Here is a 56275-nt window from a genome sequence, read left to right on the forward strand (position 1 = left end):
TGACCAGTCGGGTGCGGTGAGCCCGTCCAGCAGCGCCAGGTCCATGGCGTCGAGCACGGAGTCCTCGTAGGTGCTGGACCACCCGTCGTAGCCGGTGGCCACGTCGACCGTCCGGTAGTGGCGGGGGGGGGAGGGGGGGGAGGGGGGGAGGGGGGGGAGGGGGGGGCGGGGGGGGGGGGGAGACCGGGCCAGCGCTACCTGCGGGTCGGCGGCGGGGCCGGTGAGGTGAATGTACCCGCCCCGGGGAGACCCGTCCATTTCCGTGGCCCACCCGGGGTGGGCCACGGACGCTCCGTGCGGGAGGGACTACTTGGCGGCGGTGGCGGCGGTGGCTCCGTGGCCCGCCTCCCACTCCTCGCGCGTCGGCGGGATGGGACGGGGCTCCTTGCGGCCCAGGCCGACCTTCTTCATCACACCGGCGACGGCGGCCAGGGCGATGCTGGCGACCAGGGCGATGACGGTCCAGGTGATGAGGGCGCCGCCGAAGATGATGGCGACGGCGGCCACGGTCCAGGCGACGATCCAGGAGACGGTGAGGAACCAGGCGGACACGGTGTTGCCGTGGTCGTCGTGCTCTTCGTGGTGGGCGTCGGCCATCAGGGGCTCTCCTTGGGTTGGGCTGGCCGCTCGGCCAGCGGTGCGGGTTCGGTGTCGTCACCGGGTTCGGCGGGGACCGCCGGTTCGGTTCCGGCGGGCGTGCCGACCTCCGGGGCGCCAAGAGTGGGGTCGTCGCCGGCGTCCAGCGATTTCCACAGGTCGGCTGGTGTCTCCGCCTGGCGCGGACGCGGTGCGGCGTCCCGATCGTACCGGTTTCCCATGCCCGGCCAGGCAGGGGCCCGCACCAGCGAGACGAGGCCGGACAGGAGCAGCAGGACCGCCCCCGCGGCGCCCATCACGGGCCCGAGGGCGTGGAGTTCCGGTGCTCCGGCGGTCTGCGCGGCGCCCGCGGTGTCCGTGGCCAGCCGGGTGACGGCGTCGGTCAGCGTGCCCGGGCGGGTGGCCGACCAGAGTGAGGTGAGCGCGAACACACCGCAGGCCGTGATGAGCAGGGCGACGACCCGGCGGGCCCATGAGCGGGCCGCGTACAGGCCCACGATCCCGGCGAGTCCGGCCCAGCCCAGCCCGCGCAGGGCTCCGGTGAGATCGCCTCCGGTGAGCTCCACCGGGACGGCGGCGACGGGCCCGGGCGAGGCGAGTTCACCGGTCACCCACACGCGTCCGGAGGCGGCCAGCATGAGCGCCGCCCCGGCGGCCGTGGCGAGCGTGGTCGCGCCGTACTCGCGGCGGACCCGGGGCGCGGAGCCGGTCACAGCAGCCGCCCGGCGTCGAAGCACGTGCGGTCTCCGGTGTGGCAGGCGGCGCCGGTCTGGTCGACGCGCACCAGGAGGGTGTCACCGTCGCAGTCGAGTGCGACGGACACCACGCGCTGGGTGTTCCCGGAGGTGGCGCCCTTGACCCAGTACTCGCCTCTGCTGCGCGACCAGTACGTGGCGTCGCGGCTGGTGAGGGTGCGGTGCAGGGCCTCGTCGTCCATCCAGGCCAGCATGAGGACCTCCCCGGTGTCGTGCTGCTGCACGACGGCGGGGACCAGGCCGTCCGCGGTGTGCTTCAGACGTGCGGCGATGTCCGGGTCGAGGTTGGTGGCGCTCATGCCCTCCAGGTTATGGCCGCCGTCGGCGCGTTGCCCACCGGGTGCTGGTTGACGCCGGTCACTCCCCCGCGCTCGGCGGGGGGATTAGAGTTCGTGCGTCCGTGACGTCGCCGTTCCGACGGTTCTGCCAGCTTGGGAGCTCCCTTGACCGCCGAGCACCTGTCCGCCGACCTGGCGGGGAAACCCGCCGCGTTGACCGAGCTCGCCCAGCGCTTCCCGCGCTGGGACCCCTACGCCGCGCTGCCCGCGCTGTTGGAGGACGAGCCCGCGTCCGTGCGGTTCCTGGCCCTGGGACCGGCGCGGCGCGCGTGCGAGGTGGCCGCGTCACGGTTGCGGCGCGGGGGTGTGGCGGCCCACGCCGACTTCTCCTCCTCCGCCGAGGAGCCCCCCACCGGTCCGGAGACGCTCGTGGTGGCGGTGAGCCTGGGCGACGGCCAGCGGGAACTGCACTCGGTGCTGGACCGGTACGTGGGGCGGTCACCGGTGATCGTCCTGGCGCCGGACGAGAACGCCGTGGTGGGGCGCTACGCCGACCTGCTCGTGCCGTTGCGCGCAGGTGAGGAACTGTCCGGACTGGGATGCCGCGCCTACCAGCACGCCCTGGCGCTGCTCCTGCTGCTGGGGCAACGGTTGGGTGCGCCCGCCACGGGAGGCAGCACGAACTTCCCGGGGTTGCTCCGGCGGGTCGCCAACGCGTCCCGGGTGCTGTTGGAGGGCGCCCCGGAGTGGGTGCCCGAGGCCGCCCGGTTGCTGGACTCCCCCGACGGAGTGCGGCTGGTGGCCCCGGCCGAGCGGCTGGCCTCCGCCGAGCAGGGCGTGCGTGTGCTGCGCAGGGGGCCGATCCGGGTGGCGCACACCGCCGAGACCGGTGAGTGGTCGCACTCGGACCGGTACCTGGCTGCGGTGACTGACTACCGGGCCCTGCTGTTCGCGGGGTCCGCCTACGACCAGCGTTTCGCCGAGCACCTGGGGCAGCTGCGCGGTTCGTTCGTCGCGGTGGGACCCACCCCCGGACACGAACGCGTTCCGGGGGTGGGTCTGAGCGTGCGCTATCCGGGAGACGGCGACCCGGACGTGAGCCTGCTGACCGAACCGCTGGTCGCGGAGCTGTTGGCCGCGCACTGGTGGAGCTGAGGCAGCCTCTCCTGGACCCCGCTTCGCTCTGACCCGGGTCCGGGCGCGGGAACCTCAGGCGGAGGAGCGGATCCAGGAGGCGTAGAGGTCCGCGTACACGCCGGGGCGGTCCACCAGTTCGTCGTGGGAGCCGCTCTGGACGATGCGGCCGTCGTCGAACACCAGGACCCGGTCGGCGGCCTCGGCCGTGGACAGGCGGTGCGCGATCGCGACCGACGTGCGTCCCCGGGTCAGGCGGTCCAGGGCCCGCTGGATGCGGACCTCGGTGTGCGGGTCGACCGCCGAGGTGGCCTCGTCCAGGACGAGCAGGTCCGGGTCGGCGACGTAGGCCCGCACGAGGGCGACCAGCTGACGCTCCCCCGCTGACAGGGACTCGCCGCGCTGGCCCACCGGGGTGTCCAGACCGTGGGCGAGGCTGCCCAGCCAGTCGGAGAGGCCGAGCTCGTTGACGGCCGTCTCCACCTCGGCGTCGGTGCTCTCGGGGCGGGCGAAGCGGATGTTGTCACCCAGGGAGCTGTCGAACAGGAACCCCTCCTGGGGAACCATGACGACGCGGCTGCGCAAGGAGGAGAAGGAGACCTCGCGCAGGTCGACCTCGTCCAGGCTGACGGTGCCGGAAACGGGGTCCATGAGGCGGGTGAGGAGCTTGACGAAGGTGGTCTTGCCCGACCCCGTCTCTCCCACGACCGCGACCCTGGTGCCGGGCGTGATCTCCACGTCCACGTCGTCCAGGACCACGGGGCCCTCGGGGTAGGAGTAGGTGACCCTGTCGAACCCGACCCGCACCGGTCCGCGCGGCAGCACGCGCCCGGCCTCGCCGGGGTCGGCGATGTCGGGGACGGTGTCCAGCACCCCGAGCACGCGCCGCCAGCCCGCGATGGCGTTCTGGGCCTCGTTGAAGATCTCCGTGGCCATCATCATCGGCTGGATGAACAGCGTCATGAGGAACAGGAAGGCGATGAGCTGACCGGCGGTGAGGTCGCCCCCGACTCCCAGCCACACGCCGACCAGGACGACGGCGACGTTGCCGAGCGCGGCGACGATCTCGGCGAAGGGCGAGACGGCCATGGACAGGCGCTGCGCCCTGACCTGGGCGCGGCGGGTGGCCAGCACCGTGGTGTCGATGCGTCCGGCGGTGCGCTCCTCGGTGCCGTGGGCCCGGATGACGGCGGCTCCCATCACGGTCTCGCCGATGGCCCCGAGCATGTCGCCGGTGCGCTCGCGGACCGTGAGGTAGGCCCTGGACAGGAGCTTCTGGAGCCAGCGCACGCCGAAGAGCAGCGGCAGGAAGCAGATCCACACCACGAGGGTGAGCTGCCAGGAGTAGACCGCCATGAGCGTGGTGGCGACCAGGAGCTGACCGGTGCTGACCAGCAGGAGCAGCCCGCCCCACTGCATGAAGGTGCTGATCTGGTCGACGTCACCGGTGACCCGGGAGACCAGGGCGCCCTTGCGCTCGCTGTTCTGGGTCAGCACGGACAGGTCGTGGACGTGCCGGAAGGCCTTGCGGCGCAGGGTGGCCAGCCCGGACTCGGTGGCCCGGTACAGGCGCAGGTTCATCAGGTACGAGCAGAACATGGTGACCACAAGCAGTCCGGCGCAGACCGCGACCATGCGGGCCACGAAGCCGAGGTCGGGGCCTCCCTGCCCGGTGAGCCCATTGTCGATGATCTGCTGGACCGCGACGGGCACGATGACCTTGCCCGCGGTCGCGACCAGCGCGAACAGCAGGGTCAGCCACAGGCCCCGGGCGAACTCCGGGGACAGTTGGAGACCGCGCCGGATGGTGCCGAGGGCGGTGTCCTGGTTCTGGTGCAGGGACAGGACGGGGTCGCGTTCGGGGCGCCCCGCCCCGGCCGCCTGTTCCGACCTGTCGTCGGTACGGGCCTGGGTCGGTGCGCTCATCGGCTGGTCTCCTCGGCGGCGTCGGTGGGGTGTCCACCGGCGGGGCGGTGGGGTTCCGTGGGTCCGGGCTCCTCCGGGATCGGGGCGCGCTCGGCCTCGTTCTCGGCCGAGGCTCGTTCGTAGGCGGTGACGAGCCTGTTGTAGCCGCTGGAGGTGGACAGGAGCTCGGTGTGGGAGCCGCGTGCCAGGACGCGCCCGCCCTCCATGTAGAGGACCTCGTCCGCGAGCTCGATGGTGGCTCTGCGGTAGGCCACGACGACCACGGTGGCGGCGTCGTCGCGTTCGCGCAGTCCGGCCAGGATCTGGGCCTCGATCTGCGGGTCCACGGCCGAGGTGGCGTCGTCCATGATCAGGAGCCGGGGGCGGCGGACGATGGCACGGGCCAGGGCCAGGCGCTGGCGCTGGCCACCGGACAGGGTGGTGCCCTTCTCTCCGAGGCGCGCGTCGAGTCCGCCGTCGAGTTCGGCGATGAAGCCGTCCGCGCGGGCCAGTCGGAGCGCGGCCCAGATCTGTGCGTCGTCGACCCCGGCCGCGCCCAGGGAGATGTTGTCGCGGACGGAGTCCTCGAACACGAAGGTGCCCTGGGGCACGAGGGCGGCGTGACCCGGGATCTGGTCCCTGGCGAGGTCGCGCAGGTCGACGCCGTCGTAGCTGACGGCACCGGAGTCGGGGTCGACCAGCCGCATGAGGACGGTGGTGAGCGTGGACTTGCCGGAACCGGTGGGACCGACGAGGGCGACGGTGCGTCCGGGGGCGATGTCGAGGTCGACACCGTTGAGGACGGTGGTGCGGGCCCCCGTGACGGTGTCGTCCAGGAGGTCGCGGACGCCTCCCTCGGCGTCGTAGGCGTCGGCGTAGGAGAAGGTGACGTCACGGGCGCTGAGCGCGAGACCGCGTTCGGAGGGCTCCAGGGTCCGGTCGCCGTGTTGCATCGTGCCGCCGGAGTTGAGGACGGACTGGACGCGGTCCCAGCCGACCACGCTGCGGGGCAGGTCGCCGAGGATCCACCCGAAGGAGCGGATCGGCAGAGCCAGGAGCGTGAAGAGGAACGCGATCTGGACAAGTTCGCCGGGTTCGATGGCGCCGGTGGACAGGCGCCACATGCCCAGGAGGAGCACGGCGAGCACACCGAAGTTGGGCAGGGCCTCGGTGAAGGGGTCGAAGATGGAGCGCATGCGGCCGACCTGGATGAGGGCGTCGCGCAGGCGGTGGGCGGACTGGGTGAAGCGTTCGGTCTCGGTGTCCTCGCGGCCGAGGGTCTTGACGACGAGGGCGCCGTCGAACGACTCGTGGGCGACGCCGCTGACCTCGGCTCGCAGGGCCTGGGCCCGGGAGGCCATCGGTGAGACCCGGCGCTGGAAGACGACGTTGGCCGCGGCCAGGATCGGGAAGACCACGAACGCGACCAGAGCCAGGACCGGGTCGGTCACGACCATCGCGATGGAGGCGATGACCAGCATGAACACGCTTCCGACGGCCATGGGGAGCGGGGCGAGGGGCTGCCAGGCGGCCTCGACGTCGGCGTTGGCGTTGGACAGGAGCTGGCCGGTGGGGTGGCGGTGGTGCCAGGAGAGCGGGAGTTCCAGGTACTTGCGGGCGACGGCGCGGCGGTAGCGGGCCTGCATGCGGAACTGCATGAGCCCGGCGAGCAGGCGGCGCAGGGCCAGGCCCACGGCCTTACCGAGGCCGACCGCCATGAGCAGGGCCGCGGCGGCGACGAGCGCGGCCGCGGTCGTCTCCCCCGCGGAGAAGGCCGGGAGGATGGTGTTGTCGGTGAGGTACCCGAGCACCGAGGCGGAGCCGACGGTCACGCCCGCGTGCAGCATGGCTCCGGCGACGGCGGCGAGGAAGATCCACGGTTCGGTGCGGGCGGCGACCCCCAGGACACGCATCCCCCGGGCGAAGACGCCCTTGTGGGGGTCGGTGACCTGGTCGGGGGTGCTGGTGTCGGCCCCCTCCGCGGTGGGTTCGCCCGGCGGGTCCCCCTCCCGCTTCGCCTGGTCCGCCGTCGTGGTGCCCTGCGCCATACGCCCCCCGTTTCCGCTTCTTGACCGGCTCGCTCCGGCCGCCCGGTCCGCGCTCCGTCCGTTCCCGGGCATGCCGAGGGGCACGGGTCGCGTGTTTGGGCCAACCTATCCAGCGGCTCCGACAGCTGCCACCGGATTGTTTCAGCGCGGGACACATCAGTGCTATTCCGTACAACGGGAACTTCCCGGAGGGGGCGGGGCGCGCACGCGTCGGGCCCGGTACGCCGCAGTTGGCGTACCGGGCCCGACTTCTCTCACATCAGGGTGGTGCTGGTGTGACTAGCGCACCGTCTGCATCTCCCGGGTCTGGTCGCCCTCGACGGGAGCGTCCTCGACCGGGGCCTGCTCCACGGGAGCCTGCTCAGCCGGGCCCTGCTCGGCCGGAGCCTCCTGAGCGGGAGCCTCCTGGGCGGGGGCCTCCTGGGCGGGGGCCTCCTGGTCCGCCTCCGCGCTCACGGCGCGGCAGCTGTCGACGCCGGTGATGACGGCCCTGTAGGTCAGCCTGCCGAAGGCGCCGTCGACACCGATGCACAGGTCCCGCTGGGCGTTGCGGACGGCCCGCTCCGTGGCGGAGTTGTAGGTACCGTTGACGTTCAGGCCGGCGTTGTACTTCGCGTTGAGCAGGACCTGCACGCCGCGGACACCGAAGCCGCGGTCGTCCCGGTGGAAGGAGTCGGCGCTGGTCGGGAACAGCTCGTTCCTGATCTTGATCCAGCTCTCCGACTCGAGGACGCCGTTGACGGCGATGCCCTCACGGCGCTCGAAGTCGCGGAGCACGCGGTCGAACTCCCGGGTGAAGGTCTCGCTCGGGTTGTCGGTGATGTACCCGAGGTGGTTCAGGAAGTACTGCGCGGCGAGGATGTCGGCGCTCGGGCCGGGGTTCCGGAGCGAGTAGTTCGGCCAGATCTGCGCGGCCTCGATCAGCTGGATGACCTCGTTCGGGGTGCGCTCGTAGTCGTCGGCCGCGGCGGTCGGTGCCATGAGCGCCATGCCGCCGAGGGCGATGGCTCCGGCGGTGGCGAGGGAGGCGATCCGGCGCACGACGCCGGTCAAGACAATCTTGGACATGATGTGCGGTTATCTTCCTGTCGTGGCTGGTAAGACGCGCTCATGCTCACACGGATCACGGCTTGGTCAACGACATGACACGCTTTGATTACTGACAGCGATCATTGACATGGTTGCGCAGGTCACAGGCCCCGGGCGAGTCCGCCCGGGGCCTGTTGCGTTTCTCCACGGCGTGTCGTCGCCGTTCCGGCTACCGAACCGGGTATCCGGCCTCGCGCAGGTTCCGCTTGACGTCGGCGATGGTGAACTCACCGAAGTGGAAGACGGTCGCGGCCAGGACCGCGTCCGCACCCGCCGCCACCGCAGGGACGAAGTGCTCCACCGCGCCCGCGCCGCCCGAGGCGATCAGCGGGACGTCCACCCGCGCGCGCACCGCGCGGATCAGCTCCAGGTCGAATCCCTCCCTGGTGCCGTCGGCGTCCATGGAGTTGAGCAGGATCTCACCGGCGCCCAGTTCGGCGGCGCGCTGGCACCACTCCAGTGCGTCGAGGCCCGCGCTCTCGCGTCCGCCGTGCGTGGTGACCTCGAACCCGCTCGGGGTGGGGCGGCCGCCCTCACGCACCCGGCGCACGTCGGCGGAGAGCACCAGGACCTGGCGGCCGTAGCGTTCGGCGATCTCCCCGATCAGCTCGGGACGGGCGATCGCGGCGGTGTTCACTCCGACCTTGTCGGCACCGGCACGCAGCAGCCGGTCCACGTCCTCGGTGGAGCGGACCCCTCCGCCCACGGTGAGCGGGATGAACACCTGGTCGGCGGTGCGGCGGACCACGTCGAAGGTGGTCTCGCGGTTGCCGCTGGAGGCGGTGACGTCCAGGAAGGTCAGTTCGTCGGCGCCCCCGGCGTCGTAGGTGCCCGCGAGTTCCACGGGGTCACCGGCGTCGCGCAGGTTCTCGAAGTTGACGCCCTTGACCACGCGCCCGGCGTCGACGTCCAGGCACGGGATGACGCGGATGGCCAGGCTCACCGATCCGCACCCCGCACCGTGGTCAGGGCGTCCTCCAGGGTGAAGGCGCCCTCGTACAGGGCGGTTCCCATGATGGCGCCCTCGACGCCCAGCGGGACCAGGGAGGAGATGGCCTCCAGGTCGGCGAGGCTGGACACGCCGCCGCTGGCGACCACCGGCTTGTCTGTGCGCTCGCACACGGTGCGCAGCAGGTCCAGGTTGGGGCCCTTGAGGGTGCCGTCCTTGTTGACGTCGGTGACCACGTAGCGGGCGCAGCCCTCGGACTCCAGGCGGTCGAGGGTCTCCAGGAGGTCGCCGCCGTCGCGGGTCCAGCCCCGGGCGGCCAGGGTGGTGCCGCGCACGTCCAGGCCGATCGCGATCCGGTCGCCGTGCTCGGCGATGATCCGGGCGCACCACTCGGGGTTCTCCAGCGCGGCGGTGCCGATGTTCACCCGGGTACAGCCGGTGGCCAGGGCGGCGGTCAGGGTCTCGTCGTCACGGATGCCCCCGGACATCTCGACCTTCACGTCGAGGCGGTCGACGATGTCGCGCAGCAGGTCACGGTTGTGGCCCCGGCCGAAGGCCGCGTCCAGGTCCACCAGGTGGATCCACTCGGCCCCGGCGTCACGCCAGGCGCGGGCGGCCTCGTAGGGGTCGCCGTACTGGCCTCCGGAGCCCGCCCTGCCCTGGACGAGCTGGACGGCCTGGCCGCCCGACACGTCCACGGCGGGCAGCAGTTCGAGTACGGGGGTCGACGGGGTGTGGTCGCCGGTCATGGTGCCTTCTCGTGCTCGGTTCGGTTCGGGGACATGCGTTCGGGCGCGGACACTGTGTCCGTCACAGGGTGCCGACCCAGTTGGCCAGGACGCGGGCTCCCGCGTCACCGGACTTCTCCGGATGGAACTGGGTGGCGCTGAGCGGGCCGTTCTCGACGGCGGCCACGAACGGCTCGCCGTGCTCGGACCAGGTGACCTGGGGGCCGCGGATACGGTCGCTGTGGCTGACGAACTCCCAGCGGCGGACCGCGTAGGAGTGCACGAAGTAGAAGCGCTCCTCGGGGCCCACACCGGCGAACAGGCGGGAGTCCTCGGGCGGGGTGATGGTGTTCCAACCCATGTGGGGGATCACCGGGGCCCTGAGGCGTTCGACCGTGCCCGGCCACTCGCCGCAACCCTCGGTGGCGCGGTCCTCGGCGTGGACGTCGGCCTGTTCGACACCCCGGTCGAAGAGGACCTGCATGCCCACGCAGATCCCCAGGACGGGACGGCCGCCTGCCACGCGACGGCCGATGATCCGGTCTCCACCGGCGGCTCTGAGGCTGGCCATGCAGGCGCTGAAGGCGCCCACACCGGGGACGACGAGCCCGTCGGCGTCCAGCGCCGCGTGGGGGTCGGAGGTGACGGTGACGTCGGCGCCGGTGCGCTCCATGGCGCGCTGGGCCGAGCGGAGGTTGCCCGACCCGTAGTCGAAGACGACCACACGTGACATTCGAGTGCGTGCCCTTCAGTTGGTGAGGTGAGCGGCCCTGAAGCGGGCGGACTAGGGCGTGTTTTTTGGATGCTTTCGCCGGTGGCGGCGGAGCCGCCATCGATGCGAGCGGCCGTCCAGGCAATCTCTCGCAAGCCGTGGAGCGACGGTCAGCCCGGGTTGGCTGTCCGAGCTTCATCGGCGCAGCGAGAGGCAGCCTGGTGGTCGCGAGCGCGGAATGATCCAAAAAACACGACCTAGAGGTAGCCGAGCCGCAGCACGCCGGAGACCACGGCGAGCGCGACGCATCCGGCCAGGGCCCCGGCGATGAGGCGGTTCCTCCCCCACAGCGCGTAGACGCCGCCCGCGAGGAAGCCGCCCAGGACCATCAGGAACAGGCCCCAGAGGTCGGTGTCCATCTACAGGACGCCCTTGGTGGAGGGCACCCAGTCCACGCGCGGGTCGTTCTCGGTGGCCTGGCGCAGCGCGCGGGCGAACGCCTTGAACTGCGCCTCCACGATGTGGTGGGCGTTGCGGCCGTAGGGCACGTGGACGTGCAGGGCCACCCGGGCCTGGGCGACGAACGACTCGAAGATGTGGCGGGTCATGGTCGTGTCGTAGTCGCGGCCGATGATCGGCGCCATGCCCTCGGGCTCGGTGTGCACGAGGTAGGGGCGGCCGGAGACGTCGACGGTCACCTCCGCCAGGGCCTCGTCGAGGGGCACCTTGGCGTCGGCGAAGCGACGGATGCCCGCGCGGTCGCCGAGGGCCTCGCGGAAGGCGGCGCCCAGGGCGAGGGCGGTGTCCTCCATGGTGTGGTGCGAGTCGATGTGCAGGTCGCCCTCGGTGCGCACGGTGATGTCGAAGAGCCCGTGCTTGGCGAGCTGGTCGAGCATGTGGTCGAAGAAGCCGACCCCGGTGGAGACGTCGGCGACGCCCGTGCCGTCCAGGTCGACCTCGACCATGACCTTGGTTTCCTTGGTTGCGCGTTCGACGCGCCCGATGCGGCTCATGGTGCCTGATCCTTGGTGGTGCTGTCGTGGTGGAGCGGTGCGGTGGTGTCGGGCGGGGCGCCCGACGCGGCTACCGGCCGGTGGCCTTCAGGAGGGCCGCGCGGAACGCTGCCATCTCCTCGGTGGTGCCGACGGTGACGCGCAGCCAGCCGTCGGGGCCGGTCTCACGGATGAGGACGTCCTGCTCGAGGAGGGCCCGCCAGACCCGGCCGCGGTCCTCGAACTCACCGAACAGGACGAAGTTGGCGTCGGAGTCGGCGACGGAGAAGCCCTGTTCCCGCAGCCACGTGACGATGGCGTCGCGTTCGGCGCGCAGGTCGGCGACGGCGCCGAGGAGCTCCTCGGCGTGTTCCAGGGCGGTGACGGCCACCGTCTGGGTGACGGCGGACAGGTGGTAAGGCAGACGGACCAGCTGGAGGGCGTCCACCACGGCGGGATGCGCGGCGAGGTAGCCCACCCGCGCCCCCGCCAGGGCGAAGGCCTTGGACATGGTGCGCGAGACGATCAGCCTGGGGTGCTCCGGCAGCAGGGACAGGGCGCTGGGCGTGCCCTCGCGGCGGAACTCGGCGTAGGCCTCGTCGACGACCACGACGCCGGGGGCAGCCAGGGCGACGCGCTCGATGTCCGCGATCTCCAGGGCGGTGCCGGTCGGGTTGTTCGGCGAGGTGAGGAAGACGACGCTGGGCCGGTGCTCGGCGATGGCGGCCAGGGCAGCGTCCACGTCGATCCGGAAGTCGGCGTCGCGCGGGACCGGCACCCAGTTCGTCCCGGTCCCCCGGGAGATGATCGGGTGCATGGAGTAGGAGGGCTCGAAGCCCATCGCCGTGCGGCCCGGACCGCCGAAGGCCTGGAGCAGCTGCTGGAGGATCTCGTTGGAGCCGTTGGCCGCCCAGACGTTGGCCGCGGTCAGGTCGTGGCCCAGGTAGGCGGCCAGGCCCTCGCGCAGGCGGACCGCGTCCCGGTCGGGGTACCGGTTGAGCCCCAGCGCGGTGTCCGCCACCGCCTCTGCGAGGGCCTTCGCCAGACGCGGTGAGGGGGCGTGGGGGTTCTCGTTGGTGTTGAGGACCACCGGCACGTCCATCTGCGGTGCGCCGTAGGGCGAGCGGCCGCGCAGGTCGTCGCGCAGTGGCAGGTCGTTCAGGGTGAAGCTCACTGGTTTCACACTCGTGGTCGGTTGTGGCGGGACGGTCCACCGGGGCCGCCGTGACCACCGTGGTCACACGAGTCCCCGTGGCCCCTCGCCCCGCCGGGGCGGGCGTCTGACGGCCTCCGGTTCGCTTCGGCCGGTTTTCGGGCGCCGCCGGGGGCGGTTACCCCCGGCACCTCCCCGGAACTGCTGGAACGCCCCCGGGTCAGGGGGTGTTCCCCTCCTCGGCGCGATCCGCGCGCGCGGCGACGGCCTCGCCGTGCGCGGGCAGGTCCTCGGCCTGGGACAGGGTGATGACGTGATGGGCGACGTCGGCCAGCGCGTCACGGTCGTACTCCACGACGTGCACCCCGCGCAGGAAGGTCTGCACGCTCAGGCCACCGGAGTGACAGGCGCAGCCGCCCGTGGGCAGCACGTGGTTGGAACCCGCGGCGTAGTCGCCGAGGGAGACCGGGGAGTGGTCGCCGACGAAGATCGCCCCGGCGTTGCGCACGCGCGCGGCCCGGACGGGGGCGTCCGCGGTCATGATCTCCAGGTGTTCGGCCGCGTAGGCGTCGACGACGGCCAGACCCTGTTCGAGGTCGTCGACCAGGACGATGCCGGACTGCGGACCGGACAGGGCCTCGCGGACGCGGTCGCTGTGCTTGGTGGCGGCGACACGCACGGCGAGGCGTTCGGTGACCGCCTCGGCCAGGGCCTCGTCCGGGGTGACCAGGACGGAGGCGGCGACGACGTCGTGTTCGGCCTGGCTGATGAGGTCGGCCGCGACGTAGTCGGGGTTGGCGGTGGAGTCGGCGAGGATCGCGATCTCGGTGGGTCCGGCCTCGGCGTCGATCCCGATGACGCCCTTGAGGAGTCGCTTGGCCGCGGCGACCCAGATGTTGCCTGGGCCGGTGACCATGTCGACGCGTTCGCAGTCCTCGGTGCCGTAGGCGAACATCGCCACGGCCTGGGCGCCGCCGACCGCGTACACCTCGTCGACGCCGAGCAGGGCGCAGGCGGCGAGGATGGTCGGGTGGGGCAGTCCGCCGAAGTCCTTCTGGGGCGGCGAGGTCACCGCGAGGGAGGACACCCCCGCCTCCTGGGCGGGGACGACGTTCATGATGACGCTGGACGGGTAGACGGCGCGGCCGCCCGGCACGTAGAGGCCGACGCGGTTGACCGGGATCCACTTCTCGGTGACGGTGCCGCCGGGGACGACCTGGGTGGTGTGGTCCTGGCGGCGCTGCGCGTGGTGGACCTTGCGGGCGCGCCGGATGGACTCCTCCAGCGCGGCGCGCACGGCCGGGTCGAGTTCGGCGAGAGCGGTGTCGATGGCGTCCTTGGGGACGCGGACATCGGTGAGCCGCACGCCGTCGAAGCGTTCGGTGAGTTCGACCAGGGCCTCGGTTCCGCGATGGCGAACGTCCTCGCAGAGCGGTCGGACACGTTCGGTGGCGTCCGCCACATCGATTTCGGCGCGCGGAAGGGCGTCGCGCGGGTCGCCTGAGGAGCCTCGGAGGTCGATTCGACTGATCACGGTCCCAGTCTAGGGGGCTCGGCCCAATCCCCGTGTGGTGGTGTCCGGATGATGGACACCACACCCGCGCGACACCGCGCGACCGGGGCGAACCCCGCTCCCCGGCGTCCGCCCCACCACTCCCCCAAACGCGCGACATAAGCGTCGCCTAACTTTGGGACACCTAACCTAATATGACGAAAGAAAGGCTAGCCTTATTCATTGTGACACCACTCGGAGGGGTTTCGTAAAACGCATTTGAATGCGTTATCGTGGTGACATGACTTCGAACAAGACCGGCGATAGCAACCATTCCAAGTTCCACCGTCTCCTCGTCGACCAGGTGCGGCACGAGTTCACCGCCTCGCACCAGTACGTGGCGATCGCCGCCTGGTTCGACGACCAGGACCTGCCCCAGCTGGCCCGGGTCTTCTACGAGCAGTCCCTGGAGGAGCGCGACCACGCGATGATGATCGTGCGGTACCTGCTCGACAACGACGTCACCTTCGCCCTTCCGGGCGTGGACGAGATCGAGACCGATTTCGCCGTACCCCGCGACCTGGTCGCCCTGGCGCTGCGCCAGGAGCGCGAGGTGACCGACAACTTCCAGCGTCTGGCCAAGGTGGCCCGCGACGAGGAGGACTACACCGGAGAGCAGTTCCTCCAGTGGTTCATTCAGGAGCAGGTGGAGGAGGTCGCGACGATGTCGACCCTCCTCAACGTCGTGGACCGTGCCAACGGCAACCTGTTCGACGTGGAGACCTTCGTCGCCCGCGACATGCCGAGCGAGGACAACGGCAGCCAGGGCGCACCGGGCACCGCCGGACCCTCGGTGTCCTGACCGGTCGCGCCCGGCCGCGTGCCGCCTGACCACACGCCCCGTCCGGCCGCCTCCGGGCGGGGCGCCCGCGTCCGTACCTCCGCGGAGGCATACTGGGACCATGCCAGAGGCACTGCCGATCTTCCCGCTGAACACCGTGCTGTTCCCCGGTATGACGATCCCCCTCCACGTGTTCGAGCAGAGGTACCGTCGACTGGTCACGGAACTGCTCGGCCCGACCCTCGCCGGGGGCGAGACGGTCGGCCGTGACCGCGGCCCCGCCCGGTTCGGGGTCGTGTGGATCGAGCTGGGGCACGAGGTGGCCAGTGAGTCCGGGCAGGGCGCGGGGGGAGCGGACACCGGGGCACCCATCACCGCGGGGCCGGGCGCCCGACCCGCCCTTCCGCTGGTGAGCGCCACCGGCTGCACCGCCCTGGTACGCGACGTGCGCACCTATGAGGACGGCCGGTACGACCTGGTCATCGAGGGCGGCACGCGGTTCACCATCACCGACCTGTCCGAGGCCGACCCCTCCTCCGCTGACGACTACTCGACGGCGTCGGTGTCCCTGCTGCCCGAGGCGCTGGGCCCCGACGTCGAGGAACACGCCGACCGGGTGCGGGACCTGTACGAGGTGTACCAGCGGCGGCTGGCGGAGATCGGGATGGCATCGGAGTCCTCGGGCGACCTTCCCCGCGACCCGATCGCGCTGTCGTACTCCGTGGCGATGTCGGTGGTGCTCGACTCGGCGGAGAAGCAACGGCTGCTGGAGGCCGAGAACACGGCGACCCGCCTGGCCGTGGCAGCGCGGTTCCTGCGCCGGGAGAACCGGATCGTGGCCGCGCCCGACCTGCCCAACCTGCCCGCCGGGCCCTTCCTGGACAACGGGATCTCCTTCAACTAGGGGGCCTCGGGACGCCACACCGGGACGGGACACCCCCTCACCTGGCGCACCGTCCCCTGTACGGAGGAGTAGCCTGCCCTGAGGTCGGTAGTACGAAGTGGAAGGCCCAGGTAACCCATGAGTGGAAAAGCCACGCCCGCGACCGTGGCCGCCAGCAGGACCAAGACCACCTACACGCTGCACCCCTATGAGGTGGACGGGGGCGACGGCGGTCACTCCTACGGCCCGGACGCCGCGGACGCGATCGGAGTGCCCCACGAGCACGTGTTCAAGACGCTGGTGGCCGAGGTGGACGGCGAGTTCACCGTCGGGGTGGTGCCGGTGAGCACCTCGCTGGACCTGAAGGCGCTGGCGACGGCGGTCGGGGGCAAGCGGGCGACCATGGCCGACCCGGCCAGGGCCGAGAAGATCACCGGGTACGTGCGCGGCGGCATCAGCCCGCTGGGGCAGCGCAAGCGGCTGCGGACGGTGATCGACTCCTCGGTGACCGGGCTGCGCTCGGTGTACGTCTCCGCGGGGCGGCGGGGTCTCCAGATGGAGCTGACCCCCAAGGACCTCATCGCGCTGACCGAGGCCGCCGTCGCACCCATCGGGACCGACTGAGCGCCCTCCCACCGGGGTGGGGAGCGGGCGCGTCGACGTGGGTCCGACGGTCCCGTCTTTGGCCCCGAACCCGCTGGGTCACAGGGGTTCGTGGACCCGCACACATTCGCCCACGGAGTGTTGCCCGCCCCCTTACCCGGGGGTAGCTTTGTGACATGGGCAACACTTCATCCCCCTATCGGTCCGTTCCCGACATGTTCGCTTCCCGCGTCGCCGAGTCCGGGGACCGGGAAGCGTTCACCTATCCGGTCCCCTCCCCCACCGGCGGCAGCGAGAAGTGGGAGTCCCTGACCTGGAACCAGACCCGTGACCGCGTCCGCGCTCTGGCGCTGGGCCTGCACTCCCTGGGCGTGACCTCCCAGGCCCGCTGCGCGATCGCGTCGAGCACCCGCGTGGAGTGGGTCCTGGCCGACCTCGCGATCCTGTGCGCCGGCGGCGCCTCCACCACCATCTATCCCACCTCCGGGCCGCCCGACTGCGCGTACATCGTGTCCGACTCCGGCAGCATGGTGGCCTTCGCCGAGAACGACGAGCAGGTCGCCAAGCTGGTGGAACAGCGCGGGGCCATGCCCGGGCTGTCCCGGGTCATCGCGTTCGAGGGAGCGGCCGGAGGCGACGACGCCTGGGTCATGGGCCTGTCCGAGCTGGAGGCCGTCGGTGCCCGGCTGCACGACGAGCGTCCCGAGCTCTTCGACGAACTGGTCTCCTCGGTGCGCGCCGACCACCTGGCCACGCTGATCTACACCTCCGGCACCACCGGCCGCCCCAAAGGGGTGCGCCTGGACCACGCCAACTGGCTCTACGAGGCCGAGGCCCTGCGGGTCATGGGCGACGAGATGCGCGCCCAGGGCTGGGAGATGCTCGACGCCGACGACGTCCAGTACCTGTGGCTGCCCCTCGCCCACAGCTTCGGCAAGGTCATGCAGGTTGCCCAGCTGCGCCTGGGCTTCACGACCGCCGTCGACGGCCGCGTGGACCGGATCGTCGACAACCTCGCCGTGGTCCGGCCCACCTTCATGGCCGCGGCCCCGCGCATCTTCGAGAAGGTGTTCAACCGGGTCGTCATGCAGGCCAAGGAGGGCGGGGCTGCCAGGTACCGGATCTTCAAGTGGGCGGTGGGCGTGGGCGACCAGGTGGCCCGGTCGAGGGAGGAGGGTCGGGAGCCCGGGGTGCTGCTCGCCGCCCAGTACAAGGTGGCCGACCGCCTGGTCTTCGACAAGCTGCGCGCCCGGTTCGGCGACCGGCTGAAGTTCTTCGTCTCCGGCAGCGCTCCCCTGGCCCCCGAGATCGGGCGGTTCTTCTACGGCGCCGGGATCACCATTCTGGAGGGCTACGGCCTGACCGAGACCTCGGCGGGCGCCTTCCTCAACCGGCCCGGCGACGTGCGGTTCGGCTCGGTCGGGCTGCCGCTGCCCGGGACCGAGGTGCGGATCGCCGAGGACGGCGAGGTCCTGCTGCGCGGCGGCAGCGTGATGCGCGGCTACCACAACCTGTCCGGCGCCACCGAGGAGGTCCTCGACGAGGAGGGCTGGTTCGCCACCGGGGACATCGGCGCCCTGGAGAACGGCCGCCTGAGGATCACCGACCGCAAGAAGGAACTGATCAAGACCGCGGGCGGCAAGTACGTGGCTCCGCAGAGCATCGAGAGCCGGTTCAAGTCCCTGTGCCCCTATGTGGGCAACCTGGTGGTGCACGGCGACCGTCGGCCCTACTGTGTGGCGCTCGTGACCCTGGACGCGGAGGCGATCGAGGTCTGGGCGGAGGCCAACGGCCTGGGCGCGCTGAACTACCTCGGCCTCACCCGGGAGCCCCGGGTCCGGGCGATGGTCCAGGAGGCCGTCGACGAACTCAACCGCGGCCTGCCCCGGCACGAGTCCGTCAAGGACTTCGCCATCCTGCCGAACGAACTCACGGTGGAACAGGGCGAGATCACGCCGAGCCTGAAGATGCGCCGCAGGGCGGTCGAGGAGCGTTACCGGGACCTGCTCGACGGCATGTACGAGGGCTCCGTCCAGAAGCTGTGAGCGCCGCCCCGCCCCCCGATGGGCCCCGTCAGCCGCTGACGGGCCCCGGTCCGCCCGGACGGGGGTCGGTCAGAGGGTCACCGGTCCGGGGATCGCCGGACTGGGGGTCGTCGGACCGGGGATCGCCGGACTGGGGGACGGTGCCCTCCGGCAGGGGTGCGACCCGGACCTGCTCGGGAACGCCGGGCTGGTCGCCGCGCATCAGGCTGAAGGCGTCCAGCAGCCCGTACTGGAGGACGTGCACGAAGGGCCACACGATCAGGAAGGCGACGGCCTGGAGCTGGAGGGCGGCGACGACGGTCCCGCCGGGGTCGGTGGCCAGCATGGTCTCCCGAGCCGGTGCGTCCAGGGCGACCCCGATCCGCCAGACCAGAAGGGAGGCCACGGCAGCGCCGAGCGAACCGGAGATCAGCCCGACCAGTCGCAGGTCCTGGAACCTGCGCCGTGCCAGCGAGAACTGGACCATGTAGGTCGCGTAGCCGGTGAGGAGCCCGGCCAGCGCGGTGATGACGACAAAGTAGCCCTCGCCCGCGAAGACCACCTCGGACGCGCCCGTGAAGACACCTCCGTCCGGCAGGACCACCACCTCGGGCCGCGGGGCGAGCCACCACCACAACGGCGCGAGGAGCGCGCCCAGCAGGGCCACTGCCCCGAGGAGTGCCACGCCCACGACCAGGCCGCGCACCGGACCCCCACCGCTCTGTTCCGCCATCACCCGCTCCTCATCGTCGCCACCCGGCCCCGCCGAAAACCTGTGGATACCGGACATGGCCCGAAGGAGAATACCGCCATGAGCGACAAGAGCAGTCTCCAGAACCTCCCCGAGCGTGTCGATGCTCCCACAGCCGCCGACGAACGCACGATGCTCCTGGCCTCGCTGGACTGGCACCGGGCGACCGTGCACCGCAAGTGCGCGGGCCTTGCCGCCGACCTCTCCTCGTCCGCCCCGGTTCCGGGGTCGCCCATGACCACCATCGGCGGGATCGTCTCGCACCTGCGCTGGGTGGAGGCCTTCTGGTTCGAGGTCGTGATGCTCAACCAGCCCGACGTGGCCCCGTACTCGACCGAGGATCCGGACGGCGAGTTCAGGGTCGGGGCCGAGCGGCCCCTGGGCGAACTCCTCGCCGAGTACGCCGCCCAGTGCGAGCGCTCCCGGGAGATCACCTCCCACCTGGAGCTCGGCAACTCAGCCCGGCGGGTGCTCAGGGACCGTGAACGGGTGACCCTGCGCTGGGTGGTCCTGCACATGATCGAGGAGACCGCCCGGCACAACGGGCATCTGGACATCCTCCGGGAGCTGGCCGACGGCGCCACCGGCGAGTAGGCACCGCGACGACTCGGGCCCGGGACGGTGTGGTGCACCGTCCCGGGCCCGAGTGTCGTGCGGATCAGTCCTCGTCGTCCGTGGTGTCGGCGCCCTCGGTGACGCCACCGCCGTCATCGTCGGCGAGGATCAGGTAGAGCCCCCGCTTGGTGTCGGCCAGCAGACGCTTGGCCCGTTCCAGCTGTTCCGGGGTCCCGGCCTGGGCGACCTGGGACGCGGCGGCCGAGAGCTGGTACGCCAGGGTGCTGATCTCCTCGTAGCGGGACCTGGCGTCGGCGTAGGCGTCGGCCCCCGCCTCCCAGGGCGGGGTGAGGTCGGCGCCGTTCTCCTCCAGGTAGGCGATGCCCTCGTCGGTGAGCTGGTAGGGACGGCGGCGCCCCTCCCCCTCGACCTGAGCGACCAGGCCCTCGTCCTCCAGCTGCTGGAGCATCGGGTAGACCGAGCCGGGGCTGGGGCGCCAGGCCCCGCCGCTGCGTTCGCGGCCCTCGCGGATGATCTCGTAGCCGCTGCGCGTCTCCTCTGCCAGGAGCATGAGGATTCCGGTGCGGACGTCCCCGCGCCGTGCCCGGGTGCCGCCTCGGCGGTGTCCGTGACCGCCCCCGAAGGGGAAGCCCGGCCCGAAGGGGCCGCCGGACCCAGCGGGTCCCCCCGGTCCGCCGAAGGGACCGCCAGGGACGGGGCCCGCGCCCCACGGCGGGTGCGGCGGCCTGGGCGGCTCGGGCGGCGGGTGCCCGAACCCGTCCCGTCGCGGCCCGCGGTGTTCGTCGTGCGCGTCTCGCGGGTCGTGGTGTGCGCGGGGGGTGTCCGTGGGGCGCCAGGCCCAGGGAAGTCGGGGACGCTCGGAGTGCTGTCCGCCCCAGGGCCAGGGGCCGGGAAGTGCCATCGCGGTCATGTCGTTCTCCTCTGTTTCGAGTGATCTTGATCGTTCACGACTGTCATTCCGTGATCCGATAGCTCAAAGATATATCGTTAACTGGATCGCGGCAAGAGCGAAAGAAAACAAAGATCCCCGTGTGCGGAGTCGCACACGGGGATCTCGAAGGCGGGTCAGTGTCAGTAGTCGACCGCGTACGCCCCCAGCAGGCTCTTCATCTCACCGTTGAACTCCGGGGAGATCCGCACCGAGTAGCGGTCCACCGCGTAGATCCGGGAGCGCACCGGGTTGTCCACCCGGATCCGCACGGGGGTGTCCCCCTTGTGCGTGCTCAGCACCTGGCGGAGGTCGTCGATCAGCTCAGCGTCCAACCGGTCCTCGGCGACGGTCAGCAGGACCGGCGGCTCACCCTCGGTGACGTGGGAGATGTCGAGGATGGACATCTCCGAGGCGAACATCGACCAGGTGCCGTCCCGGTCGTTGAGCCGCCCCTTGACCGTGACCGCGGTGTCCTCCAGCAGCGCCTCCACGTACAGCGGGTACGTCTTGGGGAAGAACAGCACCTCCATGCTGGCGTCCAGGTCCTCCACCGTGGCGATGGCCCACTGGTTGCCCGCCTTGTTGGTGCGCTTGTCCACCTTGGAGATCAGCCCCGAGATCCGTACCTCACCCCGCTCACGCGCCATCTCACCGGCGACGATCTGCGCGATGGAGGTGTCCCGGGAACGCGCCAGCACCCGCTCGGCCCCCGCAAGCGGGTGACTGGAAACGTACAGACCCAGCATCTCCCGTTCGAAGGCCAGCTTGGTCTTGCGGTCCCACTCCTCCTCGCCCCACTGGATGTTCAGCCCGATCGGCGTGGAGTCCCCGTCGTCGTCCCCGCCACCGAACAGGTCGAACTGCCCGTGGGCCTCCTGCTTCTTGGAGCTGATCATGCCGTCCACCGCCACCTCGTGGTGACGGTACAGCTCACGCCGCGGCTGGCCGAGCGAGTCGAACCCGCCCGCCTTGACCAGCGACTCGATCACGCGCTTGTTGCACGCCGCCAGCTCGATCTTGGACAGGAAGTCCGTGAAGGACGAGTACTTGCCCTTCTCCGTGCGGGTCCTGACGATCGAGTTCACCACGTTCGCGCCCACGTTGCGCACCGCGCCCATGCCGAAGCGGATGTCCTTGCCGACCGGGGTGAAGCGCAGACCCGACTCGTTGACGTCCGGCGGCAGCACCTTGATGTGCTGCGCCCGGCACTCGGCCAGGTACACCGCCATCTTGTCCTTGTCGTCACTGACCGAGGTCAACAGCGCGGCCATGTACGCGGCCGGGTGGTTGGCCTTGAGGTAGGCGGTCCAGTACGCGACGAGGGCGTATCCGGCCGCGTGCGACTTGTTGAACGCGTAGCCCGCGAACGGGAGCATGACGTCCCAGATCGCCTGCATGGACTCCTGGGAGAAGCCCTTCTCGATCATGCCCGAGGAGAACTTCTCGAACTCCTTCTCCAGGGCCTCCTTCTTCTTCTTGCCCATGGCGCGACGCATCAGGTCCGCACCGCCCAGGCTGTATCCGGCGAGCTGCTGGGCGATCGCCATGATCTGCTCCTGGTAGACGATCAGGTGGTACGTCTCCCCGAGGATCGGGTCCAGGGCGTCCTTGAGCTCGGGGTGGATCGCCGTGACGTCCTGACGGCCGTTCGAGCGGTCGGCGTAGTCGTTGTGCGCGTTGGCCGCCATCGGGCCGGGCCGGTACAGCGAGATCACGGCGGTGATGTCACCGAAGCTCTTCGGCTCCATCCGCTTGAGCAGGTTACGCATCGCGCCGCCGTCCAGCTGGAACACACCGAGCGTGTCACCGCGGGCCAGGAGCTTGTAGGTCTTCGGGTCGTCCAGCGGGAGTTTGCCGAGGTCGACCTCGACGCCCTCGGCCTCCCTGATGCTCTTGACCGCGTCGTCCATGATCGTGAGGTTGCGCAGGCCCAGGAAGTCCATCTTGAGCAGCCCCATGTCCTCGCACTGAGGGTAGGGAAAGCCCGTGATGATGGCACCGTCCGCGTCGCGCTTGTGCAGCGGGATCACGTCGAGCAGCGGTTCCTTGGACAGGATGACGCCCGCCGCGTGCACACCGGTGCCCCGGGTCAGGCCCTCGATGCCGCGCGCGGTCTCCATGACCTTGTTGACCTGCGGATCGTTGTCGATCAGGTTCCGCAGCTCGGTGGTCTCGCCGTAGCGCTCGTGCTCGGTGTTGTACACCGCTTCGAGCGGGATCTCGTTGCCACCCACCGGCGCGGGAAACGCCTTGGTGATCTGGTCGCCCGTGGAGTAGGGCATGCCCAGGATCCGAGTGGAGTCCTTGATCGCGGCCTTGGCCTTGATGGTGCCGAAGGTGAGGATCTGCGCCACCCGCTCATCGCCGTACAGGCGGGTGGCGTACTCGATCATCTCGGCGCGCCGACGCTCGTCGAAGTCCAGGTCGACATCGGGCATGGACACGCGCTCGGGGTTGAGGAACCGCTCGAACAGCAGACCGTGCACCAGAGGGTCCAGGTCGGTGATGCCCAGCATGTAGGCGATCATCGAGCCCGCCGCGGAGCCACGGCCCGGGCCCAGCGCGATGCCGTTCTCGCGGGCGTGGTTGCAGATGTCGGCGACCACGAGGAAGTAGGCGGGGAAGCCCATCTTGTTGATGATGCCGAGTTCGTACTCGATGCGGGTGCGTGCCTCGTCCGTGGCCCCGTCCGGGTAGCGCACGGGGATGCGGCGCTCGACCTCCTTGGCCAGCCAGGAGGCCTGCGTCTCACCCTCGGGCACGGGGAAGACCGGCATGAGGTCGCGGTGGGCGAAGACGTTGTCGTAGGCGTTGGGGTCGACCCGCTCCGCGATGAGCAGGGTGTTCTTGCAGCCCTCGGCCCACTCGTCGAAGTTGAGCAGGCCGCGCATCTCGTCGGCGGTCTTGAGGTAGTAGCCCGAACCGTTGAACCGGAACCGGGTGGGGTCGTCCAGGTTCTTGCCCACGCCGACCGCCAGCAGGGCGTCGTGCGCCGAGGACTGGGACTCGTAGACGTAGTGCGAGTCGTTGGTGACCAACGGCGGGATGCTCAGCTCACGGCCGACCCTGAGCAGTCCGTCCCGGACCACCTTCTCGATCGGCACGCCGTGGTCCATCAGCTCCAGGAAGACGTTCTCCTTGCCGAAGATGTCCTGCAACCCGGCCGCGTACTCGATCGCCTCCTTCTCCTGCCCCAGACGCAGCCGTGTCTGCACACCGCCGGAGGGGCAGCCGGTCGAGACGATGATGCCCTCGTTGTACTGCTGCATGAGTTCCAGGTCCATGCGGGGCTTCATGTAGTAGCCCTCCATGGACGCCAGCGAGGACATCTTGAAGAGGTTGCGCAGGCCCTGCTCGTTCTGGGCCAACATGGTCATGTGCAGGTACCGGCCACCGCCGGAGATGTCCTTGCCGCCCTCCGCCGAGGCGTCGTCGGAGGTGTTGGATCGGCCCCAGAAGACCCGCTTCTTGTGGAACCTCGACTCGGGGGCGACGTACGCCTCGATGCCGATGATCGGTTTGACGCCCGAGCCCTTGGACTGCTGGTAGAACTCGTAGGCTCCGAACATGTTGCCGTGGTCGGTCATGGCCACGGCTGGCATCTCCAGCCGCGCGGCCTCCTTGAACAGGGGCTTCAGCTTCGCCGCCCCGTCGAGCATCGAGTACTCGGTGTGGACGTGCAGATGAGCGAAGGAGTCGGCCATGACGCGGGTGCCCCCAGGCGGGTAGACGGACGGGTGGTGTCTCCTGAGCCTACGACTTCCCCACGACTTTCGCGGACGCCCTGTGGACGGCGGGCCACCCCCACTCTTCAGGGACTCAGCGGGATCCGCCGGAGGAGCGCAGGGTGTGGGCCAGGGTGCGCAGCCAGGGGTCCCGGAAGGCGGGTTCCGCGGTCAGGACGCGGTGGACCTGGGCGCGAGCCCTGCGGGTGAGGCCGTGGTCACGCAAGGACAGCGCCTCGCTGAGGGCCTCCCGGGTGCGGTCGTCGTGGCGGGGCACGGCCACACCGGGGTCGGACCAGCGGGCGCGACGGAACGGGGGTTCGACCCTGGCCTGGCGCTCGCCGAGATAACGCCAGAGGGGACCGAACACCGACACGTTGCCCACGGAGCTGGCGGGGAGTTCACGCGTCCACTCGGCGTGTTGCTGCCAGCGCCAGGTGTTGGGGCTGCTGTGGCGGCGGGCCGTGACACCGAGGTAGCGGAGCCTGCGGCGGATCACGTTCCATGCGGCGCGTTCCTCGTCGATCCAGGCGCGCAGCTCCCGGTGGAGGTTGCCGAAGGTGGTTCCCTCGTGGACGAGGTCGACCAGGACCAGGGGGCGATCGCGTGCGGCCAGACCGGCGGGCGTGATGCCCGAGGCGGTGAGGTCGGCGCGGAGCTGGGCGCGCTCGTCGGGGGTCGGGTCGCGGCTGTCCGTGCCGTGGAGGGAGAGCGGCAGGCGGTGCAGCCTGGACAGGTGCGGAGTGTCGGCGAGGACCCCGCTGAGCAGGTCGTGCAGGCTGTCCGGGGAACGGCCCACGAAGTACAGGTCGCCGTCGGCGCTGCGGGCCAGGACCCTGGCCGCGCACTCGGTGAGTTCGGGGATCTCCTCGGGTCGGGTGTCAACGGGCAGGGTCCCGAGCTGCTCGGCGCGCGAGAGGTCCCAGCGGAACGGGAGTCGGGGTTCCTTGTCTGCCATGGGACCCCAGTCAACAAGGCGGGGTCGGGGGCGACAAGGGAATTCGGTCGCCGTTCCGACTGTGGTGGTACACCGTTCGGACACGCGGCCCTGTTAACCTCCGGCGGTCGGCCCCCGCTCCCCTGAGAGGACCCTCTTCCGTGACCACCACGCCCCGCCGGATCGCCTCCACCGCCACTCTGGTGCTGGCCGCCTCGGCGCTGACCGCACTGCCGTCGTCCGCGGCCGAGTCGCCGTCGGTCCCCGCCCCGCCCGGGGCACACGAGGTGCGCTTCGCCACCTTCAACACAGCCTTGGAGCGCGGTGAGCGGGGCGCCCTCGTCGAGGAGCTGGCGACACCCGACAGCGAGCAGGCGCGCAACGTGGCGGAGATCATCCAGCACGTGCGCCCCGACGTGCTGCTGGTCAACGAGTTCGACCACGACGACGAGGGTGCGGGTCCCCGGCTCTTCCAGGACAACTACCTGTCCGTGGGCCAGTCCGGTGCCGAGCCGATCGAGTACCCGTACGTCTACACCGCCCCGGTCAACACGGGTGTCGCCTCGGGTGTGGACCTCAACGGTGACGGCGAGGCGGTGACCGAGCCGGGCAGTCCCGAGTACGCCGAGGACGCCTTCGGGTACGGCCTCTTCCCCGGCCAGTACGGGATGGTCGTGTACTCGATGTACCCGATCGTCACGGACGAGGTGCGCACGTTCCAGGACTTCCGTTGGGCTGACATGCCCGGCGCCCTGCTGCCCACCGATCCGGAGACCGGTGAGCCGTACTACTCGGAGGAGGCCCTGGAGGTGCTGCGGCTGTCCTCCAAGAGCCACTGGGACGTCCCGATCGACACCGGGCGCGGCCGTCCGGTGCACCTGCTGGCCAGCCACCCGACACCGCCGGCCTTCGACGGCCCGGAGAGGCGCAACGTGGCGCGCAACCACGACGAGATCAGGTTCTGGGCCGACTACGTGACCCCGCGCGGGGGTTCGTACGTGTACGACGACGAGGGCGTGCGGGGCGGTCTCGCCCCCGGGTCCCCGTTCGTGATCGCGGGTGACCTCAACGCCGACCCCAACGACGGTGACGGGCACCCCGAGGCGGTGGCACAGCTGCTGGAGCACCGCGACATCGTGGACGTGCGCCCCTCCAGCCAGGGCGGACGCGGTGCGGCCCAGCGCCAGGGCGGCGCGAACGACGACCACGAGGGCGACCCGGAGCTGGACAGCGCCGACTTCAACGACGTGCCCGGCCCGGGCAACCTCCGGGTGGACTACGTCCTGCCGTCGCGGTCGCTGCCCGCCCGGGGTTCGGGCGTGTTCTGGCCGACCGTGGACGACCCGCTGTTCCGTCTGACGGGCGACTACCCGTTCCCCAGCTCCGACCACCGCCTGGTGTGGGTGGACCTGCTGCGGCCGTAGCGGAGGTGGTGGCGGTCCGGGCCCGCCACCGGTTCGGCCGTCAGGAGCCTCCGGCTGCGCCGGGCCCGGCAGCGGCCTCCTCCTGGGCCGCGGCCAGGCCCGCGCTGATGACGCTCTCCATGATGGGAGCGAGCCGGTCCGCGCCCAGGCGGGGCGCGTGCTCGGCCATGCGTTCGACGAGGCGGCGTTCGCGTTCCATGTCGCGTCCGGCGAAGTAGCCGACCGGCTTGAGCCGCTGGACCTGGGCGGCGACGAGGGCGCGGCGTTCGAGGAGTGCGGCGAGCTCGGCGTCCATCTGATCGATCCGGCCACGCAGGCGCAGGATCTGCTCGCTGACGGGCGCGGGTTCACTGTGACGGTCGTGCACGGAGGTCCCTCTCGGGTGTGGATGCGTTCGCGGATGCGGCGCGGCCGTACGACCCGTCAGGGAAGTGTGGACTGGGGCGTCGGCCGCCCGGAAAGACGAAAGAGCACCGGGCCGATGCCCGAGTGCTCCTTTTGCCGACGTCCCCGTCTCCGCCTACGTGAAAGCGGCCGACGGGTGCGTCGGCTGGCTAAACACGTGATAGCGGTGGGTCACGGTGGTGATGCTACTACACACCGAGGAGGCGCACGGCGCGCTTCACTCGGGGACCTCGACCCGGATCATGAGGGCGCTGGCCTCGGCGGTGACCTCACCGTGGGCCCGGATCCGACCGGCCACGAAGACCTTGCGGCCCTCGACCCGCTCCACCCAGGAGGTGATCTCCAGGGGGGTGAACAGCGGGGTGGGGCGGCGGTAGTCGATCTCCAGGCGCGCGGTCAGTCCGGGGCTGGTCTCGACGGAGGAGACGCTGCCGACGGCCTGGTCGAGCATGGCGGCGATCCAGCCGCCGTGCACCAGGCCGGGAGGGCCCTGGTAGACGGTGTTGAGGGTGACCTCGGCGCGCAGACCCTCCGCCGTGCGGTCGAGGAAGAGGCGCGGGGCGGCCGGGTTGGTCTCGCCCTCGACGATGTTGGTGATGGTGCCGATCACGGAGGTGCCGTCGCCGAGTTCACGGCGGACCATGGTGCCGATCTCGCGGCGGGCGACGTTGAGGCGGTCGGTGAGTCCCTCGACGACGTCGGCGGTCTCGGCCAGGGTGTCGGAGTCGACCTCGGTGTTGGCGACGGCGTCGACGAGGTCGTGGACGCGGGAGACCAACGTGCGCAGTTCGGCGGGGATCGAGTGGGCGTCGACGAGCGGGAGTCCGTAGGCTCGCGGGTCGTCGGGGCTCTCGGTGGCCGGCTGCGTGTTGACCGTCATGTGTTCCTCGTCGGATCGGTGTTGGTGCTCGGTCGGCGCATCGTGCTCGGGGGCGCCGACGCCAAAACCGAATCCTACTCGGTAGTACTCCGATGGGGCGGGCCGAGGGCGTGCGCTCCCCGTCACACCGGACGGGGAGCGCGCCCGTCAGCGCCGGTCAGCCGAGCTTGTGCTCCATGTGCAGGTGGGGGATCCCGGCGTCCATGAACTCCTCGCCATGGGCCGTGTAACCCAACCGCTCGTAGAAGCCCAGCGCGTGCGTCTGCGCGTGCAGCTCGACCCGTTCGAGACCGACCTCCCGGGCCAGTTCCTCGGCAGCGCGCACCAGCGCGGCGCCCGTGCCCCTCCCCCGTCCGGCGGGCAGGACGGCCATCCGTCCGAGGAGACCGGCGCCGTCGCCCTGGTCCACGAGTCGGACCGTGCCCACGGGGTGGCCGTCCACGAGGGCGAGGAGGAAGGCGGCGGTGGAGTCGCGCTCGTCCCACTCCTCCTCGATGGGAACCTGCTGTTCGGCGACGAAGACGGCGCCCCGGATCACGAAGACGGCCGCGCGGTCTCGCTCACCCTCGACCCGGCGAATCTGTGGCTTGCTCATGGGCGCAGACTATCCGCGCGCCGCCACCCCGCACCCCGCGGGGCCTGCCACTTTCCCTCCTCCGGCGGCCTCGGGCTCCGGGCCCGCCAGCGTTCGGGGCCGCGCCCCCGCCCGGCGCCGCCCCGCGCGCGCCCTGGCACCCACGAAAGCCCGCGACCCGTTCTAACCTGGACATATGGAACTGCCCAGTGACGTCCACCCCACCGTCGAGGACCCGCGCGTGGAGCGCGCGCGGTACTGGCGTTTCTCCGGGCTGCCCGACACCGAGCTCCTCACCGCGCGGTTCGTCACCACCGCCTTCACGAGGCACACGCACTCCACATACACCATCGGCATGATCACCGCCGGGATCGAGGAGTACTCGCACTCGGGCGGGAGCTCACGGGTGGGGCCTGGCGGGCTCGCCGTGGTCGAGCCGGACGAGGTACACACCGGCCACGCCGGGATCCCCGAGGGGTGGAGGTACCGGGTGTTCTACCCCGCGCCCGCGGTGGTGGTGGACATCGGCCGTGAACTGGGGATGCGCGGTACCCCGGGGTTCACCCACTCCGGCATCGACGCCCCCGAGGTCTCCCGCGTGCTGGTGCGCGCGCACCAGGCCGCCGAACGGGGCGAACGGCTCACCGCGTCGTCGCTGGCCCGTCAGGGCATCGCGATGCTGCTGCGCTCCCACGGGCGCGAGCGCGGGGCCGGGGTCGCGGCGCACACCGCGCGACCCGAGGTGGCGCTGGCGCGGGAGCTGTTGACGGAGCGGCTGGTGGACCCTCCGACCCTGGAGGAGCTGGCCGCGCACGTGGGCCTCGGCCCGTTCACACTGGCCAGGGCGTTCCGGGCCGCCTACGGACTGCCCCCGCACGCCTACCTCAACCAGCTGCGGGTGGACCGGGCGCGGGGCCTGCTCCTCCAGGGTTGGCGGGCGAGCGAGGTCGCCGCGCGGGTGGGGTTCTCCGACCAGTCCCACCTGACCCGGCACTTCCGCCGCCACCTCGGCGTGCCGCCCGTGGCCTACCAGCGCGCCCTGCGCGCATGACCCGCAGCCCGTTCCCGGCGGGCGCAAGAACGTACAAGACTTCCGGACGCGGAGCCGCCTAGCGTGGGCGAACGTGAAGACCTTCTCCGTGTTCCGATCTCCCGCGGTGCGGGACAGCCTGGGGATCGGTGTCGCCGTCGGCGCCGCCGGTCTGGCCTTCGGCACCGCCGCCGTGGCCGCCGGGCTCTCACCCGCCCAAGCGGTGTTCCTGAGCCTGTTCATGTTCACCGGCGCCTCCCAGTTCGCACTGGTGGGGGTGATCGCGGGCGGCGGCAACCTCGTCGCCGGGGCGCTGGGCGCCCTCCTGCTGGGTGCCCGCAACACCCTGTACGGGCTGCGGTTGGCCGACGTCCTGGGGTACCGGGGCGTGCGCCGGGCGCTGGCGGCGCACGGGGTGATCGACGAGACCACGGCGGTGACACTGGTCCAGCCGGACCGGGAGTCGGCCCGTACCGCGTTCATGACGACGTACCTGGTCCTGGGCGGCTTCTGGGTGGCCACGACCCTGGTGGGCGCGCTGGCCACGGACCGCGTGGACAACATCGACGCGTTCGGCCTGGACGCGGTGGGTCCGGCCATCTTCCTGGGGCTCCTGTGGCCCCGACTGCGCGAGGGCGGGCTGCGCACCTGGCTGATCGCGGCGCTGGGCGCGGGGCTCGCGCTGGCCACGACCCCGCTCATGCCGCCGGGGGTTCCGGTGCTGCTGGCCGCCTCCGCCGGGCTGCTCGCCTTCGTGGGCACCGACAACCGCACGGGCGCCACGGGGCGACCCGAGGGCGCCGACGAGACCGACCGGGCCGAGGGGGTGCGGTCATGACGATGTGGATCGCGCTGGTCGCCACCGCCGCCGGGTGCTACCTGCTCAAGTACGCGGGGCTGGCGGCCCCGCGCCGTCTGCTGGACAACCCGTGGCTGCGACGGTTCGCCATGGCGGTGCCCCTCGCGCTGCTGGCCGCGCTGATCGCCGTGCAGGCCCTGGGTGACGGCCAGGGCCTGCACTGGGACACCGCTCGCATGGCCGGGCTGGGAGCGGCCGCGCTCGCCCTGGTGCTGCGCGCGCCGTTCCTGGTGGTGGTCGTGGCCGCCGCCGGGACCACCGCCGCCCTGCGCGCCCTCGGAGTCGCCTAGCGTCCGGCGGGCCGGGCCCGTGCGATCTCCGGGGGCGGGAACGCCTCAATCTCAGTCCGTCGTCCCGGAGTCGCCGAGCTCGTCCCTGACCTGCGCGAACGCGGCCACCGCGGCGCGGACGTCGTCCTCGCTGTGAGCCGCCGACAGCTGGACCCGGATGCGCGCACGCCCCATGGGAACCACGGGGTAGGAGAACGCCGTCACGTACACGCCCTTCTCAAGGAGCGCCGACGCCATCCGGGCCGCCTCGGCCGCGTCCCCGATCATCACCGGCACGATCGCGTGTTCACCGTCCAGGACGTCGAAGCCCGCCGCGGTGATCGACTCCCGAAACAGTGCCGCGTTCCGGTTCAGCCTCGTCCTGAGGTCGTCGGCCTCGGAGAGCATGTCGAGCACGCGCAGGGAGGCGCCGACGATCATCGGGGCCAGTGAGTTCGAGAAGAGGTAGGGCCGCGACCGCTGCCGGAGGATCTCCACGATCTCGGCGTGCCCTGCCACGTATCCGCCGCTGGCTCCACCGAGTGCCTTGCCGAGCGTTCCGGTCACGATGTCCACGCGGTCCTGGACGCCGAACAGCTCCGGGGTTCCCTGCCCGTTCGGGCCGACGAAGCCGACGGCGTGGGAGTCGTCCACCATGACGAGCGCGTCGTAACGCTCCGCCAGGTCGCAGATCTCGTCGAGCGGGGCGAGGTAGCCGTCCATCGAGAACACGCCGTCCGTCACGATGAGCCGGTGGCGGGCGTTCGCGGCGGCGACGAGCTGCTTCTCCAGATCGGCCATGTCGCGGTTCTTGTACCGGTACCTGCCCGCCTTGCTGAGCCGGATCCCGTCGATGATGCTCGCGTGGTTCAGCTCGTCGGAGATCACCGCGTCCTCGGCGGTGAGGAGCGTCTCGAAGACTCCGGCGTTCGCGTCGAAGCACGAACTGTAGAGGATGGTGTCCTCGACCCGGAGGAACTCCGAGAGGCGTCGCTCCAGGCGCGCGTGCAGGTCCTGTGTGCCGCAGATGAACCGCACCGAGGCCATGCCGAAGCCCGATTCGTCGAGCGTGCGCTTGGCGGCGTCGATGAGGTCGGGGTGGTCGGCGAGGCCCAGGTAGTTGTTCGAGCAGAAGTTGAGGACGGAGTCGTCACCGACGCTGATCCGTGCGGACTGGGGGCCGCTGATCAACCGCTGGTCCTTGAACAGCCCCGCCTCCCTGATGCCCTCGATCTCACTCTTGAGGTGGTCGCGCATCGCTGAGTACACGTCAGTCTCCTACTCGTTGCTGATCGTCGTTGTGAGCGGTCCGGGCTGGGGGACCATCGGCGTGGTCCAGTCGATGACGACCTTTCCGCACCCGCCCGAGGCGGCGACCTCGAAGGCCTCCTCGTGCTGTTCGTAGCCGAACCGGTGGGTGATGATCGGACTGATGTCGAGGCCGTTCTCGAGCAGCACGGACATCGCGTACCAGGTGTCGAACATCTCCCGCCCGTAGATCCCCTTGACCGTGAGCATCCGGGTCACCACGGTCGCGAGGTCGACGGAGACGTCTTCGGCCGGCAGTCCGAGGACGGCGATACGGCCGCCGGGGCTCATGCTGGAGATCGCCGAGGCGAGGGCCCTGGGCTGGCCCGACATCTCGAACGCGACGTCGAACCCCTCCTTCATGTTGTTCGCCGCCATGACGTCGGCCAGGTCCTCCCGTGAGACGTCCACGGCGATCGTCGCGCCCATGTCCCGGGCCAACCCGAGTCTGTACGGGCTCAGGTCGGTCACGACGACGCTGCGCGCACCCGCGTGGCGCGCGGTCGCCGCGGCCATGATCCCGATCGGTCCCGCCCCGGTGACCAGGACGTCCTCGTTCATGACGGGGAACGACAGCGCCGTGTGCACGGCGTTGCCGAAGGGGTCGAAGATGGCGGCGACGTCGAGGTCGATCGGGATGCGGTGCACCCAGACGTTCGACTCAGGGAGGGCGACGTAGTCGGCGAACGCTCCGTTCGTGTGCACCCCCAGACCGATCGTGCGGATGCACAGGTGACGGCGCCCGGCCCGGCAGTTACGGCACTTGCCGCACACCAGGTGGCCCTCGCCGCTCACCAGGTCGCCGATCTTCACGTCGCTGACATCACCGCCGACGTCGACGACCTCACCGACGAACTCGTGTCCGAGGACGAGCGGCGGCTCGATCACGGACCGGGCCCAGTGATCCCAGGCTCTGATGTGGAGGTCGGTACCGCAGATTCCGGTACGCAGGACCTTGATGAGCACCTCGCCGCGACCGATCTCGGGGTTCTTGACGTCGGCCAGGATCAGCCCGGGCTCGCCGCGGAGTTTCGAAAGAGCCTTCATTCCCCCGATCATCACGTACTGGATATCATTAAGTCCATCACGAAGACCTGTAGAGAACCTTCCAGCTTTCCTTCAAAGGAGATCGTGTGATCGACCCGCGCCGCCTGCGCGTTCTCCAGGCAGTCGCGCTCCACGGCACCGTCACCGCCGCGGCCCGGTCGCTCTACCTGTCACCGTCGGCGGTGTCGCAACAGTTGTCGGCGCTGGAGCGCGAGGTCGGGCTCGACCTCTTCGAACGCCACGGACGCAACATCCGGCTGACCTCCTCGGGGACGGTCCTCGCCGGATACGCCGTGCAGGTGTCCGCGATCCTCGAGCAGGCGGAGGCCGATCTGGCCGCGTCGGCGCTCGGAGAGGTCGGCACCGTGAGCATCGCCGCGTTCCCGTCCGCGATCATCGAGGTCGTGGCTCCCGCTCTCCGCGCGCTTCGGGCCTCCGCCCCGCACCTGCGCGCGCACGTCACCGACGCGGAGGGCGCCGCCGCGCAACGGCTCCTGGCCGAGGGCCACGTGGACGTCTCGGTGTCGGTGGACTACCCGGAGGCCACGGTCTCGACCGCCCAGGAGTTCAGTCACGCACGTCTGTACTCGGAGCCGTTGGACGCGCTCGTGCCCTCGGACAGCGAACTCGCCGCCAGCACCCACCTGTCGCTGTCGCGTCTGGCCGGTGAAGCGTGGGTCACCCCGCTCCCGGGCAACCCGATCCACGACCTCACGCTCCTGGCGTGTCAGCAGGCGGGCTTCCAGCCACGCGTCGAGTCGGTCTCCAACGACTTCCGTGCGGTCAGCGCGCTCGTCGGCGCGGGCCTCGGCATCGCCCTCGCACCACGGTCGGCGATCGCCGCCATCGACCTGCCGCGCGTGAGCGTCGTGCCGCTGAGGGGACGACCGCCGAGAAGGCACGTGTTCGTCTCCGTTCGCCGCGGCACCGAAGGCCATCCCCTCGTGCACGCGGTGCTCAGCGAGCTGCACGAACACGCCCGGGCCCTCGAACCACGAAGGAGGCGCTCGGCGGCGCGGCCCCTCGACCACGAGGACGGAGGGGCCGCCTGACCGGTCGGCCCACGTGGGCGGGCGCCACTCCGGGCGGCTTGGGGCGGCTCGGGGTGAGTTGTCCACAGGCGGCGGCCCTCGGCCTTGACCGGCCCTGAGCCGCCTGCCAGAGTCAGCCGCATGTGTTCCGGGGCACACCCCCGCCCCCGGAGCGCGCTGAGTGGACCTTGCGACGATGGAAGGACCCGCCTCCATGGCCCCTGCCGCACCACGGCCCCAGCCCCCGACCGACACCGCAGCGCACGCGGCGGTCTCGGTCCTGGCCGCCGCCGGGATCAGACGGTGCTACACCGTCCCCGGTGAGAGCTTCCTCGAACTGGCCGACGCCATCGACCAGCACCCGGAGATGGCCCTGGTCTCCACCCGGCACGAGGGCGGCGCCGCCTTCATGGCCGAGGCAGAGGCCAAGCTCACCGGTGTCCCCGCCGTGGCCGCCGCCACCCGGGGCCCCGGCGCGGCCAACCTCGCGGTGGGCGTGCACACCGCCATGCAGGACTCCACCCCGATGATCGTGTTCCTCGGACAGGCGGAGACCGAGCGCCTGGGCCGCGAGGCCTTCCAGGAGGTGGACCTCACCGCCTTCTACGCACCCATCACCAAGTGGTCCACCACCGTGCACCGGGCGGACCGGCTGGCGGAGGTGACCGCGCGGGCGATCCGGATCGCCACCACCGGGAGGCCGGGGCCCGTGGCCATCGCGGTGCCCGGAGACCTGTTCGGGCAGCGGGTCGGCGCCCCGCCCGTACCGCGCGCCCCGCTGATCCCCCGGCCGCCGTTGGGCGAGGAGGACCGCGATCAGCTGGCCGCGTGGCTGGCCCGTGCGGTGCGCCCGGTGATCGTCGCGGGCGGCGGTGCGCGGGCGGCGCGCGAGGACCTCGTGCGCGTGGCCGAGCGCTACAGCGCCGGGGTGTACGCCGCCTGGCGACGCCAGGACGTCTTCCCCAACGACCACCCCCTCTACCTGGGCCACCTGGGGCTGGGCGCGCCGAGCGCGGTTCTGGGCGCCCTGGCCGACGCCGACGCCGTCCTGGTGGTCGGCTGCCGGATGAGCGAGACGACCACCCAGGGGTACCGGCTGCCCGAGTCGGACGGCCGCACCAGAGTGGCGCAGATCGACATCGACCCCGCGCAGGTGGGGGCAACCAAGGACGTGTGGCTCGGGGCTGTGGCCGACTCCGGCGAGGCGCTGCGCGCGCTGGCCGGGGCGCCGGTGACGGTGGCCTACCGGGACTGGAGCGCGGCCCGTCGGCTGTGGGTCGAGAGCGCCACCGTCCCGCCCGAGGCGGAGCGGCACCGGGGTCCCCGTATGCACCCGTGGTCGGTGATCGCGGGCATGCGAGAGGTCCTGCCCGAGGACGCCCTGATCACCAACGACGCGGGCAACTTCGCGTCCTTCCTGCACCGGGGCTGGTGGTACCGGCATGCGGACACGCAGTTGGCGCCGACCAGCGGCGCCATGGGATACGCGGTGCCCGCCGCCGTGGCCGCCAAGCTCGCCGCTCCGGAGCGGACCGTGGTGGCGGTGGCTGGTGACGGCGGCGCGCTGATGACCGGGCAGGAGCTGGAGACGGCGGTGCGCCACGGGGCGGCGATCACGGTGGTGGTGTTCCAGAACGGGCTCTACGGCACGATCGCCATGCACCAGGCCCGCGAGCTGGGCAGGATCGCGGGGACGCAGATCAGCGGACCGCTGGACCTGGCCGGGTACGCCAGGGCGCTGGGGGCCAGGGGCGCCACCGTGCACACCCGCGAGGAGTTGGAGAAGGCCCTGAGCGAGGCGGTGGGCGCGGACCTGCCCACCCTGGTGGACGTGCGCACCGATCCGGAGGTGATCAGCCCGACCGCCACCATGGCGGACCTGCTCGGCGAGGCCTGAGGGTTGGGCGGGGCGGCCCGATCGGTTCGCCCCGCCCGGCGGTCGGGTCCGTGCGCGCACCGGCTCTCTCCGCCCCAGCCGACCAAGTCGAGTCCAGGCGCCGGGGATCACCGCACGCAGCTCCGGACTCAGCTTCACCGCCTGCCACCCGCCACCCAGCCCTCGCGGCTCAGACCTGAGGGCCCGTCACTGGTGTTCGGGGCTCTGCTCGACGCCCGGAATCCGGGGTTCGCGCCCAAGGCCCGCCACCCAGGGCCCTCTGCTCGGGGTCCACCCCTCAGGTCTCGGGGCTCAGAGTTCGCTCCGCTCCACCTGGGGTTCGTCGCCAGGGATGCTCCCGGGGCACGGAGCTCGAACCATGGGCTCCCCACGCCACGCCTGGGGCCGGGTGGGACGGCCAACTTGGGTAAGGGCACCGTCCCGGCGACACCGCCGGGGCGGACCTCCGACAGAAATCCCTTCCCGCTCGAAAGAACAGAGGAACCGTCGAACGGCCCGCGCGCCGGATCACTCCGTGTAGGCGGCGGCCGCCTCGCGCAGGGCTCTGACCACGGCCCTGATGGCCGGGCGCCGGGAGGCGTCGGTGCGCCAGAACACGTAGACCTGGCGGACCATCGCGGGCTGCACGGGGACCACCGTCACACCCTCGGGCAGGGGTCCCCGGCCCAGTCGCGGCATCACGGCGGCGCCGATCCCGGCCGCGATGAGGGCCAGCTTGGTCTGGTGCTCCTCCACCGAGTGGATGATGTGGGGTTCGGCCCCTCGGCCCCGGATGATGTCGTGCAGCCAGTCGTCGCAGATGGACCCCTTGGTCCAGCTGATCCACGGCAGGTCCAGGATCTCGTCCAGCTCCAGGATCTCCCGGTGGGCCAGCGGGTGGTCCGAGGGCAACGCGATGTCGCCGACGTCCTCCATGAGAGAGGCACGGGTCATCCCCTGGGGCAGTTGGAGGGGTGCTCCCATCCAGTCCACGACCAGGGCGAGGTCGGCGTCGGCGCGCGCCATAGCCGGGACGCTCTCCTGGGGCTCGTCCTCGTGGAGTTCGACCCGTAGTCCGGGGTGGGCCTCGCGCAGGGCGGGCAGGGCGGCGGGCAGCAGTCCCCGCACCGCCGTGGGGGTGGCGGACAGGCGCAGATGCCCGGTGACCTCGCCCCGGTGGGCCTCCAGGTCCGCCTCGGCGCGGTGGACCAGGGACAGGATGCGGGAGGTGTGCTCCACCAGGAGTTCGGCGGCGTCCGTGAGGCGCACCCCCCGCCCGTTGCGCTCGACCAGTGGTTGGCCGACCTCGCGTTCGAGTTTGGTCAACTGCTGGGAGACGGCGGAGTTGGTGACGTGGAGGGCCTGGGAGGCCGCGCTGAGGGACCCGTGGGCGGCGATGGCGTGCAGGACCCGGAGCCGGTCGACACTGAGCATGTAAGCAACGCTAAGGCACGAGTTTAGAAATACGAAGTAGACCTAAGGGATCGTGCACAGATAGAAACATCCCATGTCCACTCTTCCCGGCACCGTCGCCTCCTCCCCGCCGGTCGTCGCACCGCGCGGAGCCCCGTTCCTGAGCTGGCGCGCCAAGTTCGTGCTGCTCGCGCTCATCTGGGGCATGAGCTTCGTCCTGATCCGGATCGGCGCGGAGGTCCTCGCGCCGCTCCAGCTCGCCCTCGGGCGCATGGGGACCGGTGCCCTGGCCCTGCTCGCCGTCCTCGTCCTGAGCCGGGGGCGCCTGCCGTCCTCACCACGGCTCTGGGGCCACATGTTCGTGGCCGCCCTGCTGCTGAACACCATCCCGTTCACCCTGTTCGGCTACGCCGGGAAGCTCATCCCGTCCGCCCTGATGGGGATCGTCAACGCCTCCACCCCGCTGTTCGCCGTGGTGTTCGCCATGCTGATCCTGAGCGACGAACGACCCGACCGCACCCGCCTCCTCGGCCTGGGCATCGGCTTCCTGGGGGTCCTCACCGTCTTCGGCGTCTGGAACTCGCTCGGCCAGGTGAACGTCTCCGACGACGACGCGCTGCTCGGCATGCTCCTGGTGGTGGGAGCCACCGTCTGCTACGGGATCGGGACCCCCTACCTGCGCCGGTTCGTGGCGGGAAGCCCGCACACCGCGCTGGAGCTGAGCTCCCTCCAGATGCTGCTCGGCACCCTGCCCCTGCTGGTGCTGACCCCGCTGCTCACCGAGGCCCCCACCGAGCTGACCTGGCGGGTCGCCCTCGCCGTGACCGCTCTGGGCGTGTTCGGCACCGGGTTCGCCTACATCCTCAACTACGCCATCGTCCGGGCCGCGGGCGCCACCGTGGCCACCACCGTCACCTACGTCGTCCCGGTGGTCGCCGTCACCGCCGGTGTCGTCCTGCTCGGCGAGACCCTGACCTGGAACCAGCCGGTGGGGGCGCTCGTGATCATCCTGGGAGCGGCGCTGTGCCAGCGCGTCCTGCACGTCCGCCGCCCGGCCCCGGTGGGGCAGGACGGCGGAGGAGGCCGGGAGGGGAGTGGCGCGCGCTAGTCCTCGCGGAGCAGCTCCACGGCGGCGCGCAGGTCGTCGGGGTAGGGGCTGGAGAACTCCACCGGGCGGTGCTCGGTGGGGTGGTCGAAGCCCAGTCGCACCGCGTGCAGCCACTGGCGCCTGACCCCCAGCCGCTCGGCGAGGGTCGGGTCGGCGCCGTAGAGGTAGTCGCCCACACAGGGGTGGCGCAGCGCGGACATGTGCACCCGGATCTGGTGGGTGCGGCCCGTCTCCAGCTTGATCTCCAACAGGCTGGCGGCCCGGAAGGCCTCCTGGGTGTCATAGTGCGTCACCGAGGGGCGGCCTCCAGCGACCACGGCCCAACGGCCGTCACCGGCCGGGTGACGGTCGATCGGGGCGTCGACGGTGCCGCGCAGCGGGTCAGGGTGGCCCTGGACCAGCGTGTGGTACCGCTTGTCCACGGTGCGCTCCTTGAACGCCCGCTTGAGCACGCTGTAGGCGGTCTCGCTCTTGGCCACGACCATCAGGCCGGTGGTGTTGGCGTCCAGCCGGTGCACGATGCCCTGGCGCTCGGCCGCGCCGCTGGTGGCCAGCTGCACGCCCGAGGCCAACAGGCCCTCCAGCACGCTCGGGCCGGTCCAGCCGACCGTGGGGTGCGCGACCACGCCGACCGGCTTGTCCACCACGATGATGTCGGTGTCCTCATGCACGATCCGCATACCGGGGACCGCCTCGGCCCGGGGTACCGGGGCGGTGGGCGGCGGCGGGAGGGTGACCTCCAGCCAGGCACCGGCACTCACCCGGTCGGACTTGCCCGCCTCGGAGCCGTCGAGGAGGACCCCGCCGTCACCGATGATCTCGGCCGCGCGGGTGCGGGACAGCCCGAACATCCGCGCGATGGCGGAGTCGAGCCGGTCCCCCTCCAGTCCGTCAGGGACGGGCAGGCTTCTCATGTCGCTCATGCGCCCTTCCCTTCGTCGTTGTCGTCGCGGTCCTTCTGGGTGCCCTCGTCCGGCTCGGCGGCCTCGTCCTCGGCCCTCGTGCCGTCCAGGTTGAGCCCCTTGAACGTGAGCGCCACCACCAGGCAGGCCCCGACCACCACGCAGGAGTCGGCCAGGTTGAACACCGGGAAGCTCCCGACGCTGATGAAGTCGACGACCGCGCCCGTTCCGGGTGTCTCGCCACGGAAGTAGCGGTCGACGAGGTTCCCGGCGGCGCCGCCCATCATCAGTCCGAGGGTCGCGCCCCACCACAGGCTGCGCACGCGCCAGCCAATCCACGCGATCGCGAGGACCACGATGGTGGCGATGGCGGTGAACACCCAGGTGTAGCCGGTGCCGAGCGAGAACGCGGCACCGGTGTTGTAGACCAGGGTGAACTGGACGAAGCTGCCGAGGACGTCGAGGCGCTCGCCCTGGGAGAAGGTGGCGAGCACCCACTCCTTGGTGACGAAGTCAGCGACGATCGCGGTCAGCGCGACCAACAACAGGAGTACGTACCTGCGCGGCCGGGCGACGGTGTTGTCGGTCGTGGTCATGTTGCTGTCCCCGGAGGGCTCTACCTCAGTCAGCGACGCTCCTCGCGCTGTTTGCAGTTGACGCACAGGGTGGCGCGTGGAAAGGCCTGTAGACGTGCCTTCCCGATCGCCTGGCCGCATGACTCACAGACCCCGTAGGTCCCCGCGTCCATCCGTTCGATCGCCCGCTCGCTCTTGGCGAGCAGGTCACGAGTATTGTAGGCCAACGCCAGATCGTGTTCGCGCTGGAAGGTCTTGGCTCCGGCGTCCGCGGGGTCGTCGCCCGCACCCTCGACCGGATCGGTGAGCCGCTCGGCGAGCGCCTCCTCGCCCTCCCTGAGTTCCGCCCGCTGGGCCGCGATCTCGCCCTCCAGCTGCTTCCGGACCTGAGCGAGCTCCTCCGACGTCCAGGGCTCCTCGCCCGGTCGCACCGGCAGCGCCGCCGCCTCGGTGGCCTTCATCGCACTCCCCCTCCGCGTACCCACGGCCCCGCACCCCTCCTGAACTGGGGGGTCTCCCCTTCGGAACGGCCGTGAGTGGTGCCGTGAGCCTAGGCAATCCACCGGTCCAAGGCAACGATCCCGGCGGTGCGGTGCGGATGGAGGCGGGAGCCCACTCCCCAGGTGTCACTCCGCCACGGCGTAGCCGCCGTAGTCCTCGGCGAGCAGCCGCAGGTGGGGTTCGTCGAACACCGCCGAGCCGCCGTGCGGTCCGGTCAGCACCTCGATCACCCAGTCGACGTCCTCGGCGTCGTCCTCCCCCGCGAGCATGTCCCGGTACACCCTGCACGGTTCGTAACCCTGCTCCTGGAGCTGCTCGGCGAGCTCCTCCGCGTCCTCGCGGTCGGCCAGGGTCACCAGCACCGCGCCCCGTGTCCGCTCCGCCATGGCCGCACCCCCAACTAAAGCGCGGCGCGCCTGGCCGCACTGCGTTATCCTGAAGTCGTGTCGATGGGGACGAGTAACGCTGGCCCCGACCGGACGGACACAGCCTAGAGGGGGCTGGACCGCCCAAGCGACCCGGGGACGGTGCGAGCCCGGGGGCAACGACCAGCGCGAAGATCACCCCGGAGCCGTCGGAAGAAAAGGTCGCGCGCACCGCGCGCACCCCAGTAGAACCGGCACGAACCCAACGAAGTGGGACCCGCCACCGATCCGCCCAGCGGACCCGGACGCGGCTCCAAGGAGGGTGGTACCGCGGGGCCCGGCCTCGTCCCTCCGTCAGGAACACCCCTGATGGAGAAAGGTACGACGGTGACCGACGACCCCCGGCCCGAATCCCGCGCGCTGCCCCAGCTGCCCGCCCAGATCGACCTGCCCGCGACGGAGCGCGAGATCCTCGGCCGCTGGTCGAAGGAGAACGTCTTCCAGCGCTCCCTCGAACAGACGCGCGGCAACGAGAACTGGGTGTTCTACGAGGGCCCGCCCACCGCGAACGGCCAGCCCGGCGTGCACCACGTCGAGGCCCGCGCCTTCAAGGACGTCTTCCCGCGGTTCCGCACCATGCGCGGCTACCACGTCGACCGCAAGGCCGGCTGGGACTGCCACGGCCTGCCCGTCGAGGTCGCCGTGGAGAAGGAACTCGGACTCAGCGGCAAGAAGGACATCGAGGCCTTCGGCATCGCCGAGTTCAACGAGCGCTGCCGCGAGTCGGTCCTGCGCAACGTGGACGCGTTCACCGCCATGACCGAGCGCATGGGCTACTGGGTGAACATGGACGACGCCTACCGCACCATGGACCCGCAGTACGTGGAGTCGGTCTGGTGGGCGCTCAAGCAGATCTGGGACAAGGGCCTGCTGGTCCGCGACTACCGGATCAGCCCCTACTGCCCCCGCTGCGGCACCACGCTCTCCGACCACGAGCTGGCCCAGGGCTACGAAACCGTCACCGACCCGTCGGTGTACGTGCGCTTCCCCATCACCTCGGGGCCGCTGGCCGCTCCCGAGCACCCCACCTCACTGCTGGTGTGGACGACCACCCCGTGGACCCTGGTGTCCAACACCGCCGTGGCCGTGCACCCGGACGTCCGGTACGTGGTGGCCACCAACGGCGACGAGCGGCTCGTGGTCGCCGAACCGCTGTTCGGGAAGGTCCTCGGTGAGGGCTGGGAGCTCACCGGCGAGAGCTACGAGGGCGACGAGATGGAGCGGTGGACCTACCAGCGCCCCTTCGACCTCGTGCCCTTCGACGAGCCCGCGCACTACGTGGTGCTCGCCGACTACGTCACCGTCGAGGACGGCACGGGTCTGGTCCACCAGTCCCCCGCCTTCGGCGCCGACGACATGCTGGTCTGCCGCTCCTACGGCCTGCCCGTGGTCAACCCGGTCCGCCCGGACGGCACCTTCGAGGCCGAACTCCCCCTGGTGGGCGGGGTGTTCTTCAAGGAGGCCGACAAGACGCTGGTCCGCGACCTCAAGGATCGCGGCCTGCTCTTCCGCCACCTGAACTACGAGCACTCCTACCCGCACTGCTGGCGCTGCCACACCGCGCTGCTCTACTACGCGGTCCCGTCCTGGTACATCCGCACCACCGCCGTCAAGGACGAACTCCTCGCACAGAACGACGTCACCAACTGGGTGCCGGAGAACGTCAAGGAGGGCCGCTTCGGCGAGTGGCTGCGCGGCAACGTCGACTGGGCGCTGTCCCGCAACCGCTACTGGGGCACCCCGCTGCCGATCTGGGAGTTCCCCGACGGCCGCCGGATCTGCGTGGGCTCCCTGGAGGAGCTGAGCGAGCTCAGCGGCCAGGACCTGTCCAACCTGGACCCGCACCGCCCGTTCGTCGACGACATCGTCATCCCCGACCCCGACGCCGACCCGTCCCTGCCCGAGGACCAGCGGGTGGCCCGCCGCGTGCCCGAGGTCATCGACGCCTGGTTCGACTCCGGTTCCATGCCGTTCGCCCAGTGGGGCGCACCGCACCAGAACAAGGAGACGTTCGAGGAGAATTTCCCCGCGCAGTACATCTCCGAGGCCATCGACCAGACCCGCGGCTGGTTCTACTCGCTGCTCGCGGTGAGCACCCTGGTGTTCGGCCGCAACTCGTTCGAGAACGTGGTCGTGCTCGGCCACATCCTCGCCGAGGACGGCCGCAAGATGAGCAAGCACCTGGGCAACGTCATGCAGCCCATCCCGGTGATGGACCGCCACGGCGCCGACGCCCTGCGCTGGTTCATGCTGGCCAGCGGCTCACCGTGGACCGCCCGGCGGGTCGGCCACGCCGCCCTGGAGGAGATCGTCCGCAAGGTGCTGCTGACGTACTACAGCACCACGTCGTTCCTCACCCTGTACGCCAACGCCGGGAACGGCTGGGACCACTCGAAGCTGGCCGACGCGCCCGCCCCGCAGGACCGCCCGGTGCTCGACCGCTGGCTGCTCTCGGAGCTGAACGAGGTCGTGCGGGACGTCACCAAGGCGATGGAGGAGTTCGACACGACAGGGGCCGGGCGCCGCCTGACCGCGTTCGTGGACGACGTCTCCAACTGGTACGTGCGCCGTTCCCGCCGCCGGTTCTGGGGCGGAGCCGACACCCCTGAGGGCGCGGCCGCCTTCGCGACGCTGTTCGAGGCACTGGAGACCGTCACGCTGCTGATGGCGCCGATCGTCCCGTTCCTGACCGAGCACGTGTGGTCGGCGCTGCGCCGCCCGGAAGCCGCCGACTCGGTGCACCTGGCGTCGTGGCCCCGGGTGAACGAGGAGCTGATCGACACCGAGCTGTCGAAGAACATGGCGCTCACCCGCCGTCTGGTGGAGCTGGGCCGGTCCGCGCGGGTCGACTCGGCCATGCGCACCCGTCAGCCGCTGGCCCGCGCCCTGGTGGGCGCCCCGGGCTTCGCCGACCTGCCGGACCAGTTGCGCGGCCAGGTGGCCGAGGAGCTCAACGTGACCGGTCTGGACGCACTGTCCTCGGTCGGCGGTGACCTCGTTGACTACGTGGTCAAGCCGAACTTCCGTGCTCTGGGCAAGCGGTTCGCCAAGCGCACGCCGCTGGTGGCCAAGGCCATCCAGGCTGCCGACCCGGCCGCCCTGGTCGCGCAGGTCCGTGACACCGGTTGGGCGCAGGTGCGGGTCGAGGACGAGCCGGTCGAGGTCAGCGCCGACGAGGTACTGGTGACCGAACAGCCCCGCGAGGGCTGGGCGGTGGCCTCCGAGGCCGGTGAGACCGTGGCCCTGGACCTGGAGCTGACTCCGGAGCTGCGGCGTGCCGGTCTGGCCCGCGAGATGGTCCGGATGCTCCAGGAGGCCCGTAAGAACAGCGGTCTGGACGTGTCGGACCGGATCCACGTGTGGTGGACCACCGGCGACGACGCGATCCGTGAGGCGCTGACCGAGCACGGTCGGACCATCGCCGGTGAGGTGCTCGCCGACGCCTTCGTGGCCGGTGTGGCCGAGGACGCTCCGCACTCGGCGGAGTCGGATGAGTTCGACGTGGTCTTCGCCTTCCGCCGCGCCTGACGTCAATCCCCGCGACGTCGAAGGGCCCCGCTCGAAATAGTGAGCGGGGCCCTTTCGTGTTCCGGGGTCAGGCGGAGAGGGAGGAGTCCGGTTCCCTGGTGCGTCCGGAGTCCTCCACCCGGTCCTGCGGTTCCTCGGGGCCTTCGGGTGTGTCGGTCTCCTGGGCCGAGGCGTCCTCGGGCTCCTCGTGGACGGGTTCGTCCTCGTCCTCGCGGGCGCTCTCCGGAGCCGCGTGCGCCTCCAGGGCCTCCTGGGAGCTCTCGGCCTCCACGATCTGGGGTTCCTGCTCAGGCTCGACCTGCTCGGACCCGGCCCGCTCGGTCTCGGCCTCCACAGTCCGGGTGTCCTGCTCGGCCTCGGACTCCACAATCTGGGGATCCTGCTCAGGCTCGACCTGCTCGGAAACCTGGCGGAGCTCGGTTTCCTCGGGGTCGTCGTCACGTGTGTCGAGGAGGGCCGCATAGGCCAGGGACGCTTCCACGTCCTCGGAGTGGTCCGGGGCCTCGGACGATTCCAGGTCCTCGGGGCCGTGTTCCCCGGGCGCCCGATCCTCCTGGACGGGCTGCTGCGCGTGCGCCTCGTCATCGCTCTCGGGGAGCGACGCGGCATCCGCGGTGGTCTCTTCGGCGGGGGACTCCTCGACGGAGGTCTGCTCTTGCGCCCTCTCGGGTTCGATGGCGGACGTTTCCGGTTCCCTCACCGGTTCGGTCTGCGCCACGGCGGCCACGGGCTCCCACGCGTCCTCGACCTCGATCGGGTCCGGCGCGGCCTCGTGGGGTGCCTCCCTCTCGGGGGTCTCCTCGACCCGCGGGGGTTCGTCCGATCCGTCGGGTTCTGGGACGGTCTCGGTCTTCTCGGAGTGCTCTTCCGGCTTCGGCCCGGCTTCCGGCTCGACGACCGGTTCGGGCCAACTCCCCATGGTGGGGGTCTGCCAGCGGGGAACCTCGAACTCCGCTTCCTCTTCGTTCTCCTCGGCGGCCGCGACGCGCGACTCACCGAGCGCGTGCCCCGTGGACACGGGGGGCTTCGTAACGGCGGATTCCCGCACCGGCTGCTCAGCCGGTGCGGGTACGCGCCCGGAGTACTCCGGTTCCCACTGTGTGCCCGGTACCGCGCCGACCGCCGAAGCGGCGGCCACCACGGGGACGGACGACTTCCCCAAACCGTCCGTCCGCGCCGTGTCCGAACTGCTCCCGCCGAACCGTCCCTGGATGAGCGCGCCCAACAGAAGAAGGACGCTCAACCCGCCGAGTCCCAGGGCGAAGTACACCAGGGTGGGCTCGGCGAGCACCAGGGCGGCCGCGATGACGACAAGGGCCGCCAGTACCGCCACGGTGGCGAGGAGGCTAAGGATCACGGGTCGACCAGGGCCTTTACACGTGTGGAGCCGGAGTTTTCAGTTGTTCGGAGCCGCATCCGCTGACAGGTCAGCGACGCTCGTGCGGGGCCTCACCCGGGTGGAAACCACCGTGCTGGGCGGGCTCGGGCTGACCGAACGGGTTACCGCCGGGGCCGGGGCCGTGCTGCTGGAGCGCGGGGGTCCCACCGGACTGGGGGGCCATCGTCTGGAACCCACCCGTGGTGTTCGGGTTGGGCTCGATGGACTTGCCCTCCTCGTTGAGCTCGCGCAGCTGACGCTCGAAGTAGTCCTTCAGGCGGCTGCGGTACTCGCGCTCGAAGTCCTTGAGCACGTTGACCTTGTGCTCGAGCTCCTCGCGCTGCTGGACCAGGCTGCCCATGACCTGACGGTGGCGCTCCTGGGCGTCACGGTCGAGGTTCTCGGAGCGGGCCCGGGCCTCGCCGATGATCTGGTCGGCCTGACGGCGCGCCTTGCCGAGGATGTCCTCGGACTCGTGGCGGGCACGGCCCAGGGTCTCGTCCGCCTCACGGCGGGCGTCGGAGATCGCCTGGTCGGCGGTCTGCTGCGCGAGGGCCAGGACGCGGGCTGCCGTGTCCATGTTCTCCTCGCCGCCCATGGCCAGGTTGGCGCCGGTCATGCCCATCTGCGGCTGCGGCGCGGGCGCCTGGGGCTGCGGCTCGACGGGCTGCTGCGCCTGGACGGGCTCCGGGCGCATCTGCTCCATCTGCTGCTGCGGGGCCTCGGGAGCCTGCTCCTGCTGCTGGAAGTCCTGCATACCGGCGTTGGGGACCTTGCCCCTCAGGCACTCGGCCAGCTTGCCGCGCAGTTCCTCGTTCTCCTGGATGAGGCGGTCCAGCTCGGACTCGACCTCGTCGAGAAAGGCGTCGACCTCTTCTTCGTCGTACCCCGGCCGGAGCCGGGTGGTACTGAACTGCTTGTTCCGCACATCAGCGGGTGTCAGCGGCATGTTCGTCTCCTTGGCGCGCTTGGAGTCTGTCCGTAGGGACGCTACCTGATCGTGACCTTACGGCAATCCAGATCATGACCAAGACCACATATCGGAATCCAGGGCGGCCATTTCCGCCCTCCAACCCCTACGACAGGTTGACCATCAGGCCCCTCAGAACGCTCTGAAGGATGATCACGGCGAAGAAGAGAATCAGCACACTCAGGTCGAGTGCGACGCTTCCCAGCCGGACCGGCTTGATGAACCTGCGTAGGAACCTCAGTGGCGGGTCGGTGATCGTGTAGACGATCTCGGCGAGCACGAGCACGAACCCGGTCGGCCGCCAAGTCCTGGAGAAGGACATCACCATCTCCAACACCACCCGCGCTATCAGCACGAAGACAAACAGCTGAAGCAGAAGCAGCAGCACGTACAGGACCATACTCACGGTCGTTCCCCGACCCAATCTCTGGACAAATGTGATGATCTAGCTCTGATTGAAGAACCCTCGCTCGGCGATCCGCGCCTTGTCTTCGGCGGTCACCTCGACGTTGGCCGGGGACAGCAGGAACACCTTGTTCGTCACGCGTTCGATACTGCCATGGAGACCGAAGATCAGACCAGCCGCGAAGTCGACCAGACGCTTGGCGTCACTGTCGACCATCTCGGTCAGGTTCATGATCACCGGTGTACCTTCCCGGAAGTGCTCTCCGATCGTACGCGCCTCGTTGTAGGTGCGTGGATGGAGCGTGGTGATCCGAGCGAGGTCGGCTGTTGAGGCTGTCGTGGTCGTTCCACCGCGCCGTTCACCCGTTCCCAGGTAGTCGCCGGTGTCCGTCACAGCGTCGCCTCGTGTTTCCTCGCCTCGCGGAGTGGCGGCGTCGCGGTCACGCTGCTCCTCCACGCCCTCGTCGAAATCGTCGAACTCATCATATTCGTCCGCATAGCGGTGATCGTAACGGTCGTCCTCCACGAGGCCGAGGTAGACCGCCATCTTGCGCATCGCGCCGGCCATCTCATGTCCTCCGTCGTCCCCGCGGCGTTCTCACCGCAGCCGACTCCTCCGTCGTTTCCAGCCCCTGCGCCCCGCCTCAGCGGGGTGTTCGTCCATTCGGGCGAACGCCACAGACGGGCCCCAAGGTCTATGTGGGGACATTACCCCACGATCGGTCCCCGAGCGCCAAGCAACGCCGTGCCGAGCCGCAGGTGTGTCGCGCCTCTTCCGATCGCGGCCTCCAGGTCCCCGCTCATCCCGGCGGAGATCACCGTCGCCTGAGGGTAGCGATCCCGAATCCGCCCCGCCACCTCGTTGAGGACGGCGAAGGCCGCGTCGGGGTCACCGCCGAGCGGTGCCACCGCCATCACTCCCCCGAGGGTGAGCGCCTCGTGCCCGTCGATGCTCTCCGCGAGGGCGGGCGCGTCGGCGGGATCGACTCCGCCGCGCGGGCCGAGGACCCCGGCCCGCGAGTCGGAGTCCAGGTTGATCTGGACCAGACAGGTCAGTCTCCGTTCGGCCGCCGCGGCCCGGTCCCCCAGCGCGCGGGCCAGCTTCGCCCGGTCCACGGAGTGCACGACGTCGGCGTAGGACGCCACGGAGCGAGCCTTGTTGCTCTGGAGTTGTCCGACGAAGTGCCAGGTCAGGTCGAGATCAACGGTCTCCGCCGCTTTGGGAGCGGCCTCCTGGTCGCGGTTCTCACCGACGTCCGTGACACCGAGCGAGGCGAGAATACGCACATCACTGGCCGGATAGGTCTTGGTCACGCCGATCAGCGACACCTCCGAGGGATCGCGGTCGGCCCGGTGGCAGGCCGCCTCGATCCTGGCCCGCGCGGCCGTGAGGTTGGCGCGGATCTGCTCGGTGCGCTCGGGGTCGGTCTGTGACACGGTCGTTCGTTCCTTCTGGGGTAGGAGGGGCGGCGCGGGACCGGAACCGGCCGCTGGGGGCGGCCCGCTCGGGCGAGTCGGCGGTCAGGTGCGCCAGAGGAAGGAGGCGAACCTGCCGGTGGGCGCGTCGCCCCGGTGGGAGAAGAGTTCGGGGGTCTCCAGGGTGCAGCGCCCGTCGGTGATGATGTCGGTGACGCCGACCCCGCGCAGTTGCGCGGTGACGGCGGCGACCATGTCCACGCCGGTGGTGCCCTGGCGCGTGGTCGAGGCGGCCTCGGGTGTGCGCTCGGCGGTCTCGGCCTGGAGCTCGGGCGGGACCTCGTAGCAGCTGCCGCAGATGGCGGGGCCGAGGAAGACGGTGATGTGGCCGGGTCGGGCTCCCTGGGCGACCATGGTGTCGACGAGGTTGGCCGCGACTCCGTGCGCGGTGCCCTGTCGACCGGAGTGGGCCGCCCCCAACACACCGGCGACGGCGTCCGTGGCGAGCACCGGCAGGCAGTCGGCGGCCATCGAGGCCAGGACCAGGTCCGGGCGGGTGGTGACCACCCCGTCGCAGGTACCGACCCCGCCGGGTTCGGTCGCCACGAGAACGTCCGCGCTGTGCACCTGGTTCATCCACACGACCCGGTCGACGTCGAACCCGAGCTCCTGGGCCGCGCGTCGGCGGTTGGCGGTGACCGCTTCCCGGGTGTCACCGGACCCGAGCCCGAGATTGAGCGAGTCGAACGGCGGCTGGCTCACGCCGCCCTTGCGTTCGGTGACCGCGGCACGGACACCGTGCCCCAGGTCGATGACGTTGCCCATCGGCGCGACGTTGTCCTTCCCTCTGCCCCGTGGGCGGAGGAGTGACGGCGGGTCGCCCCAGCCGCCCTCCGCCGCGCCCCACCGAGGGCGGCGACGGCCCCGCCGCAGATGGGTCGGGGCCGCTGACACGTCGATGGTACCGGGGTGGTGCGGGACTACTTGAGGAACTCCGGGACGTCCAGGTCGTCCGGGTCGTCGAAGATGACCCGGCGGCGGGGCGTGGGAACCTCGCTGCGGCGCTCGGAGGCCTCCGACACCGCGTGGACGTGGTTCGCCTGCTCCTCCGGCTCAGCGGCCTCGGGCTCCGGGACGGTGGTCTCCTCCGCCTGGACCGGCTCCGGCTCGGCCGACTCGGGCTCGGCGTTCGGGACCGGGTAGCCGTTGCCCTGGACCGGCTCGGCCGGGGCCTGCTGGGGCTCGGGACGGACCGGTTCCGGGGTCACCGCGGGCTGGACCGGCGGCATGGCGGGCCGAGGAGCCTCCTGCACCGGCTGGGCCGGGCGGGACGGAGCGATCCACGGCATGCTGGTGGCCGGCGCCCCGCTCGCGTCCGTGCCGGGGGGCGTCGCCTTCGCGTACGACTCCTCCCTGCCGGACGTGATGCCTGCCGTGGGGGCGACGGCCTCAGGAGGGTCCACCGGCTGGCGCTCCCGCGTGGCGGCGGGGCTGGACACCTCGGGCTCGTCGAAGCCCGCCGCGATCACGGTGACCCGGACCTCGTCGCCCAGGGCGTCGTCGATGACGGCGCCGAAGATGATGTTGGCCTCGGGGGCCGCCGAGTTGGCGACCAGCTGCGCCGCCTCGTTGATCTCGAACAGTCCGAGGTCGGAGCCGCCCTGGATGGACAGCAGCACGCCGTGTGCGCCGTCGATGCTCGCTTCCAGCAGGGGCGAGGAGATCGCCAGTTCGGCCGCTGCGACCGCCCTGTCGTCCCCTCTCGCCGATCCGATCCCCATCAGCGCCGATCCTGCCCCGGACATGACCGACTTGACGTCGGCGAAGTCCAGGTTGATCAGGCCCGGCGTGGTGATCAGGTCGGTGATGCCCTGGACACCGGAGAGCAGGACCTGGTCGGCCGCCTTGAAGGCGTCCAGGACGCTGACCTGGCGGTCCGAGATGGACAGCAGCCGGTCGTTGGGGATGACGATGAGGGTGTCGACCTCTTCACGGAGCATCGCTATCCCCGACTCGGCCTGGGTGGCCCTCCGCTTGCCCTCGAAACCGAAGGGACGGGTGACCACACCGATGGTGAGTGCCCCGAGGGAGCGGGCGATGTTGGCCACGACCGGAGCTCCCCCCGTGCCGGTGCCACCTCCCTCACCAGCGGTGACGAAGACCATGTCGGCCCCCTTGAGGACCTCCTCGATCTCCTCGCGGTGATCCTCGGCGGCCTTGCGGCCGACATCGGGGTTGGCGCCTGCGCCAAGGCCACGGGTGAGCTCACGGCCGACGTCGAGCTTGACGTCCGCGTCGCTCATCAGCAGCGCTTGGGCATCGGTATTGATCGCGATGAACTCGACGCCCTTGAGCCCCTCTTCGATCATTCGGTTGACGGCGTTGACACCGCCGCCGCCGATACCGACGACTTTGATGACCGCGAGGTAGTTCTGCGGTGCTGCCACGACGAGGGGCCTTTCCGCTCGCTTACGCCGTTCCGTCTCCGCGTCCGCTGGCCGTGGGCCATCGGGTGCGCCGGCGGTCCGGCATCCGGTTCTACAGTGTGCGTTTCGGGTACCCCCGCACAGTGCCCGGAGGCGACCGTGAGTTGGGAGACCCGGGGCCACCGAAGACCGTTCTCGAACGGTTCTCGTGTACCCCTGAAAGCGTGTCTTACTGCGTTGTTGACGTTGGTTGTGCTTCCCGACAGTAAGCGGACCGTCGGGTGCGGGCAACCGGTGACGACTTCAGCCTAACGGCGTATAACGCGAGGAAGCGAAGTGCGCACTCGGCGCGTCGCGTCTGGAATGTCCTTGCGAAGGATTCGGTTCGCGGCGCCGAGCTCCCACTCGTACCCCTTGTCCCCGTGCACGGCTCTTGCCCCGACTCCTGTGCGACCATCCCGTTACTTGGGGTGCGCTTCACCGGACGATGGCCAGGTCCGGGGTTCCCACGTCGTAGACGCGCCCGCCCTCGGGCGGGTGCTCGCGCATCAGCACGCGCAGCACGTCGCTCTTCCCGGTGGTGTCGCGCGCGTCACCCCACTCCACGACCGACCCGTCACCGAGTTCCACGGTGATGTCGTCGGTGTCGGTCGCGTCGATCAGCTGTATCTGCGCGATGAGGGAGTCCGGTGCCTCCTGGACGATGTCGGCGGCGGCCCGGACGGCCGTGTTGTCCTCGATCTCGCCGGTGACCCGGACCAGCGGATGCGTGCCGGGCCTGGTGGCGGAGTCCTCGATCCGTACGCCGTCGCCGTCGACGAGCCGGTACTCCTCCCCCACGCGGATGGCGAGCAGGGGACGACGCTCGACCACCTCCACCCTCAGGGTGGCGGGCCAGCCCCGGCTCACCTCGGCGGACTGGACCAGGTCGAGTCCCTCGGCGCGGTCGCGGCCCTGGTCCACATCCACCCTGACCAGGGGTGTGCCCGTCTCCACGGCCACGGCCGCGACCACCTCCTCCTTCGAGACCCGGTCCAGACCGGTGACGGCGACTTCGCGCACGACCAGCAGGCGGGATCCGAGCAGCACCCACGTGACCACGCAGACCAGTGACACGACGAGCAGGACCGCGAAGGCGACCTTCCAGGGGTCCGACCCCTTGCGGGCGGCGCTCCCACCGCCCTCCCCGTCCCGTTCCGTGGTCTTCGCACTGTTGCGGTCAGCGGCCACGTGCGTGCTCCTCTTAGCTGGTTTCGGTACCTTCTGCGTTCCGCGCCAGCTCCTCCACGATCAGCGGCCCCAGCTCGGTGACGTCACCGGCGCCCATGGTGAGGACGATGTCCCCGGGGCGCGCCAGAGCGGCCACCGTACGCACGGCGTCCGCGCGGTCCGGCACGTACCGGACTCCGTCGTGGGAGACCTTCGAGGTGATGAGCTCCCCCGTCACACCGGGCTCGGGGTCCTCACGTGCGGCGTAGACCTCCATCACCACGACCTCGTCGGCCAGGCTCAGGGCGGTCGCGAACTCCTCGGCGAAGATCCGGGTCCGGCTGTACAGGTGCGGCTGGAACAGGGCCACCACCCGGCCCTGCGGGATCTCCTCCCCGGCGTCCTCGGAGAAGGAGCGCAGGGCGGCGCGCGTGGCGTGCAGGTCCGCGTCGATCTCGGTGGGGTGGTGGGCGTAGCTGTCGTAGACACCCACACCGTTGCCCTCGCCCTTGAGCTCGAACCGGCGGGCGGCGCCGGCGAAGTCGGCGATCCCCTCGACCGCGATCTCCAGGTCGTGGCCGAGTTCGTCGGCGACGGCCACGGACGCGGCGGCGTTCAGGACGTTGTGCCGTCCGGGTACGGCCAGGGTGCCGTCGATCGGCTCGCCGTCGGCGGTGGTAAGCGTGAACTCGGTGGTGAAGCCGCGTGCCCGGATACGGGTGATCCGGTAGTCCGCGTCCTCGGCCTCGCCGTAGGTGAGCACCTTCTTGCCGCGCTCACGGGCGAGTTCGGCGACGGTGCGGGCGCCCGGGTCGTCGATCCCGACGATGAGGGCGCGCTCGACCCGGTCGACGAAGTTCGCGAAGTTCGCGTGGATCTCGTCGATGCCGCTGTAGTTGTCCAGGTGGTCGGCCTCGACGTTGGTGACCACGGCGACCTTGGGCGAGAGCATCAGGAACGACCCGTCGCTCTCGTCGGCCTCCACCGCGATGACCTCGCCGATCCCGGCGTCGGCGCCCAGGCCGGTGGTGACCAGCTTGCCGCCGATCACGTACCCGGGGTCGACCCCCAGGTGCTGGAGGACCACGGTGACCATGGAGGTCGTGGTGGTCTTGCCGTGGGTGCCGGAGACCGCGATCCCCTCGCGGCCCAGCAGGAGGGCGCCCAGGGCGGCGGCCCGGGGCAGGACGCGGATGCCACGGGCGCGCGCCTCTGCGAGTTCGGGGTTGTCCTCGCGGATGGCGGAGGAGACCACCAGGGTGTCGGCCTTGCCCAGGTTCTCGGCGGCGTGGCCAACGAAGACCTCCGCGCCCATCTGCTCGAGTTCGCGCAGGGTCTCGCTGTCGCGGGCGTCGCTGCCCGAGACCTCGACCCCGGACTGGAGCAGCACGCGGGCGATGCCGGACATGCCGGCCCCGCCCAGGCCGATGAAGTGGGTGCGGCCGAGTTCGTCGACGGGGACCGGGTCGGTCGCTTTGACCAGGCTCATCGTGTGTCCTTCCCGTCGTCGTAGAAGGCGTCCTCGCCGTCGTCGTCGGACAGTTGTATCTCTGGGGTGGGCTTGTCGCCGCGGGCGATCGCGAGGACCTCCCGGGCCAGTTCGGAGTCGGCGTCACGGCGACCCATCCGGGCGGCCGCCTCCGACATGGCCACGACACGGTCGGTGTCGGTGAGCAGCGGGATGAGCTGGCCGGTGATCCACTCGACCGAGACGTTGGCGTTCTCGACCATCAGGCCGCCGCCCGCCTGGACGATCGGCTCGGCGTTCAGCGCCTGCTCGCCGTTGCCGATGGCCAGCGGCACGAAGGCGCCGGGCAGGCCCACGGCGGTGAGTTCGGCGCAGGTCATGGCCCCGGAGCGGCACATCGCCACGTCTGCGGCGGCGTAGGCCATGTCCATGCGGTCCACATAGGGAACGGCGACGTAGGGGACGCCGTCCTGGGTGAGGTCCTGGGGCTCGTCGGCGTTCTTGGGGCCGACCACGTGCAGGACCTGCACGCCCGCGCGGCGGAAGGCCCCCGCGGCCTGGAAGGCGGTCTCGTTGATGCGCTGGGCGCCCTGGGAGCCGCCGAAGATCAGCAGCGTGGGCAGGTCGGGGCGCAGCCCGAAGTAGGCGCGGGCCTTGTCGCCCATGGCCAGCCGGTCCAGCGAGGTGATCTGCTGGCGCAGCGGGATGCCGATGAACCGGCCGTTGCGGATCTGGGTGTGCGGGTGGCCGGTGAACACGTGCGGGGTGAGCCGCGCGCCGAGGCGGTTGGCCAGGCCCGGGAGGGGGTTGGCCTCGTGCACCACTATGGGGATGCGACGGCGCCGCGCCGCCAGGTAGCCGGGGGTGGCCACGTAGCCGCCGAAGCCGACGAGGACGTCGGCCTGGAGCTTGTCCAGCTGTTCTCCCGCCGCGCTGAGGGCGCCCGCCAGCTTGCCGGGAACCGTGAGCAGTTGTGGGGTGAGCCTGCGCGGCAGGGGAACCGCCGGGATCAGGCCCAGTTCGTAGCCGCGCATGGGGACCAGCCGGGTCTCCAGGCCCCGCTCCGTTCCCAGGCAGAGGATCTCCGTGTTGGGGTCCACGCGCCGGAGCGCGTCCGCTAGGGAGAGTGCGGGCTCGATATGCCCGGCCGTGCCGCCTCCGGCGAGGGCTACCCTCATCGTCGCCGATTCCTCCTTGGCCGGTCACCCGCCGGGACCGGTCCGCTCTTGTTCTTGGCCGTGGTCTTGGCACCAGTCCTGGCACCGCGCTCACCCGACTTGCGGGGGGTGCGCGGCGCGGTGGTGCGCTTGGAGGGCGCCGAACCGCTCTGATTACGGACGGAAGCGGCGATGTTCTCCAGGCCAAGCCAGCTTATGGCCCTTTGGACCCGAGTGGGACCCCGGGCCGCCAGGGCCTTCTGGGCCTCGGGCTCGTTTCGGGCGATAGCGAGCAGCACCCCGAGCGCGATCATCGTCGGGATGAGCGCCGAGCCGCCGTAGGAGACCAGGGGAAGCGGGATGCCGGTGACGGGGACCAGACCGATGACCGCGGCGATGTTGATCATGGACTGGCCGATGATCCAGGTGACGATCGCGAAGGCGGCCAGTCGAGAGAACGCGTCCTTGACGCGGAAGGCCACGCGCAGGCCCGCGTAGCCCAGCATGCCGAACAGGCCGAGGACCAAGAGGGTGCCGATGAGCCCGAACTCCTCACCGATGATGGCGAAGATGAAGTCGGACTCGGCGAAGGGCAGGAAGCCCCACTTCTCACGGCTGGCGCCGATGCCGACCCCGAAGATGCCGCCGGTGCCCAGGGCGTAGAGACCGTGCAGGGACTGGAAACCGGTACCGCTCGGGTCCGACTCCGGGTCGAGGAACACGGCGATACGGGTCATACGGAAGGGCTCGATCGCGATGACGATCGCGGCCAGCCCCAGGACGAGGCCGAACATGGCCACGAAGAGCCGCGCGGGCGCCCCCACCACCCAGAGCAGGCTCAGGAAGATGAGGAGCAGCACCAGCGAGGTGGACAGGTCCGATCCCAGCAGCACGAGGAGCACCAGGAGTCCGCAGCCGGGCACCAGCGGGATGAGCAGGTGCCGCCACTCGGTGAGGTCCTTCAGCTCCTCCTTGCGGGCGAGGATGTTGGCGCCCCACAGGGCGAAGGCGAGTTTGGCCGGTTCGGAGGGCTGGATGACCAGGCCGCCGACCTCCAGCCACCGCATCGCACCGTTGACCTCGGTGCCCTGGAAGGCGGTGAGCAGCAGCAGTGCCACGGACACGATCATCGCCGGGTAGCCGACCATGCGGAAGACCCACAGGGGCAGCTGGGAGGCGAACACCATGAGCGGCAGGCCGATCATGGCCGACACCATCTGCCGCTGGACCACGGAGAAGGCCGAACCGGTCTCGGTGATGGAGTTGACCATCGTCGAGGACAGCACCATGACCAGGCCCAGGGAGATGAGCATGACCCCGGTACTGAGGATCAGGTAGTAGGAGGTCAGGGGACGGTCCAGGGACCGGGCCCACTCACGCCAGAGGCCCCGTTCGCGGCCACCGGCCGCCGTGCGTTCCCGGGTGCGGGACACCCCGGGAATCGTTGTCGTCGCCATCCACACCCTCCGCACGATTAGCGCCTCAATACTTGCGTACCGGCGGGTCGGGAACCGTGGACATTTCCCGCGTGTTGGCCATCTTTGGCGGTGTGTGGGGTGCCACGCGGCACACAGAAGGCCACCCGCGC

52 protein-coding genes and 1 pseudogene are annotated in these 56275 nt (G+C 70.8%); 14 read left to right on the forward strand and 39 right to left on the reverse strand.

What is annotated here, in order from left to right; genetic code table 11:
- The 4 genes and pseudogenes from ADX84_RS25990 to hisI form a co-directional block, all read right to left on the reverse strand.
- Positions 1–102: pseudogene (locus ADX84_RS25990) on the reverse strand (SAM-dependent methyltransferase); the annotation flags it as partial.
- 204 nt (positions 103–306) lie between these two features.
- The gene (locus ADX84_RS10505) at positions 307–597 is read right to left on the reverse strand and encodes an HGxxPAAW family protein (RefSeq protein ID WP_049571381.1); all 291 of its coding nucleotides are present in this window, start codon (positions 595–597) and stop codon (positions 307–309) included.
- Positions 597–1334, reverse strand: a complete 738-nt coding sequence (locus ADX84_RS10510) for a Trp biosynthesis-associated membrane protein (RefSeq protein ID WP_234003912.1) — start codon at positions 1332–1334, stop codon at positions 597–599. The genes ADX84_RS10505 and ADX84_RS10510 overlap by 1 nt, the downstream gene beginning before the upstream one ends.
- Positions 1307–1651 carry a phosphoribosyl-AMP cyclohydrolase gene (gene hisI / locus ADX84_RS10515; RefSeq protein WP_049571387.1) on the reverse strand — a complete coding sequence of 115 codons (345 nt, stop codon included), beginning with the start codon at positions 1649–1651 and terminating at the stop codon, positions 1307–1309. The genes ADX84_RS10510 and hisI overlap by 28 nt, the downstream gene beginning before the upstream one ends.
- A gap of 144 nt (positions 1652–1795) precedes the next feature.
- Here hisI and ADX84_RS10520 point away from each other — a divergent pair, with 144 nt between their 5' ends.
- Entirely contained in the window at positions 1796–2785 is a 990-nt protein-coding gene (locus ADX84_RS10520; RefSeq protein ID WP_049571390.1) for a hypothetical protein, read from the forward strand.
- 54 nt (positions 2786–2839) lie between these two features.
- Here the strand turns inward: ADX84_RS10520 and ADX84_RS10525 are convergent, their stop codons facing one another.
- The 10 genes from ADX84_RS10525 to hisD form a co-directional block, all read right to left on the reverse strand.
- Complete coding sequence (locus ADX84_RS10525; protein ID WP_049571393.1) at positions 2840–4690, reverse strand: ABC transporter ATP-binding protein; 1851 nt, start codon at positions 4688–4690, stop codon at positions 2840–2842.
- Positions 4687–6717: an ABC transporter ATP-binding protein gene (locus ADX84_RS10530; RefSeq protein ID WP_049571396.1), complete on the reverse strand. Its 2031-nt coding sequence runs from the start codon at positions 6715–6717 to the stop codon at positions 4687–4689. Before ADX84_RS10530 ends, ADX84_RS10525 begins: the two co-directional genes overlap by 4 nt.
- 279 nt (positions 6718–6996) lie before the next feature.
- A complete protein-coding gene (locus ADX84_RS10535; RefSeq protein ID WP_049571398.1) occupies positions 6997–7785 on the reverse strand; it encodes a peptidoglycan-binding domain-containing protein in 789 nt (262 codons plus the stop codon).
- Positions 7786–7975: 190 nt separating this feature from the next.
- The gene (gene hisF, locus ADX84_RS10540; protein WP_049571401.1) at positions 7976–8749 is read right to left on the reverse strand and encodes an imidazole glycerol phosphate synthase subunit HisF; all 774 of its coding nucleotides are present in this window, start codon (positions 8747–8749) and stop codon (positions 7976–7978) included.
- On the reverse strand, positions 8746–9504 hold the full coding sequence (gene priA / locus ADX84_RS10545) for a bifunctional 1-(5-phosphoribosyl)-5-((5-phosphoribosylamino)methylideneamino)imidazole-4-carboxamide isomerase/phosphoribosylanthranilate isomerase PriA (protein ID WP_049571404.1): 759 nt from the start codon (positions 9502–9504) through the stop codon (positions 8746–8748). Before priA ends, hisF begins: the two co-directional genes overlap by 4 nt.
- Before the next feature lie 61 nt (positions 9505–9565).
- Positions 9566–10216, reverse strand: coding sequence for an imidazole glycerol phosphate synthase subunit HisH (gene hisH, locus ADX84_RS10550; protein ID WP_199776548.1), 651 nt, complete (start codon positions 10214–10216; stop codon positions 9566–9568).
- 236 nt (positions 10217–10452) lie between these two features.
- A complete protein-coding gene (locus ADX84_RS26300) occupies positions 10453–10614 on the reverse strand; it encodes a hypothetical protein (RefSeq protein WP_049571407.1) in 162 nt (53 codons plus the stop codon).
- Complete coding sequence (hisB, locus tag ADX84_RS10560) at positions 10615–11208, reverse strand: imidazoleglycerol-phosphate dehydratase HisB (protein WP_017544533.1); 594 nt, start codon at positions 11206–11208, stop codon at positions 10615–10617.
- A gap of 70 nt (positions 11209–11278) precedes the next feature.
- On the reverse strand, positions 11279–12361 hold the full coding sequence (locus tag ADX84_RS10565) for a histidinol-phosphate transaminase (RefSeq protein ID WP_049571410.1): 1083 nt from the start codon (positions 12359–12361) through the stop codon (positions 11279–11281).
- A 199-nt stretch (positions 12362–12560) separates the two neighbouring features.
- Positions 12561–13874 carry a histidinol dehydrogenase gene (hisD, locus tag ADX84_RS10570; RefSeq protein WP_199776549.1) on the reverse strand — a complete coding sequence of 438 codons (1314 nt, stop codon included), beginning with the start codon at positions 13872–13874 and terminating at the stop codon, positions 12561–12563.
- A gap of 259 nt (positions 13875–14133) precedes the next feature.
- Between hisD and ADX84_RS10575 the strand changes: the two genes are divergently transcribed.
- From ADX84_RS10575 to ADX84_RS10590, 4 genes are all read left to right on the forward strand, one after another.
- Positions 14134–14694, forward strand: coding sequence for a ferritin (locus ADX84_RS10575; protein ID WP_017544530.1), 561 nt, complete (start codon positions 14134–14136; stop codon positions 14692–14694).
- A 100-nt stretch (positions 14695–14794) separates the two neighbouring features.
- Positions 14795–15577, forward strand: a complete 783-nt coding sequence (locus ADX84_RS10580) for an LON peptidase substrate-binding domain-containing protein (RefSeq protein ID WP_049571415.1) — start codon at positions 14795–14797, stop codon at positions 15575–15577.
- A 144-nt stretch (positions 15578–15721) separates the two neighbouring features.
- Positions 15722–16180 (forward strand): Cys-tRNA(Pro) deacylase, encoded by a 459-nt coding sequence (gene ybaK / locus ADX84_RS10585; RefSeq protein WP_049571419.1) that lies wholly within the window; start codon positions 15722–15724, stop codon positions 16178–16180.
- 155 nt (positions 16181–16335) lie between these two features.
- Positions 16336–18204: a long-chain fatty acid--CoA ligase gene (locus tag ADX84_RS10590; RefSeq protein WP_049571422.1), complete on the forward strand. Its 1869-nt coding sequence runs from the start codon at positions 16336–16338 to the stop codon at positions 18202–18204.
- A 28-nt stretch (positions 18205–18232) separates the two neighbouring features.
- Here the strand turns inward: ADX84_RS10590 and ADX84_RS10595 are convergent, their stop codons facing one another.
- Positions 18233–18916, reverse strand: a complete 684-nt coding sequence (locus ADX84_RS10595) for a hypothetical protein (protein ID WP_234003914.1) — start codon at positions 18914–18916, stop codon at positions 18233–18235.
- A gap of 78 nt (positions 18917–18994) precedes the next feature.
- Here ADX84_RS10595 and ADX84_RS10600 point away from each other — a divergent pair, with 78 nt between their 5' ends.
- Positions 18995–19528 carry a DinB family protein gene (locus ADX84_RS10600; protein WP_049571425.1) on the forward strand — a complete coding sequence of 178 codons (534 nt, stop codon included), beginning with the start codon at positions 18995–18997 and terminating at the stop codon, positions 19526–19528.
- A gap of 64 nt (positions 19529–19592) precedes the next feature.
- On the opposite strand, the gene ADX84_RS10605 is transcribed toward ADX84_RS10600, so the two are convergent.
- The 3 genes from ADX84_RS10605 to ADX84_RS10615 form a co-directional block, all read right to left on the reverse strand.
- Complete coding sequence (locus ADX84_RS10605; RefSeq protein ID WP_049571428.1) at positions 19593–20420, reverse strand: PadR family transcriptional regulator; 828 nt, start codon at positions 20418–20420, stop codon at positions 19593–19595.
- Positions 20421–20581: 161 nt separating this feature from the next.
- Positions 20582–24145: a DNA polymerase III subunit alpha gene (gene dnaE, locus ADX84_RS10610; protein WP_049571431.1), complete on the reverse strand. Its 3564-nt coding sequence runs from the start codon at positions 24143–24145 to the stop codon at positions 20582–20584.
- 115 nt (positions 24146–24260) lie between these two features.
- Positions 24261–25124 carry a hypothetical protein gene (locus tag ADX84_RS10615; protein WP_049571434.1) on the reverse strand — a complete coding sequence of 288 codons (864 nt, stop codon included), beginning with the start codon at positions 25122–25124 and terminating at the stop codon, positions 24261–24263.
- Positions 25125–25264: 140 nt separating this feature from the next.
- On the opposite strand from ADX84_RS10615, the gene ADX84_RS10620 reads away from it, so the two are divergent.
- On the forward strand, positions 25265–26527 hold the full coding sequence (locus tag ADX84_RS10620) for an endonuclease/exonuclease/phosphatase family protein (protein ID WP_234003916.1): 1263 nt from the start codon (positions 25265–25267) through the stop codon (positions 26525–26527).
- A gap of 40 nt (positions 26528–26567) precedes the next feature.
- Here ADX84_RS10620 and ADX84_RS10625 read toward each other — a convergent pair whose 3' ends face one another.
- The 3 genes from ADX84_RS10625 to ADX84_RS10635 all read right to left on the reverse strand — a co-directional run bounded on the left by ADX84_RS10625 (position 26568) and on the right by ADX84_RS10635 (position 28407).
- Positions 26568–26894: a chorismate mutase gene (locus ADX84_RS10625; RefSeq protein ID WP_049571438.1), complete on the reverse strand. Its 327-nt coding sequence runs from the start codon at positions 26892–26894 to the stop codon at positions 26568–26570.
- Positions 26895–27149: 255 nt separating this feature from the next.
- Positions 27150–27812, reverse strand: coding sequence for a PaaI family thioesterase (locus tag ADX84_RS10630; RefSeq protein ID WP_049571441.1), 663 nt, complete (start codon positions 27810–27812; stop codon positions 27150–27152).
- A 157-nt stretch (positions 27813–27969) separates the two neighbouring features.
- On the reverse strand, positions 27970–28407 hold the full coding sequence (locus ADX84_RS10635) for a GNAT family N-acetyltransferase (protein WP_049571444.1): 438 nt from the start codon (positions 28405–28407) through the stop codon (positions 27970–27972).
- A gap of 175 nt (positions 28408–28582) precedes the next feature.
- On the opposite strand from ADX84_RS10635, the gene ADX84_RS10640 reads away from it, so the two are divergent.
- From ADX84_RS10640 to ADX84_RS10650, 3 genes are all read left to right on the forward strand, one after another.
- Positions 28583–29437, forward strand: coding sequence for an AraC family transcriptional regulator (locus ADX84_RS10640; RefSeq protein WP_199776550.1), 855 nt, complete (start codon positions 28583–28585; stop codon positions 29435–29437).
- Positions 29438–29510: 73 nt separating this feature from the next.
- Complete coding sequence (locus ADX84_RS10645; protein WP_156208060.1) at positions 29511–30254, forward strand: AzlC family ABC transporter permease; 744 nt, start codon at positions 29511–29513, stop codon at positions 30252–30254.
- A complete protein-coding gene (locus ADX84_RS10650) occupies positions 30251–30565 on the forward strand; it encodes an AzlD domain-containing protein (protein WP_017544516.1) in 315 nt (104 codons plus the stop codon). Before ADX84_RS10645 ends, ADX84_RS10650 begins: the two co-directional genes overlap by 4 nt.
- A 51-nt stretch (positions 30566–30616) precedes the next feature.
- Here the strand turns inward: ADX84_RS10650 and ADX84_RS10655 are convergent, their stop codons facing one another.
- Both ADX84_RS10655 and tdh read right to left on the reverse strand, forming a co-directional pair.
- Positions 30617–31813 carry a glycine C-acetyltransferase gene (locus ADX84_RS10655; protein ID WP_199776551.1) on the reverse strand — a complete coding sequence of 399 codons (1197 nt, stop codon included), beginning with the start codon at positions 31811–31813 and terminating at the stop codon, positions 30617–30619.
- A 9-nt stretch (positions 31814–31822) separates the two neighbouring features.
- Positions 31823–32899 (reverse strand): L-threonine 3-dehydrogenase, encoded by a 1077-nt coding sequence (gene tdh / locus ADX84_RS10660; RefSeq protein WP_049571450.1) that lies wholly within the window; start codon positions 32897–32899, stop codon positions 31823–31825.
- Positions 32900–32985: 86 nt separating this feature from the next.
- On the opposite strand from tdh, the gene ADX84_RS10665 reads away from it, so the two are divergent.
- Positions 32986–33951 (forward strand): LysR family transcriptional regulator, encoded by a 966-nt coding sequence (locus ADX84_RS10665; RefSeq protein WP_049571454.1) that lies wholly within the window; start codon positions 32986–32988, stop codon positions 33949–33951.
- A 193-nt stretch (positions 33952–34144) separates the two neighbouring features.
- Entirely contained in the window at positions 34145–35827 is a 1683-nt protein-coding gene (locus ADX84_RS10670) for a thiamine pyrophosphate-dependent enzyme (RefSeq protein WP_049571457.1), read from the forward strand.
- A 507-nt stretch (positions 35828–36334) separates the two neighbouring features.
- Here the strand turns inward: ADX84_RS10670 and ADX84_RS10675 are convergent.
- Entirely contained in the window at positions 36335–37240 is a 906-nt protein-coding gene (locus tag ADX84_RS10675) for a LysR family transcriptional regulator (protein WP_049571460.1), read from the reverse strand.
- A 73-nt stretch (positions 37241–37313) separates the two neighbouring features.
- Between ADX84_RS10675 and ADX84_RS10680 the strand changes: the two genes are divergently transcribed.
- Positions 37314–38327: a DMT family transporter gene (locus ADX84_RS10680; protein ID WP_234003918.1), complete on the forward strand. Its 1014-nt coding sequence runs from the start codon at positions 37314–37316 to the stop codon at positions 38325–38327.
- Here the strand turns inward: ADX84_RS10680 and ADX84_RS10685 are convergent.
- The 4 genes from ADX84_RS10685 to ADX84_RS10700 all read right to left on the reverse strand — a co-directional run bounded on the left by ADX84_RS10685 (position 38324) and on the right by ADX84_RS10700 (position 40691).
- Positions 38324–39250 (reverse strand): RluA family pseudouridine synthase, encoded by a 927-nt coding sequence (locus ADX84_RS10685; RefSeq protein ID WP_049571464.1) that lies wholly within the window; start codon positions 39248–39250, stop codon positions 38324–38326. The two genes, ADX84_RS10680 and ADX84_RS10685, sit on opposite strands and share 4 nt — an antisense overlap.
- A complete protein-coding gene (gene lspA, locus ADX84_RS10690; protein WP_049571469.1) occupies positions 39247–39825 on the reverse strand; it encodes a signal peptidase II in 579 nt (192 codons plus the stop codon). Before lspA ends, ADX84_RS10685 begins: the two co-directional genes overlap by 4 nt.
- 29 nt (positions 39826–39854) lie before the next feature.
- Positions 39855–40265 carry a TraR/DksA C4-type zinc finger protein gene (locus ADX84_RS10695; RefSeq protein ID WP_049571471.1) on the reverse strand — a complete coding sequence of 137 codons (411 nt, stop codon included), beginning with the start codon at positions 40263–40265 and terminating at the stop codon, positions 39855–39857.
- Between the two features lie 165 nt (positions 40266–40430).
- A complete protein-coding gene (locus tag ADX84_RS10700) occupies positions 40431–40691 on the reverse strand; it encodes a hypothetical protein (RefSeq protein WP_049571474.1) in 261 nt (86 codons plus the stop codon).
- A 366-nt stretch (positions 40692–41057) separates the two neighbouring features.
- On the opposite strand from ADX84_RS10700, the gene ileS reads away from it, so the two are divergent.
- Positions 41058–44258: an isoleucine--tRNA ligase gene (gene ileS / locus ADX84_RS10705; RefSeq protein ID WP_199776552.1), complete on the forward strand. Its 3201-nt coding sequence runs from the start codon at positions 41058–41060 to the stop codon at positions 44256–44258.
- 67 nt (positions 44259–44325) lie between these two features.
- On the opposite strand, the gene ADX84_RS10710 is transcribed toward ileS, so the two are convergent.
- From ADX84_RS10710 to ftsW, 11 genes are all read right to left on the reverse strand, one after another.
- Complete coding sequence (locus ADX84_RS10710) at positions 44326–45615, reverse strand: hypothetical protein (RefSeq protein WP_049571478.1); 1290 nt, start codon at positions 45613–45615, stop codon at positions 44326–44328.
- A 70-nt stretch (positions 45616–45685) separates the two neighbouring features.
- Complete coding sequence (locus tag ADX84_RS10715; protein WP_049571480.1) at positions 45686–46585, reverse strand: DivIVA domain-containing protein; 900 nt, start codon at positions 46583–46585, stop codon at positions 45686–45688.
- Between the two features lie 127 nt (positions 46586–46712).
- Positions 46713–47012 (reverse strand): YggT family protein, encoded by a 300-nt coding sequence (locus tag ADX84_RS10720; RefSeq protein ID WP_049571482.1) that lies wholly within the window; start codon positions 47010–47012, stop codon positions 46713–46715.
- Between the two features lie 39 nt (positions 47013–47051).
- Positions 47052–47579, reverse strand: coding sequence for a cell division protein SepF (locus tag ADX84_RS10725; RefSeq protein WP_049571486.1), 528 nt, complete (start codon positions 47577–47579; stop codon positions 47052–47054).
- A gap of 140 nt (positions 47580–47719) precedes the next feature.
- A complete protein-coding gene (locus ADX84_RS10730; protein ID WP_049571489.1) occupies positions 47720–48448 on the reverse strand; it encodes a YggS family pyridoxal phosphate-dependent enzyme in 729 nt (242 codons plus the stop codon).
- Between the two features lie 84 nt (positions 48449–48532).
- Complete coding sequence (pgeF, locus tag ADX84_RS10735; protein WP_049571492.1) at positions 48533–49252, reverse strand: peptidoglycan editing factor PgeF; 720 nt, start codon at positions 49250–49252, stop codon at positions 48533–48535.
- A gap of 155 nt (positions 49253–49407) precedes the next feature.
- Positions 49408–50874: a cell division protein FtsZ gene (gene ftsZ, locus ADX84_RS10740; RefSeq protein ID WP_049571495.1), complete on the reverse strand. Its 1467-nt coding sequence runs from the start codon at positions 50872–50874 to the stop codon at positions 49408–49410.
- Between the two features lie 456 nt (positions 50875–51330).
- Complete coding sequence (locus ADX84_RS10745; RefSeq protein WP_049571497.1) at positions 51331–52083, reverse strand: cell division protein FtsQ/DivIB; 753 nt, start codon at positions 52081–52083, stop codon at positions 51331–51333.
- 13 nt (positions 52084–52096) lie between these two features.
- A complete protein-coding gene (murC, locus tag ADX84_RS10750; RefSeq protein WP_049571500.1) occupies positions 52097–53551 on the reverse strand; it encodes a UDP-N-acetylmuramate--L-alanine ligase in 1455 nt (484 codons plus the stop codon).
- Positions 53548–54708 (reverse strand): undecaprenyldiphospho-muramoylpentapeptide beta-N-acetylglucosaminyltransferase, encoded by a 1161-nt coding sequence (gene murG, locus ADX84_RS10755; RefSeq protein ID WP_049571503.1) that lies wholly within the window; start codon positions 54706–54708, stop codon positions 53548–53550. The genes murC and murG overlap by 4 nt, the downstream gene beginning before the upstream one ends.
- On the reverse strand, positions 54705–56144 hold the full coding sequence (gene ftsW, locus ADX84_RS10760; protein ID WP_049571505.1) for a putative lipid II flippase FtsW: 1440 nt from the start codon (positions 56142–56144) through the stop codon (positions 54705–54707). Before ftsW ends, murG begins: the two co-directional genes overlap by 4 nt.
- Positions 56145–56275 lie beyond the last annotated feature (131 nt).

The sequence above is a fragment of the Nocardiopsis sp. SBT366 genome (genome assembly GCF_001083815.1).
Classification (GTDB): domain Bacteria; phylum Actinomycetota; class Actinomycetes; order Streptosporangiales; family Streptosporangiaceae; genus Nocardiopsis; species Nocardiopsis prasina.

What these genes read in the sequence shown, in the direction of transcription:
- ADX84_RS10505 (WP_049571381.1), bottom strand. Translation starts at nt 597, where the DNA reads ATGGCCGACGCCCACCACGAAGAGCACGACGACCACGGCAACACCGTG.
- hisI (WP_049571387.1), bottom strand. Translation starts at nt 1,651, where the DNA reads ATGAGCGCCACCAACCTCGACCCGGACATCGCCGCACGTCTGAAGCAC.
- ADX84_RS10525 (WP_049571393.1), bottom strand. Translation starts at nt 4,690, where the DNA reads ATGAGCGCACCGACCCAGGCCCGTACCGACGACAGGTCGGAACAGGCG.
- ADX84_RS10530 (WP_049571396.1), bottom strand. Translation starts at nt 6,717, where the DNA reads ATGGCGCAGGGCACCACGACGGCGGACCAGGCGAAGCGGGAGGGGGAC.
- ADX84_RS10535 (WP_049571398.1), bottom strand. Translation starts at nt 7,785, where the DNA reads ATGTCCAAGATTGTCTTGACCGGCGTCGTGCGCCGGATCGCCTCCCTC.
- priA (WP_049571404.1), bottom strand. Translation starts at nt 9,504, where the DNA reads ATGACCGGCGACCACACCCCGTCGACCCCCGTACTCGAACTGCTGCCC.
- hisH (WP_199776548.1), bottom strand. Translation starts at nt 10,216, where the DNA reads ATGTCACGTGTGGTCGTCTTCGACTACGGGTCGGGCAACCTCCGCTCG.
- ADX84_RS26300 (WP_049571407.1), bottom strand. Translation starts at nt 10,614, where the DNA reads ATGGACACCGACCTCTGGGGCCTGTTCCTGATGGTCCTGGGCGGCTTC.
- hisB (WP_017544533.1), bottom strand. Translation starts at nt 11,208, where the DNA reads ATGAGCCGCATCGGGCGCGTCGAACGCGCAACCAAGGAAACCAAGGTC.
- ADX84_RS10575 (WP_017544530.1), top strand. Translation starts at nt 14,134, where the DNA reads ATGACTTCGAACAAGACCGGCGATAGCAACCATTCCAAGTTCCACCGT.
- ADX84_RS10580 (WP_049571415.1), top strand. Translation starts at nt 14,795, where the DNA reads ATGCCAGAGGCACTGCCGATCTTCCCGCTGAACACCGTGCTGTTCCCC.
- ADX84_RS10590 (WP_049571422.1), top strand. Translation starts at nt 16,336, where the DNA reads ATGGGCAACACTTCATCCCCCTATCGGTCCGTTCCCGACATGTTCGCT.
- ADX84_RS10595 (WP_234003914.1), bottom strand. Translation starts at nt 18,916, where the DNA reads ATGGCGGAACAGAGCGGTGGGGGTCCGGTGCGCGGCCTGGTCGTGGGC.
- ADX84_RS10600 (WP_049571425.1), top strand. Translation starts at nt 18,995, where the DNA reads ATGAGCGACAAGAGCAGTCTCCAGAACCTCCCCGAGCGTGTCGATGCT.
- ADX84_RS10605 (WP_049571428.1), bottom strand. Translation starts at nt 20,420, where the DNA reads ATGACCGCGATGGCACTTCCCGGCCCCTGGCCCTGGGGCGGACAGCAC.
- dnaE (WP_049571431.1), bottom strand. Translation starts at nt 24,145, where the DNA reads ATGGCCGACTCCTTCGCTCATCTGCACGTCCACACCGAGTACTCGATG.
- ADX84_RS10615 (WP_049571434.1), bottom strand. Translation starts at nt 25,124, where the DNA reads ATGGCAGACAAGGAACCCCGACTCCCGTTCCGCTGGGACCTCTCGCGC.
- ADX84_RS10630 (WP_049571441.1), bottom strand. Translation starts at nt 27,812, where the DNA reads ATGACGGTCAACACGCAGCCGGCCACCGAGAGCCCCGACGACCCGCGA.
- ADX84_RS10635 (WP_049571444.1), bottom strand. Translation starts at nt 28,407, where the DNA reads ATGAGCAAGCCACAGATTCGCCGGGTCGAGGGTGAGCGAGACCGCGCG.
- ADX84_RS10640 (WP_199776550.1), top strand. Translation starts at nt 28,583, where the DNA reads ATGGAACTGCCCAGTGACGTCCACCCCACCGTCGAGGACCCGCGCGTG.
- ADX84_RS10650 (WP_017544516.1), top strand. Translation starts at nt 30,251, where the DNA reads ATGACGATGTGGATCGCGCTGGTCGCCACCGCCGCCGGGTGCTACCTG.
- tdh (WP_049571450.1), bottom strand. Translation starts at nt 32,899, where the DNA reads ATGAAGGCTCTTTCGAAACTCCGCGGCGAGCCCGGGCTGATCCTGGCC.
- ADX84_RS10670 (WP_049571457.1), top strand. Translation starts at nt 34,145, where the DNA reads ATGGCCCCTGCCGCACCACGGCCCCAGCCCCCGACCGACACCGCAGCG.
- ADX84_RS10675 (WP_049571460.1), bottom strand. Translation starts at nt 37,240, where the DNA reads ATGCTCAGTGTCGACCGGCTCCGGGTCCTGCACGCCATCGCCGCCCAC.
- ADX84_RS10680 (WP_234003918.1), top strand. Translation starts at nt 37,314, where the DNA reads ATGTCCACTCTTCCCGGCACCGTCGCCTCCTCCCCGCCGGTCGTCGCA.
- ADX84_RS10685 (WP_049571464.1), bottom strand. Translation starts at nt 39,250, where the DNA reads ATGAGCGACATGAGAAGCCTGCCCGTCCCTGACGGACTGGAGGGGGAC.
- lspA (WP_049571469.1), bottom strand. Translation starts at nt 39,825, where the DNA reads ATGACCACGACCGACAACACCGTCGCCCGGCCGCGCAGGTACGTACTC.
- ADX84_RS10695 (WP_049571471.1), bottom strand. Translation starts at nt 40,265, where the DNA reads ATGAAGGCCACCGAGGCGGCGGCGCTGCCGGTGCGACCGGGCGAGGAG.
- ADX84_RS10700 (WP_049571474.1), bottom strand. Translation starts at nt 40,691, where the DNA reads ATGGCGGAGCGGACACGGGGCGCGGTGCTGGTGACCCTGGCCGACCGC.
- ADX84_RS10715 (WP_049571480.1), bottom strand. Translation starts at nt 46,585, where the DNA reads ATGCCGCTGACACCCGCTGATGTGCGGAACAAGCAGTTCAGTACCACC.
- ADX84_RS10725 (WP_049571486.1), bottom strand. Translation starts at nt 47,579, where the DNA reads ATGGCCGGCGCGATGCGCAAGATGGCGGTCTACCTCGGCCTCGTGGAG.
- pgeF (WP_049571492.1), bottom strand. Translation starts at nt 49,252, where the DNA reads ATGGGCAACGTCATCGACCTGGGGCACGGTGTCCGTGCCGCGGTCACC.
- murC (WP_049571500.1), bottom strand. Translation starts at nt 53,551, where the DNA reads ATGAGCCTGGTCAAAGCGACCGACCCGGTCCCCGTCGACGAACTCGGC.
- murG (WP_049571503.1), bottom strand. Translation starts at nt 54,708, where the DNA reads ATGAGGGTAGCCCTCGCCGGAGGCGGCACGGCCGGGCATATCGAGCCC.
- ftsW (WP_049571505.1), bottom strand. Translation starts at nt 56,144, where the DNA reads ATGGCGACGACAACGATTCCCGGGGTGTCCCGCACCCGGGAACGCACG.